Source organism: Natrinema hispanicum (genome assembly GCF_900111485.1).
Taxonomy (GTDB): Archaea; Halobacteriota; Halobacteria; order Halobacteriales; family Natrialbaceae; genus Natrinema; species Natrinema hispanicum_A.
Map to the genome: position 1 here is coordinate 1 of NZ_FOIC01000014.1, position 57,671 is coordinate 57,671.

47 protein-coding genes and 4 pseudogenes (1 of these 51 running past the window's edge) are annotated in these 57,671 nt (G+C 55.1%); 30 read left to right on the forward strand and 21 right to left on the reverse strand.

All coding sequences use genetic code 11. The annotated features are described in order from the left end of the window. Positions 1-214: 214 nt before the first annotated feature. Positions 215-1,405: an ISH3 family transposase gene (locus BSG09_RS12910; RefSeq protein ID WP_006181000.1), complete on the reverse strand. Its 1,191-nt coding sequence runs from the start codon at positions 1,403-1,405 to the stop codon at positions 215-217. 101 nt (positions 1,406-1,506) lie between these two features. Between BSG09_RS12910 and BSG09_RS21840 the strand changes: the two are divergent. Further along, a pseudogene (locus BSG09_RS21840) lies at positions 1,507-1,929 on the forward strand (phage NrS-1 polymerase family protein); the annotation flags it as partial. A 91-nt stretch (positions 1,930-2,020) separates the two neighbouring features. Here the strand turns inward: BSG09_RS21840 and BSG09_RS12920 are convergent. Then, the gene (locus BSG09_RS12920) at positions 2,021-2,428 is read right to left on the reverse strand and encodes a hypothetical protein (RefSeq protein WP_092933776.1); all 408 of its coding nucleotides are present in this window, start codon (positions 2,426-2,428) and stop codon (positions 2,021-2,023) included. A 173-nt stretch (positions 2,429-2,601) separates the two neighbouring features. Between BSG09_RS12920 and BSG09_RS12925 the strand changes: the two genes are divergently transcribed. From BSG09_RS12925 to BSG09_RS13030, 20 genes are all read left to right on the forward strand, one after another. Continuing rightward, a complete protein-coding gene (locus tag BSG09_RS12925; protein ID WP_092933778.1) occupies positions 2,602-3,030 on the forward strand; it encodes a hypothetical protein in 429 nt (142 codons plus the stop codon). Positions 3,031-3,193: 163 nt separating this feature from the next. Next, complete coding sequence (locus BSG09_RS12930; RefSeq protein WP_092933780.1) at positions 3,194-3,499, forward strand: toxin-antitoxin system TumE family protein; 306 nt, start codon at positions 3,194-3,196, stop codon at positions 3,497-3,499. Between the two features lie 23 nt (positions 3,500-3,522). Continuing rightward, positions 3,523-3,927: an HVO_A0114 family putative DNA-binding protein gene (locus BSG09_RS12935; RefSeq protein ID WP_092933884.1), complete on the forward strand. Its 405-nt coding sequence runs from the start codon at positions 3,523-3,525 to the stop codon at positions 3,925-3,927. A 374-nt stretch (positions 3,928-4,301) separates the two neighbouring features. After that, positions 4,302-4,856 carry a DUF7342 family protein gene (locus tag BSG09_RS12940; RefSeq protein WP_008015366.1) on the forward strand — a complete coding sequence of 185 codons (555 nt, stop codon included), beginning with the start codon at positions 4,302-4,304 and terminating at the stop codon, positions 4,854-4,856. A gap of 6 nt (positions 4,857-4,862) precedes the next feature. Next, the gene (locus BSG09_RS21300) at positions 4,863-5,306 is read left to right on the forward strand and encodes a hypothetical protein (RefSeq protein WP_254799183.1); all 444 of its coding nucleotides are present in this window, start codon (positions 4,863-4,865) and stop codon (positions 5,304-5,306) included. Positions 5,307-5,448: 142 nt separating this feature from the next. Beyond that, positions 5,449-5,739: a hypothetical protein gene (locus BSG09_RS12950; RefSeq protein WP_008015364.1), complete on the forward strand. Its 291-nt coding sequence runs from the start codon at positions 5,449-5,451 to the stop codon at positions 5,737-5,739. After that, positions 5,739-6,065 (forward strand): DUF7558 family protein, encoded by a 327-nt coding sequence (locus BSG09_RS12955; RefSeq protein WP_092933783.1) that lies wholly within the window; start codon positions 5,739-5,741, stop codon positions 6,063-6,065. The genes BSG09_RS12950 and BSG09_RS12955 overlap by 1 nt, the downstream gene beginning before the upstream one ends. A gap of 92 nt (positions 6,066-6,157) precedes the next feature. Next, positions 6,158-6,460 (forward strand): hypothetical protein, encoded by a 303-nt coding sequence (locus BSG09_RS12960; RefSeq protein ID WP_092933786.1) that lies wholly within the window; start codon positions 6,158-6,160, stop codon positions 6,458-6,460. After that, positions 6,461-6,973: a hypothetical protein gene (locus BSG09_RS12965; RefSeq protein ID WP_092933788.1), complete on the forward strand. Its 513-nt coding sequence runs from the start codon at positions 6,461-6,463 to the stop codon at positions 6,971-6,973. Positions 6,974-7,150: 177 nt separating this feature from the next. After that, positions 7,151-7,519: a hypothetical protein gene (locus tag BSG09_RS12970; RefSeq protein WP_092933790.1), complete on the forward strand. Its 369-nt coding sequence runs from the start codon at positions 7,151-7,153 to the stop codon at positions 7,517-7,519. Further along, positions 7,516-8,085 carry a hypothetical protein gene (locus tag BSG09_RS12975; RefSeq protein WP_092933791.1) on the forward strand — a complete coding sequence of 190 codons (570 nt, stop codon included), beginning with the start codon at positions 7,516-7,518 and terminating at the stop codon, positions 8,083-8,085. The genes BSG09_RS12970 and BSG09_RS12975 overlap by 4 nt, the downstream gene beginning before the upstream one ends. Positions 8,086-8,311: 226 nt before the next feature. Next, positions 8,312-8,605, forward strand: coding sequence for a PadR family transcriptional regulator (locus tag BSG09_RS12980; protein WP_092933793.1), 294 nt, complete (start codon positions 8,312-8,314; stop codon positions 8,603-8,605). A 92-nt stretch (positions 8,606-8,697) separates the two neighbouring features. After that, positions 8,698-9,231 carry a DUF7342 family protein gene (locus BSG09_RS12985; protein WP_092933795.1) on the forward strand — a complete coding sequence of 178 codons (534 nt, stop codon included), beginning with the start codon at positions 8,698-8,700 and terminating at the stop codon, positions 9,229-9,231. Between the two features lie 8 nt (positions 9,232-9,239). Next, on the forward strand, positions 9,240-9,674 hold the full coding sequence (locus BSG09_RS21725; protein WP_092933797.1) for a hypothetical protein: 435 nt from the start codon (positions 9,240-9,242) through the stop codon (positions 9,672-9,674). A 31-nt stretch (positions 9,675-9,705) separates the two neighbouring features. Continuing rightward, the gene (locus BSG09_RS12995; RefSeq protein WP_223174829.1) at positions 9,706-9,996 is read left to right on the forward strand and encodes a helix-turn-helix transcriptional regulator; all 291 of its coding nucleotides are present in this window, start codon (positions 9,706-9,708) and stop codon (positions 9,994-9,996) included. Between the two features lie 188 nt (positions 9,997-10,184). Next, positions 10,185-10,457 (forward strand): PadR family transcriptional regulator, encoded by a 273-nt coding sequence (locus BSG09_RS13000; protein WP_008458077.1) that lies wholly within the window; start codon positions 10,185-10,187, stop codon positions 10,455-10,457. Positions 10,458-10,913: 456 nt separating this feature from the next. Beyond that, positions 10,914-13,700, forward strand: a complete 2,787-nt coding sequence (locus BSG09_RS13005; RefSeq protein WP_092933801.1) for a DUF7282 domain-containing protein — start codon at positions 10,914-10,916, stop codon at positions 13,698-13,700. 1,100 nt (positions 13,701-14,800) lie between these two features. Further along, positions 14,801-15,697 (forward strand): DNA-binding protein, encoded by an 897-nt coding sequence (locus BSG09_RS13020; protein ID WP_092933803.1) that lies wholly within the window; start codon positions 14,801-14,803, stop codon positions 15,695-15,697. Positions 15,698-16,646: 949 nt separating this feature from the next. After that, entirely contained in the window at positions 16,647-16,784 is a 138-nt protein-coding gene (locus BSG09_RS21845; protein WP_425607638.1) for a DUF7563 family protein, read from the forward strand. 84 nt (positions 16,785-16,868) lie between these two features. After that, complete coding sequence (locus BSG09_RS13030; RefSeq protein WP_092933807.1) at positions 16,869-17,753, forward strand: biosurfactant protein 1; 885 nt, start codon at positions 16,869-16,871, stop codon at positions 17,751-17,753. A gap of 23 nt (positions 17,754-17,776) precedes the next feature. Here the strand turns inward: BSG09_RS13030 and BSG09_RS13035 are convergent. Both BSG09_RS13035 and tnpC read right to left on the reverse strand, forming a co-directional pair. After that, a pseudogene (locus tag BSG09_RS13035) lies at positions 17,777-18,109 on the reverse strand (PIN domain-containing protein); the annotation flags it as partial. A 16-nt stretch (positions 18,110-18,125) separates the two neighbouring features. Beyond that, positions 18,126-19,608 (reverse strand): annotated as a pseudogene (tnpC, locus tag BSG09_RS13040) (IS66 family transposase). A 256-nt stretch (positions 19,609-19,864) separates the two neighbouring features. Between tnpC and BSG09_RS13045 the strand changes: the two are divergent. From BSG09_RS13045 to BSG09_RS13065, 3 genes are all read left to right on the forward strand, one after another. Continuing rightward, the gene (locus BSG09_RS13045) at positions 19,865-20,212 is read left to right on the forward strand and encodes a hypothetical protein (RefSeq protein ID WP_092933811.1); all 348 of its coding nucleotides are present in this window, start codon (positions 19,865-19,867) and stop codon (positions 20,210-20,212) included. 971 nt (positions 20,213-21,183) lie between these two features. Next, positions 21,184-21,684, forward strand: coding sequence for a hypothetical protein (locus BSG09_RS13060; protein WP_092933817.1), 501 nt, complete (start codon positions 21,184-21,186; stop codon positions 21,682-21,684). Positions 21,685-21,690: 6 nt separating this feature from the next. Then, positions 21,691-22,056, forward strand: a complete 366-nt coding sequence (locus tag BSG09_RS13065) for a DUF7568 family protein (protein ID WP_092933819.1) — start codon at positions 21,691-21,693, stop codon at positions 22,054-22,056. A gap of 83 nt (positions 22,057-22,139) precedes the next feature. On the opposite strand, the gene BSG09_RS21305 is transcribed toward BSG09_RS13065, so the two are convergent. Continuing rightward, on the reverse strand, positions 22,140-22,418 hold the full coding sequence (locus BSG09_RS21305) for a hypothetical protein (RefSeq protein ID WP_092933886.1): 279 nt from the start codon (positions 22,416-22,418) through the stop codon (positions 22,140-22,142). A gap of 473 nt (positions 22,419-22,891) precedes the next feature. Between BSG09_RS21305 and BSG09_RS13075 the strand changes: the two genes are divergently transcribed. Next, complete coding sequence (locus BSG09_RS13075; RefSeq protein WP_092933821.1) at positions 22,892-23,119, forward strand: hypothetical protein; 228 nt, start codon at positions 22,892-22,894, stop codon at positions 23,117-23,119. 91 nt (positions 23,120-23,210) lie between these two features. Here the strand turns inward: BSG09_RS13075 and BSG09_RS13080 are convergent. After that, positions 23,211-24,188, reverse strand: a pseudogene (locus tag BSG09_RS13080) (hypothetical protein). A gap of 144 nt (positions 24,189-24,332) precedes the next feature. Continuing rightward, positions 24,333-24,875: a hypothetical protein gene (locus BSG09_RS13085; RefSeq protein ID WP_092933888.1), complete on the reverse strand. Its 543-nt coding sequence runs from the start codon at positions 24,873-24,875 to the stop codon at positions 24,333-24,335. A gap of 473 nt (positions 24,876-25,348) precedes the next feature. Between BSG09_RS13085 and BSG09_RS13090 the strand changes: the two genes are divergently transcribed. Both BSG09_RS13090 and BSG09_RS13095 read left to right on the forward strand, forming a co-directional pair. Then, positions 25,349-25,906, forward strand: coding sequence for a hypothetical protein (locus tag BSG09_RS13090; protein ID WP_092933823.1), 558 nt, complete (start codon positions 25,349-25,351; stop codon positions 25,904-25,906). Between the two features lie 178 nt (positions 25,907-26,084). Next, the gene (locus tag BSG09_RS13095; protein ID WP_092933825.1) at positions 26,085-27,020 is read left to right on the forward strand and encodes an ArdC-like ssDNA-binding domain-containing protein; all 936 of its coding nucleotides are present in this window, start codon (positions 26,085-26,087) and stop codon (positions 27,018-27,020) included. A gap of 50 nt (positions 27,021-27,070) precedes the next feature. Here the strand turns inward: BSG09_RS13095 and BSG09_RS13100 are convergent, their stop codons facing one another. After that, on the reverse strand, positions 27,071-27,604 hold the full coding sequence (locus tag BSG09_RS13100; protein ID WP_092933827.1) for a hypothetical protein: 534 nt from the start codon (positions 27,602-27,604) through the stop codon (positions 27,071-27,073). Next, positions 27,601-28,131, reverse strand: coding sequence for a DUF7437 domain-containing protein (locus tag BSG09_RS13105; protein ID WP_092933829.1), 531 nt, complete (start codon positions 28,129-28,131; stop codon positions 27,601-27,603). The genes BSG09_RS13100 and BSG09_RS13105 overlap by 4 nt, the downstream gene beginning before the upstream one ends. 109 nt (positions 28,132-28,240) lie before the next feature. Here BSG09_RS13105 and BSG09_RS13110 point away from each other — a divergent pair, with 109 nt between their 5' ends. Continuing rightward, positions 28,241-29,983, forward strand: coding sequence for a hypothetical protein (locus BSG09_RS13110; RefSeq protein WP_092933890.1), 1,743 nt, complete (start codon positions 28,241-28,243; stop codon positions 29,981-29,983). A gap of 102 nt (positions 29,984-30,085) precedes the next feature. On the opposite strand, the gene BSG09_RS13115 is transcribed toward BSG09_RS13110, so the two are convergent. Beyond that, the gene (locus BSG09_RS13115; RefSeq protein ID WP_092933831.1) at positions 30,086-30,358 is read right to left on the reverse strand and encodes a hypothetical protein; all 273 of its coding nucleotides are present in this window, start codon (positions 30,356-30,358) and stop codon (positions 30,086-30,088) included. Between the two features lie 805 nt (positions 30,359-31,163). Here BSG09_RS13115 and BSG09_RS13120 point away from each other — a divergent pair. Together BSG09_RS13120 and BSG09_RS13125 are read left to right on the forward strand one after the other, a co-directional pair. After that, positions 31,164-32,318, forward strand: a complete 1,155-nt coding sequence (locus BSG09_RS13120) for a hypothetical protein (protein WP_092933833.1) — start codon at positions 31,164-31,166, stop codon at positions 32,316-32,318. Between the two features lie 279 nt (positions 32,319-32,597). Further along, on the forward strand, positions 32,598-34,331 hold the full coding sequence (locus BSG09_RS13125) for a DUF262 domain-containing protein (RefSeq protein WP_092933893.1): 1,734 nt from the start codon (positions 32,598-32,600) through the stop codon (positions 34,329-34,331). Positions 34,332-34,338: 7 nt separating this feature from the next. Here the strand turns inward: BSG09_RS13125 and BSG09_RS13130 are convergent, their stop codons facing one another. From BSG09_RS13130 to BSG09_RS13180, 11 genes are all read right to left on the reverse strand, one after another. Continuing rightward, complete coding sequence (locus BSG09_RS13130) at positions 34,339-35,526, reverse strand: hypothetical protein (protein ID WP_092933835.1); 1,188 nt, start codon at positions 35,524-35,526, stop codon at positions 34,339-34,341. 221 nt (positions 35,527-35,747) lie between these two features. Continuing rightward, complete coding sequence (locus BSG09_RS13135; RefSeq protein ID WP_092933837.1) at positions 35,748-36,422, reverse strand: hypothetical protein; 675 nt, start codon at positions 36,420-36,422, stop codon at positions 35,748-35,750. 1 nt (position 36,423) lies between these two features. Further along, positions 36,424-39,330, reverse strand: a complete 2,907-nt coding sequence (locus tag BSG09_RS13140; RefSeq protein ID WP_092933839.1) for a P-loop NTPase family protein — start codon at positions 39,328-39,330, stop codon at positions 36,424-36,426. Then, complete coding sequence (locus BSG09_RS13145; protein WP_139246216.1) at positions 39,327-39,917, reverse strand: hypothetical protein; 591 nt, start codon at positions 39,915-39,917, stop codon at positions 39,327-39,329. The genes BSG09_RS13140 and BSG09_RS13145 overlap by 4 nt, the downstream gene beginning before the upstream one ends. A 291-nt stretch (positions 39,918-40,208) precedes the next feature. Beyond that, positions 40,209-41,075, reverse strand: coding sequence for a hypothetical protein (locus BSG09_RS13150; RefSeq protein WP_139246217.1), 867 nt, complete (start codon positions 41,073-41,075; stop codon positions 40,209-40,211). A gap of 100 nt (positions 41,076-41,175) precedes the next feature. Beyond that, positions 41,176-45,942, reverse strand: coding sequence for a DEAD/DEAH box helicase (locus BSG09_RS13155; protein ID WP_092933845.1), 4,767 nt, complete (start codon positions 45,940-45,942; stop codon positions 41,176-41,178). Between the two features lie 120 nt (positions 45,943-46,062). Beyond that, positions 46,063-49,329 carry a PD-(D/E)XK nuclease family protein gene (locus BSG09_RS13160; protein ID WP_092933847.1) on the reverse strand — a complete coding sequence of 1,089 codons (3,267 nt, stop codon included), beginning with the start codon at positions 49,327-49,329 and terminating at the stop codon, positions 46,063-46,065. After that, positions 49,326-51,386, reverse strand: a complete 2,061-nt coding sequence (locus tag BSG09_RS13165; RefSeq protein ID WP_092933849.1) for a DUF1998 domain-containing protein — start codon at positions 51,384-51,386, stop codon at positions 49,326-49,328. The genes BSG09_RS13160 and BSG09_RS13165 overlap by 4 nt, the downstream gene beginning before the upstream one ends. Continuing rightward, on the reverse strand, positions 51,383-54,118 hold the full coding sequence (locus tag BSG09_RS13170) for a DEAD/DEAH box helicase (RefSeq protein ID WP_092933851.1): 2,736 nt from the start codon (positions 54,116-54,118) through the stop codon (positions 51,383-51,385). Before BSG09_RS13170 ends, BSG09_RS13165 begins: the two co-directional genes overlap by 4 nt. Continuing rightward, entirely contained in the window at positions 54,115-54,813 is a 699-nt protein-coding gene (locus tag BSG09_RS13175; RefSeq protein WP_139246218.1) for a glycoside hydrolase family 18 protein, read from the reverse strand. The genes BSG09_RS13170 and BSG09_RS13175 overlap by 4 nt, the downstream gene beginning before the upstream one ends. 670 nt (positions 54,814-55,483) lie before the next feature. Beyond that, positions 55,484-57,671, reverse strand: the 3' portion of a protein-coding gene (locus tag BSG09_RS13180; RefSeq protein ID WP_092933855.1) for a homing endonuclease associated repeat-containing protein. Its footprint extends 1,298 nt past the window's final position; 2,188 of the gene's 3,486 nt are visible here — the last part of the coding sequence; the start codon falls outside the window, past its right edge; its stop codon occupies positions 55,484-55,486.

Below are 57,671 nucleotides of genomic sequence, written 5' to 3' on the forward strand. Positions count from 1 at the left end.
TCGCTAGTTGTCCACTCTCTCGATAGCGGCGGCAGCAAGAGGCTGGTCTGATATGGTGAGAACGCCGAAATGAGACGAAGGACACTTTTGGCACTACGGAGACTGGAAGATGAGTCAAAGATCTGGTTACTTGCCGCTGTGGCCATCGCTCAAACCGCTCTCAGAAGACAGCTGTTGCTCCCCGCCAGCCTCGCTTCGACCGAAGCGAGGCGGCTCACCCGAGTCCGTGCTCGTATCCTGGTGGCAGTCCTTCCCCGTTCGTCCGATGCTTGGTCTTCCAGCCGAGCTCGTCGTCCAACACCCGTTCGATCCCATGGAGAAACGCATCACTGAACGTGAACTCTACCGGGAGTGCTCGCCCGCCACGCCGTGGCCGGGCGAGCACTGCCCACTGCACCACCAGCCACAACTGCTCTAACAGGAACCCTACACCCACGTAGAAGAGCCGAATTGTCGTCGATGGCGTCGTCGTAAGGGCCCGCGCTTCCCTGAACTTCTCGTAGCTCTTCTCGATCCGTGAGCGGTTGTTGTAGATCCGTGCCACTTGCCGCGGCGTGCGGTCTTCCAGACCGTACGCCGCGTATCCAGTCTGTTTGAGTCCTGACTTCCCGCGATCACCGTTCTGGTAGGTCACGTTCACCGCCAGCGGAAACGTCTGTTCGTGCTCTTTGCCTTCACAGATCGTCTCTTCGGTCATGTACGACGCTGTCGCTGAAAGTTTCTTCCGGAGCGAGTCTTTCCCGGTCTTGACCGGGAAGACTGGCGGCGCTGTCGCCCGGAGCACGCCAATCACCTCGCCGACGTAGGCTGCTCGATCCATGAGAATCTGGTCGAGCTCGAACGAATATAGTTCGACGCGGGCGAGCACGCGCTCGACCGCGTCGGCTGCGCTATCGTCGCCAGCAACCGGTTCAACCGCCAGCGTCAGCGGCTTTCCCTGCGCGAGCACGAACGCCGTGCAGTACCGATGGCACTTCGTCGTGCCATCACGCGCTTGCATTCGCCTGAACTCGTCTTCGTCCGCTGGGTGCCCGTGAAACGGGTTGTCCATGAAGTCGATACAGACGGTTCTCGACCGCGACCGGTCGAGAACCGCCATTGCCATTGTCGCGAGAATATCGTTGACAGCGTCCAGCATCGGCTCTTTGTCGAGAGTATGGAGCCAGTCCATGACAGGTTCTCTGTTGGGTGTCTCGTCTGTGTTGGTCGTGACGCCGTTGACCGAGGTTGTCCCGACAGCTGCACGGAGCACGACTTCCATGATATCGCCGGAATCGAGGGGCGAGCCCTCGATTCCTGGCATCGGAATCAACTCAAGCACCTCCAGAGCAAGAGTCTTGAGTTGGCTATTCGTAATGAACTCGTCCGGATCTGTAAGCACCTGCTTGAGTTGTGGAAGGTTCATCAGGTGCGTATCCGGACAGCGGATGAATCAGGGACCTGATTCACCCGCTTCACTCAGTACTACGTATCAGCTGCTGGAGTCCTGAGCCAGAGTGGACAACTAGCGACTATGCTGACGGCTCTACGTACGGCGAGAAGACCATCGAACGAGCGGTTGCGAGTATCTCTGAGTTCTACGATCCGGACACTCGAGAGACGGCAACCGAATCTGCTCCCAGAACGAGCGAGCCGTCGACCACTGCTAGCCGTGACAAATCGGATCGGAAGCAGAATCGTGCGTATCTGATTGAGAAGAACCGACTGTTGACTGGCCGTGTCGACGAACTCGAGGCCACGCTCGAACAGAAAAATGAGCGCATCGATCTCCTCGAGGCAACGATCGAGGATCTCAAAACCGAACTTGCAGAGCGTAACCGAGAGATCAAGCAGACTCGAGAAGAACAAGTCGACACAGCGTCTGACTGTGACACCGCTTCAGAGACATCCTCTTTGTGGGGACGATTATTCGGCGAGAGCTCCAAGTAACAGTCGTTGCGAGGATCGTTTCTTCAATTCAGAGTAAGGCACTCAACTCGGTAAGTAAGTCTGCGAATCTATCGGCAGAATAGGTTCACGGTTAGCATTCGATGTCGGCGACCTGAGCCAACTGCGGTTGCTCGTCGCTTGGATGCGAGTACCAGAAATGGAATTGGAGACAGTAGTTCTCGTCGAGATCATCAACACCCAAGATATCGACGCTCCCTGCGAAATCCTCAACGACTCCGTGTAACGCGACCGGGGAGACGTCTTCATCCGGAGCCATTGTCACTATCTCGTCGACGCCCGCGTCGACACGGTGTGACCCCCAGTCTAGCATGCCAGCTTCGGTTTCGAGCGCGAGGTGGAACGTCCGCGCTCCATCGTCCGCATTCCGGAGTTCGACACTCACCTCTCTGAGGGATCCGCTAGACGTGAACGGGGCGATACAGCCGGAGAACCCGGACAACACGGCCGTCGCGGAGAGGAGGGCGTGGCGGCGTTGCACATATCCGACTACATTCGGCCGAAGTAAGTATGTTATTTGTACTGACCGCGAGTTTCGTGAGCCGTTCAGAATAAAGAAACAGACAACGGCCCACCGATACCCTCGTGACTGTGAGGTCGTGTTTTTCGTCCCTGGGAAGGGTGCGGGGCGATCGAACTGCCCCGAGATAGCGTATGACTTCTGAGCGACAGCACCCGCGAGACCGTGGTATTGATCGAGCACCAACCCACCGACAGCCCACTGAACCACCCTGGTCCGGCCTCGAGTTACGGGTTCCGAACGACCGGAGTCGAGAGTCACTCATTTCGTTCGTCGAGTGTGTTCTCGTTGAACTCACGCATGCAGACGTCGGTGCCGAGTATCGATCGTCGAACGTCTGGGGAGTCAAACGAACCCAGTACATCGCCGCCGAGACGACTGGCCATCTCTTCAGGAAGCGTCATTACGACGAACGGCTCGGCTGGCACGAACAGACGATGTCTCGGCAGGACGTGCGTGATGAACTGATCAACCGCCTCGCACGGCCCACGTCACTGGCGACGAATCAGAGTCATCCCCACCCTGTTGAAGAACCAGATACGTTCCAGGTGAAGCCAACGTGACAACTGCGAACAGGTCGACGGACCAGCAAGAGGTGAACTCGTTCTCAATGTCTCTGAATCTGGTTGGTCAAGCGGCTCATGCTCTTGCAAAGAAGCAAACCACACACCTATGTTATGAAGTCCATAGGTTTATGCCTATGGAGGTAATCACATAAGATGACGGATGGCGTCCTACACTACCATCGAAGATTGGCAGGATGTCGAAGATGGGTACGTCATCGATGTGACCATCCGGCAGACGGAGGATAAGAAGTACCCGTGTGGATGGGACTACAGCCTACACCACGGGGAAGTCGGCGGCGACACCATCCTTCGATACGACAACGCCCATGAACTGACGAAAGGCCATGAGCGCCACACCCGAAACGATGTTGAAATCATCGAATTCCCCGGGATGTTGACGCTCTACGATCGCTTTCAACGCGAAACCGAGGAGATGTCGCCTGTCTCATGGAACTGGTCGGAGTAGGACGTCTCCAGGAGGTATACACCATGCCCACGCTCAAAGTCACCGTCGGTGAACGTGATCGCCTCAACCAGCGCACGCGTAGCCGCATCAAGGCTGCCCAAGAGGGTGAAGACCTTGACGATGCCCAGCCGGTGTTGAACTTCGGATCGTATACAGAGCTCAGTCGCCTTCTTAGCCCAAAGAATCTAGAGTTGTTGGAAGCAATCTCTAAACACCAGCCCGAGAGCATCCGCGAAGCCGCTGACCTGGTGGAGCGAGACTACAAACAGGTCCATCGGAACCTTTCCGAACTCGAAGACATCGGCGTCATTGAGTTTGAAAATGGCGGGCCTGGTCAGGCAAAGAAGCCGAAACTGGCCTACGACGGTCTTGAAATTGATATCCCGTTTGCAGGATCGAATGGGAGTGTCGGTGCAGCAGCACCCTGAAAGATCCTGTTCTTGGCCATCTAGAAACGACCCTTCGCTCTCTGTTCTCGCTACACGTGGTCGACGGACGTACGTGATGAACTGATCAACCGCCTCGCACAGCCTGCGTCACTGGCGACGAATCAGAGTCATACCCATCCTGTTGAGGAGCCAGATACGTTCAGGGTGAAGCCGACGTGGCAACTGCGAACAGGTCGCCGGACCAGCAAGAGGTAATCACCAGCCGTCAGTACTCCAGCCCGCTGTTGAATATCGATCACTGACTCCATACGCATCACGCAGTGTCTTCGACTTGACTGTACTTCCAGCATTGGAATACAAAATAATCCTGACCGACACTAAACTATTAGTTCGAAGAGGTCATAAAGAGAGCAATGAGCGACCGATCACAGGTGTGGCCAGAAGAGATGGACAGTGCAGACCGTGTCAGGCATGTCGCCTTGACGCGAACGACACCACGGAATGCTGGTTGGATCGCCGAAGAGGCGGATGTCTCGAGAGATACGGCTGTTAAATACCTTGATCGAATGGCTGATCAAGGAGAGCTCGAGGCCATTGAAACAGCTGACGGCACATGCTACAAGCCCGATGAGATTACGCACTTCCTCCGTGAAGTTCGTTCCCTTGCTGAAGAGCAGTCAGTAGACGAACTCACTAATGAACTGCGTGCGATTGGTGAGGAAATCGACTCGTGGAAGTCAACGTATAATGTTGAATCTCTCGAAAAACTTCGACAGAGCATTGGACGTGAGGATCTGTCGGCTGACGATCGACGCGAGCGCCTCGAAGTGATCGAAGAATGGGAATACAACATTCAGGTACGTGAAGCACTTCAGCTTGCGATCAGCCTTCAGAGTTCACTAACGCGACTTGATGCAGATCCGCGTCTCGCAAATCGTGGTTCAGATACGCTTCCCCAAGAGGGCTAGGGAAAGATGGTACTCTTTCTTGCTGGTGGCCGAGGATTCACTCGGCGCGAAGGACTTCGTCGCCTCAAAGAACGACTCGAAAAAGAACCGGGGTTTTCCGATGTTTGGTATCGACCATCTCGACTCCGGCCTCGATCTGTCGTTGCTGACGTCGAGACTGAGATATTCTTAGGCGAAGAATTCCCACGGCAGCAGGCCACCTTTGAGGTCACATGGCGGCCACGTGCCGACATTGATGTTCAGCGTGTTCAGTGGGCTGATGACGTAGTCAGCTTGGGATGGCACAAAGACGATGATCATGAAGACCTTGGGACAACCCATTTCCAGATCGAGACCGATAAGGAATTAACCCACGAACCAGGACATCTCGAAGCAGAAGCGCCGCTAAGCTTTCTGGAAACCTGTCTTCAGCGACTTCCTCCAAAACTCGAGGAGACGATTCCAGAGTGAACCCGGTTACTCCTAATTGAACGGTTGCTTGATCTCTGTATTCTCCTTCTGATACGGTCCCTCTGACCGTACTTCCAGCAGTGAATTTTTGGCGCCATGAGGCACGAGGCGCGCTCAACAGTGAGCCGTCATGGAATTTCCAATGACTGATCCAAATCCGATTGACGACACTGCAGACGATTACAGCCGGTTCGAGGCCAGACTCGTTGCCCGTGATCAGGATGCAACTCGCGTTGTAACAGCAGATCTCGGCGAGACAACCGCCCGACAGCTCGTTACGGAACTCATCGATACCGGTGTGGTGACGCCGGTCCCTGGCAAGCGGGTGTTCATCCACGAGCCAAGTGGGACCGCTTTTGACTCGAGCACTCAGCTTGCTGTTTTCCATCAAGGCTGGACGGCGGCCCGCAACGCCGACAAGGAGGGTGAGTGATGCAGCAGACGCTCGCTGGCTGTGCCTTCTGCGACGCCTTGCCCGGCACCGAGGCCGGTGAGGCACATACCTGGGGAAAAGACAAGCGAGTCTCTCACCCTATCTGTGTCGACTGCGCTATCCAGACGGAGCCGGACCCTGACGAGTTCGATCACTGCACCTGCGATGGCTGCGGACTCATCGTCGACGCGCTCGCGGCGCTCACGCGGTTCCGCGTCGAACTCGGCCATCTCGAGGACTCGCTACAGCGGTGTGCAAGGTGTAGTCCCGGTGGGCCAGCCACCTACTGGACGCGCGACCTCGAGAAGCATATTGTATCTGACTGACGATCGGCCGACCGGTCGTCGACGTGAGGGGAACGTGGCTCACATCGTACACACGATAACTGCTAAGTGAACTGGCTCACAATGTACACATAATGAGTAGCGACAAAAAGCGCGTCCAGTTCCGGGCGCCCCACCGACTCATCGACCGGACCGACGCCCTCGCAGACGTCCTCGGGGAAGACCGGACGGATATCCTCGTGACTGCGCTGCGAGAGTACCTCCAAGAGGCGGCCCATGACGACGCGCTCACGCAGGAAATCGCAGCTGCCTACTACGACGACGAGATTTCCTTCGAGCAACTCAAAGCGCTCGTCGGTGCCGAAGAGGCAGCGAACCTCCGGGTGTTGAAACAGCAGCTGGACGAGGACTTCATCGACGAGGTCGCCGACGCATAAATGTCGACGCTCGTCGCTGACGCCTCTGCCCTCGTGAGTCTCGGGGTCGTTGCTGACGACGACCCCGATCCACTCGGGCTCTGTCTGTCCTGCTACGAGGTTATCGTCCCAACAGTGGTCATCGAGGAACTCCGAGAGATTGCTTCGTATGATGATGTACACGGTCGGGCTGCAACGACCGTCCTCGACCGAACTAAGACGCTCGAGGTACGATCGGTCGATCTCGACGCCGAATTTCCGCTTGATGACGGCGAAAACGCTGCTGTCACCCTCGCGAATGACCTCGACGCCACACTATTGCTCTGTGATGAGTTCAATCAACTCGGCCTGGTCCACGCCTCGCTCGCCGATACCCGGCTCGTCACGACGCCAACGCTGCTCTCAGTACTCGTTCGCACCGAACAGCTGTCAGCTGCCGATGCTCGTGCTATTCTCGACGAGATCAGCGATGCCCGCAGCTGGGACGCAAACAGCTACGTGCAACGTGCCCGGTCACTGCTCGAGGAGCCCTGAAACCGACGCTGTCGCCCATCGGTTCTCATACTGTTGAAGGTGGTGGGGTAGAAGTCTTCACAGACTCTGTACGTGCCGATCTTGGAGTGTCCGATTCCTGACTCTGAGACTTTAATGTGCATGCTCTGTGCATACGCCGAAACCGTTATCACTCTATGTGCAGAACTTGCACATAGAATGAGCACGAGCGACGATCCACGACGAGTTCATTTCCAGTCACCGGAGTATCTCGTCAACCGACTCGATGCGATCGCCGATCTCTTTGACAAGGACCGGACGGATCTCCTTGTCGAGGCCATCCGGGAGTACATCGAAGACACTGCCGACAGCGAGACGTTCCAGGAACTCGTCGCGACGAAGTACTACGACGACCAGCTCGAGTTCGAGACGGTCAAGCAGTTGGTCGGTGCTGAGACGGCCCAGCGGCTCCGCCTCCTCAAAGCGGACCTCGAAGACGAGCCACTCGATCTCGCTGCCCCCGACGACGTCGACGTCTATGAGGGCGATGTGACGACGGTCGACACCGCGGCAGACGACGATCGATGAGCGGTCCACGACTGCGAACGGTCGTCGCCGACACCAGTGCACTCGTCAGTCTTGCCGTGCCCCGTGCTGACGCTGCCGTTGACACCGGCGCTCTGGACCCACTCCAGTACCTTCTCACCTCTTGTGACGTGTTTGTGCCACCGGAAGTGATCGAAGAACTCTGCGACATCACACAGTATCAGGATATCCACGCCGCGGCTGCGAGTAACGTCCTCGCGGCCCGCAACCACTACACGGTCGAGGATCCCTACGAACGCGACGATACCCCGGACTCTCGGCCGACGTTCGGCCTCGATGACGGCGAAACTGATGGTATCGTCCTCGCGAACGCACTCGCCGTCGACGGCTTTCTCACCGACGAGTTCGGCGGAACGAACTTTCCACTCATCCACGCCGTGCTTCAGGGGCCGCGGATCGTCCCGACGCCGCGGCTCATCTGCGACTACTCCCGGAACGGGAATATGACCAAGGAGGAAGCGAGAATACTGATCACAACGATTAGCCCACACCGGAGCTGGGAGAACAGTCCCTACGTCACGCAATTGCTCCAGCGCCTCAAAGGGTAGTCCGTCCTGCGATCAGCACGTTCCGAGTGGTGCGTCAAAAGTGGCCGAGCGAGTGAGGCAGGGGCGAAACTTTCCCTTCACACAGGAACAGTCACCACCACTTCGGAATGCCCTGTGGTTGTAACATGTTGTGTCCCTTGGAAATCGCTGGGGATAGTGAAAAGGACATTTCTGTGGTGCCAGTTGGCCCCGGAAAATTCATCAGTCAATATACTCACATTCAGATATGTACGATCTCACCAAATTCCAGCGTGATATCTTGTACGTGATCGCCGGCCAAGACGAGCCGCATGGCCTCGCGATCAAAGACGAACTCGAGGAGTACTACGAGAACGAGATCCACCACGGGCGGCTGTATCCGAATCTCGATACGGTCGTCGACAAAGGGCTCGTCGAGAAAGGCGAGGTCGACAAACGAACGAACTACTACACGATCACAGCGCGTGGTCGGCGCGAACTCGAGGCCCGTCGAGAGTGGGAAAATCAGTACGTTGGAGATGTCTTCTCGAGTTCGGAGTGAGACGGTCGCGGCCGCTGAGCGTGCGTGTTGGATCGAATCGGGAAACTATTCCTCGAAGTAAGAATTATATCGGTAGCCGCGCAAGATCGAGTATGTCCAATACAGAGTCTCCAGACGGCCCCCCATCCTTTGAGGATGCGTTTCGTGACGATGATGTTGAACAGCGTATCTACGGGACAATCCTTCAGACCCGCGAGCCTGCAACGGCGAGCGCTATCGCAGAGCAGGCCGAATGCGACCCGAAGACAGCCCGAAAATATCTGGGCTGGTTCAGCGACCTCGGGATCGTCACGCGCCACGATGGCCATCCGACGACCTACGAGCGTAATGATGCATACTTCCAGTGGCGGCGCATCAACCAACTTGCTGCCGAGCACACCGTCGACGAACTCCAAGAGCACGTCCGCACGCTCACGACACGGATTACCGATTACGAAGACACGTACGATGCCACAACGCCGGCAGCCGTCGACGCTGTCGATGCTGCAGAGACGAGCGACGAACGGACGATCGACGATGTGTATAGCGACCTTGCCGACTGGGCGACCGCTCGAGATGAGCGCAAGCGCTACGAACGCGCCCGTCAGCAACGTGCTGGCGCTGAGACCGACCAAGCATCCGGGTAATCCCATCGATGACGCCGCCTGCAGGAGATGGACGTAGCCCCGCGCCTATCGACCGCCCAGTGCTCGAGTTTCTTCAGACACGCCTCCAAGCCACTGCTCAGGTCGCTCGAGCGACGATCACGGATTCGAGCGGGCATCTTGAACTCTATGTAACACTCGCACCATCGTACTATCCTGAAACCGTGGAGGAGGCGAGTCTCACTGTTCGCTGGTACACGAACGACGACTTCAAAATCCATTACCGAGAGGTGCATCCAGACCACGCCTGGGAGTGCCGGTGGGACCGGCATCCGAACCCTCACAATACGCGAGACCACTTTCATCCTCCGCCCACTGCCCCGACACCCGGTGAGGACAGTTCGTGGCCAAGCGATCATCGGGATGTACTGCGGGTCGTCCTTGACAAGATCGAAGAACGAATTACCAGGTTGTGGGACGAGTAAGCCACAGTGGTGGCAGTTTTTCTGCGCCAAAGTGGATTCATCCGCTTCCAACGTTGACATCTTGTGCGTGATCGCCGGCCAAGACGATTCTCAGGGCCTCTCGATCAAAGGCGAACTCGAGGAGTACTACGAGAACGAGATCCACCATGGGCGGCTGTATCCGAATTTCGATACGGTCGTCGACAAAGAGCTCGTCTACAAAGGCAAGGCCGACAAGCGAACGAACTACTACACGATCACAGCGCGTGGCCGACGCGAACTCGAGGACCGTCGGGAGTGGGAAGATCAGTACGTCGGTGAATTACCTTCGAGTTCGGAGTGAGACGGTTACGATCGCTGATCGTGCATACTGATTGGATCCTTTGAATGTCGTTCCATTACGGTCACAGTCACAGGATGTCGTGAATGGAACGAGAGTCAGCTAGTGGTATAAAGAACCGACTAGTTGGATTAGCTTACATCTACGTACGTGTGGAATAACAAATATCATCTCGCCTGAATGGCTGGGCCATGGACGACCTCACAGGATTCCAACGAGACTTGCTGTACGTGATCGCGGGCGCTGACCAGCCATCTGGACAGGACGTCAAAGACGAGATCGAGCAGTACTATAGTTCAGAAATCAATCACGGGCGGCTGTATCCCAATCTCGATACGGTTGTGAATAAGGACCTTGTCGAAAAAGGACAGCTCGATAGGCGCACAAACTATTACGCGATTACAGACGAGGGAGAACAAGCGATCGAGGATCGCCGTGAGTGGGTATTACAGTACATCGACTAATCGAGATCGGAAGCCATCTGGATCATTGCTTTGCCCTCTTGAATCGGTAAGTACAGGGGGCTTAGAGGGCTGTTTGTGTGAATTGGTGAGGTGCCGTTATTTTCGCGCTGTGTATCCCGCACGCCTCAGAGCATCAGTTCTGCAATGCAATTCCCTTATTTCATCACGAAGAAGATAGGACAAACGTTCGGTAGTTGTACATCATAAATACCAGACATTCTTCCGTGCATTCCGTTCAGAGGCTTCTGAAGCTGTGTTGCTAAACGCCTAGACGTATGATGATTATTCTAGGCTAACAATAAATCGGTTTTCGCTGGAAAATAATCCGCTGCTGCCCGTGTACTCGCGGATACTCGCCCGGTGCGGGACCGTTAGGACTGGAGAACGATTCGTAGGTGGAAAGTACGGGCTGGTAGAACGTTCATTCTAAACTACTATCATCTGTTCCGGAGAGACATGGACCGACGCAAATTCCTCTACGGCTCCGGCACCGCCGTCGGCGGTGGATTGCTCGGCACCTACGGATTGACGAGCGAGGCATCGGCACAAGAGACAGCGACAGACGCGCAAACACAGGCCCAGGCACAGCTCCAGCAACTCGAGGGCGAGTGGCCGAAGTTCCGCTACGACCTGGCGAACACGGGCCACGCCGTCCCGGAAACCGGACCCGGCCAGCCGGTTTCGATCCGCTGGACCTACACGACGGGCGACGCACTCGGCAGCTCCTCGCCGGCGGTAGTCGACGGAACAGTCTACTTCGGGAGCCGTGACGGCAATCTGCGCGCCATTGACGCCGAGACCGGTGCACTTGAATGGCGCAGGCTCCTTGTCGACGATCCTATTGGTATCGTCTTTTCCTCGCCCGCAGTGGCCGATGGAACCATCTACATCGGCAATTCGAACCTGTTCGCTCTCGATGCAGAGACCGGGTCGATCCAGTGGACCTTCGACCCCATGGAAGGGCTCGGTGAGGAGATTCCCCACAATGTGTTCTCCCCCACAGTCGCTGATGGGACGGTCTACTTCGGGACCACTTACAGGGTTTATGAGGCAGGTTGGATGATTCAGATGGGCAACCTGATCGCCCTCGACGCCGATACCGGCGAGGAACTGTGGCGGTTCACCCCAGCGGGCCCCATCTCGAACGTCCCGGCGGTGGTCGACGGAACGGTCTATACCGGCACCAGCGGCCTCTACAGGTCCCGATGGGACGAGATCGAGGGAGAGATCATTGAGCCGATCGCCATCGGGCAGATGTACGCCATCGACGCTGAGACGGGCAGCGTCGAGTCGAGTATTCCGACCAGGGTCAGCACTTCACCCGTGGTCACCGACGACAGTATTTACTACGCTCATCAGGATACCGTTACAGCCTTGGACCGGGTGACCAGTGCGGTCCAGTGGTCCCTCGTGCGATCGCCGATGATGGCAATGTCGGACCTGGCGGTGACCGACGATATGGTGTTCAGCGCCGCGTGGGGATTCGAGCCACGGGAGGACCCGGCCGACCGCCTGCGGGACTACTGGATCCTCTCGGGCATCGACGCCGACGACGGGACCGAGATCTGGCGACACGACGCACGGACAGAGTTCGCCCCAAACGAGAGCGGACGAATCTTTTCCTCACCGGGCGTGGCCGACGGCACCGTCTACGTTGGTTCAGCGGACGAACTCGTCCCTGAGACTGATCCATGGACCCTGCAGGGTCGACTCCACGCCTTCGACGCGGCGACCGGCGAAGCGGAGTGGCGTGGCGAAACCGGCGACTGGGTGTGGTCCTCGCCAGCCATCGCCGGCGGAACGGCCTACATCGGTAGCAACGACCGGAAGATGTACGCCTTCGAGGGCTCACCGGTCGAGGAGCCGTCAGCCTCAATCACATTCGCGGACCAGGACTCGGATGGCCTCTCGGTCGTGGTCCAAGAGGTCACGCTCTCGAACGGCGGGTACATCGAGATTACCGATACCGACGGCGTGGTCCGCGGGCAATCAGACAACCTCGAGGCCGGCACTCACGAGGACGTCGAGATCACCCTGGCCCCGCAGGTGACCGAGACCCAGACGCTCACTGTAACGGTATTCATGCCGACCGGCGAGCCGTACCTGGTCGATGACGCCCCGGTCTCGGCAGCCGCCACCATCACTATCCCGCCGGAGCCGCCGACGCCCGAGGCGACGATTACTTTCGCCGATCAGGAATCGGACGGGCGGTCCGTGGTAGTCCAGCAGGTCCAGCTATCCCACGGCGGATTCATCGAGATCACTGATCCGAACGGACGCGTCGTCGGCCGGTCCGAGCCCCTCGAACCCGAGAGGCTGTACGAGGATTTGGAGGTGGCGATCACGCTCTTCGAACCGAACGGTGCGGCTTCTCCGGCGGTCGACCCGCAGGCAGCGACGGCAACACAACAAGAGACCGGGGGGGATCCTGAGGAGGCGAACCTGGACGAGCCGATGATTATCGAGCTGACAGCAACGGTGTACCGGGATATCGATGTCCCGTACCTCTTCGATAATGAGCCAGTCACTGCCACCGCCTTGGTCACGGTTCTCGACCCGGTCGAGCGGACGGCCACAATCACCTTTGCGGATCAGGAGTCCAACAGTGAATCGGTCGTCGTGAACAACGTGGACCTCTCCCACGGGGGCTACGTCAAGGTCACCGACGCTGAGGGTACTGTCAGGGGCCAGTCGGCCATCCTACCGCCCGGCCCCCACCAGTCGGTCACCATCCACCTCTCGCCTGTCCTCGATGCGACCCAAGAACTCACCGCCACGGTCTTCACGCCCGGAGGGGAGGCGTATCTCGTGGACGGCGAGCCGGTCAGCGCCACGGCGCTGATCACGCTCGTCGAGCCCGAGGGGCCGAAGGCATCGCTCACGTTCAAGGGCCAGAAATCCGACGGGTCCTCGGTGGTGATTCGGGAGATTGACCTCTCTCACGGGGGCTTCGTCGAAATTACTGACGCTGAAGGCGTGCGGCGTGGTATCACTCCGATGCTCGACGCCGGTCGCTACACGGACTTCGAGGTGGTGCTGACCTCACCGCTGACGAAGTCCCAGGAACTCACCGCTACGGCCTATCGCGACGTCGATGTGCCGTACCTCGAGGACGGTGAACCCGTCAGCGACACCGCCTGGATCATCGTCTATCCTGACGAGAAGAAGAAGAAAAAGGACAAGAAAAATATAGATTTTCTATGTAGTTTCCGATTATTTCTTCGGAAGATTTTTTCGTTCTGAGAAGTAGTATAATACTACAACAAATCCAGCTGCAGGTACTATTACGCCCGATCAGTACATTTCTGGATTTTTGGGATTGAGCCGTCTTGCGTCAATACACATCAAAATACCTGTTGAGAATTGTATAATAAGCATCCCACATAGTAACACTATAACTAAATTAGTCATGGTTAGTATTCTAATGTTGCAGTATTTCCATCATCTAACAAATCTACTCCAGCAGCGACAAGTTCGCACGTGTAGTGTACGGGTGGACCACTAAAGCAACTGTGATAGGGTAGATTTCAGTGAACGGCTTGCAATCACTGTTTTCGATAATGGGTGAAAGCCCCTGGCGCGCTCGAGTCCCGCGCCTGGCGAGACGCACGCGTCTTGCTGCTCTTCGCTCGTTTCACTCGCGAAGACCTCGCTGCGCTCCTCACAAGTTGCGGTGCTTGCGTCGGCGGGGTTCCTCGAGCGCGCCAGCCCCTTTCAGACCCACCCACGTGGACTGATCGGGATGCTGTTGCGTTGGTTGCCCGCTCTTGGTATTCGGCCCGCCCCGCTCGCCGCGTGCCGCCCTCTGCGTCGCACACGGCTCACTCCGTTCGCCGTTTCGCGACCGACCATTCCGGGCTGCGGTTCGCTCCTGACGTCGCTCACCGTTCCGGGCTAAAATGAATCTGGTCTCGACGCCAGCATTAAGCGCGTTTTCGGTTGCGCCCCTCGCGGGCTTTCGCGTTCCAGCGCTTGGTACCGTTGCGCGCGCCGAGCCACGATGCGGCTCGCCGTGCTCACGACAGTCGCGCTGGACACGGACCCGCAGTCCGGGCCGGACACGAGAAACGGCTTAAAGCTGGCCGCTCGCTCCGGGCGGGTCGCCGAGGCGCTCACACCGCTCGCGCCTCGAGTCCTGCCTCGCTTCGCTCGGCAGGACGCCGCGCGGTGCTGGTTGGAACACCGCATTCAGGCGCGCTCTCGCTCGCGCCCCACAGGGTCGCTCGCGAAGGCGCGAGCGCGAGCGCGCAGATAGATCTAGTTGGTCGGTGTCGTCGGAAAACCGCGATGTAGTGGCATCGCGGTGGCAGGCGCGTGAACGCCTTCGGAACTAGTGAGTTCCAATGTCTAGTAACAACTCAAGTAGCAAGGTCGTTACGGTCGATGAACAGGCACTCAAACAGGCGGACGAGCAGGCGGTCGATGAAGACGGTTTCCCGGTCGTCGACGAGACGCCGGAATTCGAGGCAACGGTCGAGCAAGAGGTCCAAGCAAAGGTGGATGCAAACCACCCAGACGGGGTCGTCGATACAAGCGATGAGCGAATTTACGGTGCCACCCTCGAGCAGGAAGAGCGCATTCGAGCACGAGAGGACGAACTCGAGCGAATCAGTGCCCAGGCCGAGATAGGAACGCAGGAGGGTCGTGAGAGACGGACACGAACGATCGCTACGAACCAGAACGAAGCGCGGCGTGTGGAATTCCAGAAACGGGCGGCGAGCGTGGACCCAATGGCAGACCCGGAACGAGCAGATCCCCAGACAGAACTCTCTCGAGAGCAGTTGGCGGCCGTGAACAAGCAGTCGATGCGACTCGCAAAGCAGTTGGATGGCTGGTCTCGAGCAGCGATCAGCCGGCGGTTGAGTGAAGCCGTCGTCGGTGGCCAAGACCTGACGAGTGCGGTCGTCAACGTGTTCGAGAAACTGCAGACGGCGCCCGGACACGTCATCCCCATTGGGAAACTCGAGGAGGTCTCTCGGAAGGAGGTGAGCATCGAAGGGCGTGTCGAAACCCTGTGGGATCCTTCGCATCCGAGTATCGCACAGGTCGGGCTCATCGCGGATGACAGTGGCCAGACGCGTGTGACCATCTGGAAGTCATCAGACGCACCGTGGATCGAGGAAGGCGAGCAGGTGCGCATTCACAAGGCTGCCCGGAACTGGCACGAAGGCCGTGTCTCACTGGCCGTGACCGGGTGGTCGACGATTCACTTCCCCGAGCGCGGTCGCTGGTGGGAATAGCCAGGCCTGAGCCCCTTTTTTGCTGGTGTGAACGCAGTCACCGCCACCTCCCACCACCTCCACGGTCCGGGCTGCTCACGGCCGGTGGCCGTTGCGCTGCCGGGCTTTCGCCACAGCATGAATCAGTTCCACGACTTCTTCATTCACAAATATGCCAGAAACTGAGTAGAGCAATTTAGGAACTACATCTGCGGATTGATTGTTTGCTGTTCCACGAACTTTCCTAAAATCATCCGACATTCATATGTGTGCATAAATAAAACGCGTGAATAATGCCCGCGATATCCCTGTTAGGTATTGTATTGTTTGTCCTCCAAGCTGGTGTTGGATACCATCTCTATCGTTCACTTGCTAGTAGTGGAAACGGCTCTGGGATGCTGATTGGGGCTATGGTCACAGGTGTGGGGATCGCATCCCTGTTTATATTTGGTATGATTCCGACTCTTGCGCTTGATTTCGTGCTTTTATTGATATCTGCGTTAGTATCCCGTCAATCAAATAATGTTACGTCCTGAATTGATCCTTGTCTCATGACCTCCGCGATACATGGGGCCTCTGTACTGACCACGATTTTCACAAAGAAATCTGAATAAAGAAACTCTGCTACTGCCTCCTGATAGAGCGGTTTCTGTGCCCCACGAGTGGGGTGAGGGGCGGTCGGAGTTGCTCATTGCCCTTCGTGAACATTATGGCTTTCAGAGAGGTTTACGAGACAATATTCGACGAAGATGTCCAGCCCAACTCGAGCGCCAGTCCGTGCCCCAAATGCAACGGACGGGTGACCACCAACGCAGTCGAAACGCGTTGTGAGGACTGTGGACGCCTTATTGAACCGCAACAATACCAGGCCCAGAAAAGAGCCAATCACACTCAGATAGAACGCTCTTGATGAAAATAACACAAGTATTGGAACAAGATATTTACTGGAGTAACAACATAGGTTTGGATAATGCCAGAATGTGATGGCTGTGGCTCTCATGTCACAGAGAACTACTACCGGGTTTTCGCTGTTGATGGTGATTTGCCAGCGTGTATTCATTGTGCCAGCAACCGTGAAGCTCGAGAAGCAGGACTCCGCCAGCAATAGCGTCGCAGTGATCTCATTTCCAGATTTTCTCTCCTGAACTGGACCTGATCAAGACGTGAAACCATACAACCCACTACCCAATCAATGACTGATCGCGATTCTAACTTTGAAGAGCTTCGTCCGACCGGCGAAGCGTCGCATATTCCAGATGAGACACTCAGCGAGGATGATGACGGTGAACCTGATCGACAGCGTGCTGAGACGGCGACGGCTGGATATCCGGGTACTCCAACAGAAACAGATACCGAGTGTCGGTCCTGTGGGGCATCGATTCCAGCCGACCGAACCAAATGCCTGTTCTGTCTCACTAACAATCTCGAAGACTGCTCTTCTGAGACAGACACACCAGCAACAGAGTGGACACTCCTCGGCGTCGTCCACATGCTTGTCGAGTCGTCGACGTTCTACGGCGCTGTCGCGAAAGGCGCAGCCGCTGCGACACTTCTTGCCTCGAGTGCGACGGAATCGATTGTTGACGACTGCACGATCATCTACGATCTCGAGGACGAGCCTGCAGCCCAATTGACCGATCGGTGGCCTGTACTACCCGCTGCAGTACGGATCTCATCTCCTGACGGTGAGCAGCTTTTCGCAGCGGCCCATGATCGAACATCGTGGACTGACCAATCAGCGGTGGATAGCGACTGCGAATCAACAACCTATCTCTACGACGAAGGTGGGATTGCTATTCGCAACGAGCAGCGACTTGCGACGCTGCTCGACAATGCCAGCGATGATGCGTGGCTAGTCCCCGCAATTGCTCTCCAGCAGACACCTGACGAGTGTGAACCCGAGTGTCAGGACAGAGTTATTCCGACCAAAGAACGCCTCGAGTGTCACCAGTGCGGACGCACAACCGAGCATCGATTCAGCGATCATGAATCAGTTCCCGACGAAACCTGGACCGGCAACGCAATCTGGGAGTGCCAGGTCTGCGGGACGCCACGCTATGGGCCAAGTCCAGAATGAAACTGAGAGACAGATATACCAAGTTAAACCGTGTCAAACGAGCTGATCACGTCACTCGTCGAATACGTCTCGACTAGGTTCTGTTCGTCGAAGTCAGAATCGTCACTCCAGATAGCAGCATCACTGGCAATCGCACACGCGAGGTACAACACATCGTCAGGATCAGTATCTCCGATTTCCGCTTCTGCTGTTTCGATAGCCGGATAGAAGTCGTCGGCAGGAACGACCTCAATGTACTGGAACAAGAGGTCGATGAGTTGTGCTACTCGCTCCGGCTTCATTCCGGATTTCTCTACGATCAGTTCTTCATAATTCCTGATTTCGTCATAAACAAAGGCGGGTGTCAAGAGCTCTGGTAGTTGGATAGCGTGACTATAATTCACTACTCGGTGATGCCTCTCTCCCTGAGCTGAGTTCTTCTCCACCGAGAATAGACTGGAGCTGTTCGGGCGGATCTAGTCCTCGCCGTTTCCACGTGGCCAACATGGTCGTGATCGTCTCGTGAATCTGGACCCCTTCGGCTGAGCGGAGGGTCCGGAACATCTTCCGCAGCACAACTTGCTCGCGCAGAGCGCGCTCTGCGCGATTATTCGTCGACTCGACGTCTGGCTCTGTAACGAACGTCAGCCAGTGCCCTAACCCGTTCCTGATCTTCTCGATCAGCTTCTTGACCTCCTGTGCCTCGTAGTCTTCCCTGATCAGCCCTTCCAGATGTAACGACGCCTCCGCCCGCTTTTGCTCGCGGGCGGAGGCGGACGGATCCTCCTCGTCGAACGCCGTTAAATCGTCGTGGAGAGCGTGTAACTCCGCAGACAATCTCTCTGCTTCCTCGTACCGCTCAGCAACGTACTCCGCCTCCCGCAACAGATGTGCCCAACACCGCTGGAGCTTCGTGTGATAGCTCGGATACGCTGACCAACCGTCACAGCTGAGCGTCGAGTCCTCGGCGAAGTCCTCGCCGAGGACGTCCTCTAACACCTGGCTTCCACGACTCTCATCAACCCAGAACAGCACTTCTTCGTCAGTAACGAACGTCCACGCCCAGTGTTGCTCTCCGTCAACAGGAAAGCCCGTTTCATCGCAGTAGACGACGTCACTTTCCTGAATACGGGCTTTGACATCGTCATACGCGGGTCGCAGCCGGTCTGCGACCCCTTGGTCAGGTTGTAGATCGTCCGATGAGAGATGGGTGTATCGAGCTCCCAGTCAAACAGCTCCGCCTGTTTGCGGTTCGGCAGTCGCTGATGGAATCTGCCGAGGGCGGTTTGGGCCATGATATTTGGCCCAAACCGCCCGGTTTCCGGGCAGTCAGGATGTTCAGCAACGACTTCGTTTCCACAGGAACAGCGGTGTTTGCCGAGTTCGTACTCGACGACAGTGGTTGGAATAGGGAGGGGGATGTCGATATCGTCCGTGAGACGTAGCTGTCCGGGTTAGAGAGGATTTGCTCACAGTCTGGGCAATATCCCTGATCGGCTCGAATAGTCTCCTCTGGTTCCGGAAGCAGTCGAGTTGTTCCTTCGTGACCTTCGTCACGTTCTAGAGGGGAGTCGCTGGCGGCGACGCTGACGCCGCCAGCGTCGTCCCCTTGGTCTTCGTCCTCTTCCTCGTCGCTGTCATCGTTGCCAGGTGTTCCAGCTGTACCACCCTGCTTACTGGGTGGTGTGTTTGGGTTTTCGTACCGCTTGAGGCGAGTCTCAAGTACCTCTATCTGCTGTTGCTGTGCAGCGAGTTGGCGATGGAGAAGACGGTTCTCGAGCTTTTGAATTACGAGTTGCTGGCGGAGATGCGTACTGTCCTCGGTGCGGATCGCGGAATCTATCGATTCCGGCGATCCGCCAATCCCCAGCGACACACTTGGTTCACCATTGAGAGACCATTCATGAGACTACTACGAAATCGGTCTGACGGCAAATCGCTATCCAACTACAACAAAGATACGCCCAAGGACGTAATCAGCGACCGTATGGACGTGAGTAGAGAAGTGCTGGATAAGCACTACAATAAACAGTCCAAGGATGAACAAATGAAGACGCGACGGAGGCTCCTCGAAGATCTGTAGACTACTAAAATCCGATAGATGCATATACCATAAAATAACTTATCAATCCATGGAAGACTATACAGTCTCTGGGATTGCTCTGGTTATTGTTGGGGTGTTACTTATTGTCATTGGAGGAGGCACTGCATTTGCCGGAATGAACAAAATGGATGCCGAAGAGGATTGGGAGAAATCAAACACTGAATCGCATTGCTATACGTATGTGAATTCAGACATCGATGTGGAAAACGATTCAGAAGAAGAGATAGAACAGAAGATGCGGGAAGGCAGGGAACGGGAATGTTTTGAATTACAACCTCAAGAGAATCCCTATTCCGGTGGAGAACAGGATATTACTATCGGAATTGGTATCGCAATTATCGGCGGGGTATCAACGTACTTCGGGAACAAAAGATAGGATATTACTACAAATAATATTATCCATACTTTCTGTTTCAGCTAACCCGTCTGAGCAAACGAAACCGAGTGTCCACCGACTTCTTCGTAGAAGTTCACGCCAGTAACCGTTTGTTCCCCCTCATACTCGAGGAGTTCCGTCTCACAGGCTTCGCAATGGATCTCAACACGATCTCCACCCCTTTTCTTTTTCAGGGAACGACGTTCACCACACTCTGGACACTTCCCACGGATAGATTCGACTTCTAACTCATCTTCAGAGAAGAATTGTTCAGGTACTCCGGTACCCTTACCAGTTCCATCTACACCAAAGAGCATATCATAGAATCGGTCACCGCTTTATTGGACTCCGTAGTGAGTGGTCAGTACAGAGCGTGCGTGTATCAGTTGGCACTCGTCAGAGCCTTGGTTTACAGAATGATTATAATTCAGGATACCTAACCAAACAGTATGTCCGCGCTTCGATCTGCCCTTTTCGATTGGAACCTGAATCGAGTGGTGAGAGTTGCTGTGAGCGGTATCGCAGTCTTCCTCGCAATTCGACTCACGGATGGGTTACTGGTCGGACTCGGAGTAGCAGTCGCACTGGCTCTGGTACTTGATGTTCCGTGGTGGATGTACGACCGATACGCGCAGTCAGACAAGTGATGTATTCGCACACCTACTGACCGGCTGATTCAATCAAAGGGAGTTGAAGCAAATCACCTGCGAATCTTTCTATAACACTCTCCCAACCAGTAACTCCACTCGAGGCAGAGGTGCGAGTCTCCGAAGGCACTCGCGGTCTTTCGAAGCCATCGACGAGTCGAGCGACCTGATGACCGCTGTCGATGCTACTACCGGTCCGGATCGTTCTCCTCCGTGAGACAGGTGCGTTCCAGCAGTGATTTTGTGCGCCGGTAATGGGTGCCGGCGCACTGGGTAAGACCAGGCGAACACTGATCAGAGCGTCGGCGCAGTGAGGTATCCGAGATGCATATGTTAATTTACGCACTGGTAGAGGCATCGACAGCAGAAGAGGCACTGTCAACCGGAAAGACCGTGTTCGATCGACTGGTTGGCGCAGAGCCGCATTCCTGTGCGGTGTTCGACTACTACGTCACCTTCGACGAAGAGGAGACAACAGTGGCTGGAAAAGCACGGTGGGGCGATCTACCGACAGCTGCACCCGTTACGTCCGACGAAGGTGAAGAACTCCTCGAGCGGGCCTGGAAGACTACAACGGAAACGTTCCAACGAAATCTGGACCGGGTGAAGCAAGCACTCGAGGAACGCAACGACGACGAGATCATGCGCGACGAGGGCCTTGCTCGGCACGCTTTCCAGCAGGTCGGTGCCTCCCGTGGCCCGTCGATCTGCTTGTATGATCAGCACGCGGCAGGCATCCGTCATCGCAGACACCTCGATCGCCTCCTCGAGGAGACTGACGAGCGCGAGACGTGCTGGATCGTGCCGGCAGACGTCCATTTCTGAGTAATCATGCCTCGAATCACGAACTGGACACGAGAGAGTCGAACACCCACGCTAGCATATCGAAACACAGTGACTGAAGCGCGAGCCATCCTGCATCGTGCCCCGGACTCCTACGCGTACAAGTGGCGGGCAGCGATCCTCGTCGACGGCTATCCAGTGTGGTCGCAAGGCTTCGAGACAAAAGAAGCAACGAGCGTTCGGGATGCACTTCGGGACAGACCAGCCCCCGAACTCGCTTGTCCGGAGTGTCCGAACGACGACGTCATCGTCGGCCAGAAATCTGCGGATGGTGCGAAGGTCAAACGATGGTTCGACTGTCCTGACTGTGGCTACGAAGCTCCCTCGAAAATCGTCTATGGCGCAGAACGCTAACAGCTGGTGAGAGCGAGAGAGCAAGCTAATCGTTCAGAGCAATCATGTGTCTCGAGGAGCAGTCGCAGTTCAATTAGTCGTCGTTACTTCGCGTCTTCGATCAACTGTTCGAAACCCCCTACCCTCCTGTACTCGTCTCTATGAGCGAGTGCGGCTTGCCCCTTTGGTGTGATTTCGTATAGCCCAGACCGTTCTTTGGGTCCGATCTTGCGTACGAGACCATAATCTGCAAGCACCGGTAGCCGAGTATTGATGTTCTGCCGACTCTTCCCCGTGTGCGACTCGAGATTCGATGCAACGTTGCGTCCCGTCTCCTCGAGTGCCTCGAGGATCAAGAAGTCTGTTGGGCGTCGAAGTCTCATTATCGCCATTCCCCATCCATTGTTGGTGATCAATATCGTGATTTTATATTAATAATGGCCATTCTCTGACAGTATTCAAGACAGGTGCTTTCACGACTGAGAAAGATCCTACGAGGATGTTCGCTGTTGATCCTACTCAGCGTGAAACAATACAGTCACTACACATGCATATTGAACAGATGTTAGTCACCGCACATTTATGCAGTCACACCGAAAAGGGTCAAATATGACTAAACAACAGAAGGAACAACTTGGGATTATAGCAGGGATTCTCGGCATCCTCGGGTCGTTATTAGTTATTTATCTCGGTATCGTGTGATAACCTCTCGCTGATTCTCCGCCTGTTAGAAGTCCGGTAACTCGGTATCTGTATACCCTGTACTTACCGTAGCAAGTGGTCATCTCTCACTTGCGGAAAAAGCTATAGAGCAATACAGTTTTTCATGCCTCAACAGGGGTAGAGGCAACATCCAATGGGCGACACGCCAGAATACTCCCAAGACTCGAGCGACCTCTCACCAGCACAGCGGCTCGAAGCACCGAACACACGGCTCATCGACGCCAGCATCGCGACGATCAACGATATGGACACGCTGCGAGCCTGCATCGCCTACGAAAACCAACACCAACAACGTGTCCCGATCCTCCGCCAACTCGAGAAGCGGGCTATCGAACTCCGCTCACAGGACGATGATGACTAATTCGACACTGCCAGTATCAGATTGCAGAACGACCGGGAGGAACCCTGCCAATTCCTTGCTCTGCACGTGGTGCCACAAAAGCCGTTAGCAGTCATCCCTGTACTTCTGTCCCTGCTCGGAAACTCGTGAGGTCGTCGATACGCTCTTCGAGTGCCTCGATCTCCTGTCGCAGTTCCTTAGCCTCTGCCTCCTCGCTGGCAGCAAGTCGGTCCTTCAAGCCCTGGAGGCGCGACTCCTTGACGTCGTCGTCAACCTCCGCCTTTCGAACGTACTCGCTCTCATCGATCTCGTAGACATCGGACTCGGTGAGCGTCGTCACGTCGAGTGCTTCGTCGACCTTCTGGCGATCAACACTCATGACGCGCTCATGGTCGATCCCTTCCGCCTCGAGCATCGAGAGGACTTTCTCGTCGTCTTTGAGCGAGCGATTACGACGACTCGTGCGCTGGACTGAGCCGTACTGGCCGGCAACAGGCCGGTCGTGATGAAGCCGTGAGAGAAGCACATCGGCGACCTCCTAGCGAAAGTCGTTAGCATCACGCTGGACATCCGACAGCAGCGTGTAGAGATTTACGAGGGTGGCCGTCTCCAAGTCAGGGAGATCGGTTACGTCGTGGCGCTCGAGTGCATCGATCAGCAGCAAGGCATCCGAGTAGACGTCCAGACCGTCAGGTTCGGTGCGGTCGTCGTCATTGCTGTCTGGTTCGTGTGCTGTGTCGGCCAGTTGGGTCGTCGTCGGCCCGTCTGTCTCAGCGATCACACCCGCATCCTCGTCAATCTCGAAGCGGGGATGGACGCTCAACACCGCTGGATACGGGTCAGCATCTGGCGGGAGCCGGTCGAGATCGAACCCATCGTTCGCGGTCTGTATCTGATGGTAGAGTGTCTCAAATTGATCGCGCTGGAGCGGACGCTTCTCGTTGGATTCGTCAAACTGGACGATAACGCGGTGTTCCTGGATATCTGTGATGTGGATGCGGGAGTGCGACAACGGTGTGATCAGTGTCGCGTCCGCCGGCAGCTCATCCAGATGCTCGAGAAGCGTGTGCCAACTGACGCTGAATGGCATACAGAGAAGTTACGCGCCGTCCCGACTAAACCTTGCTCTCGACGGGTATCAGAGAACTCTCCCACTGGTTTGATCCATCTGTTTTCACAGAGAGTTTGACTGTAATTGTATCTAGGGAACGAACCATCTAACAGTCCGTGCGACTCAGAATGGAGTCCGGATTCCGACCCCGTTCGAAATCTCCCACTCGAGTTGCTGCTCCTCTGCGCTCGTGAACGATACCTTACAAGCACCGAGGAGTGTCACGGTACCGGCATGAAAACCCTCCCAGCGGGATCGGTAACGGACATTATCTGCGAGCCCTGCGTTGTAATACCCATCCGGAATTGTTACCACTTCACCCGCCACGTCAACGTGACCTCCACTCGTCGAGATTGAGCGGTTCGTTGAGAGGTTGTCATTATGCTTCACTGAGATCCCCTGCTCAAGCCGCGTGAACGCTAGCTCTTTTTTATAATGGCCCCACGGATCGACCTCATAGTTCTTCTTGAGGAGTCGACCAGCGCTCCAGAGCCGTAGACGGTAACGTGTTTCGTCAAGACGGTGAACAAGAATGGCAGCATCCTGGACGGCGAATCGACGATCCGGAACGATCACCTCCTGACGTGTGTAGGCGCCCACAAAGTCTCCAGCGAGCGATTTGGTCTCCAGCCCCGGGATCGCAACCTCATCGTAGGCCTCTCGCATTCGGTTGACGTACGTGGTGAACTGGTTTGGGGGGACAAAGACGTCATCATCGGGCGAAGAGAGATCGATCGTATTGGACCAACCACCGCCAACTTTAGTGCGAACGGACCCAGCGCCCAGACAGCCAGACATCGCCGCTAGTGATACGGTTGTGGCTGTTGCACCAATTCGACGAAGGAAGCGCCGTCGGGAGGGCATATTTTAGACTGATCTTACGCAATTATATAATCTTTCTATACTTGTCATTCTGCATATTTTAGTATAGCAAGTAGGTGATCAACCTGACGACTTTCTCTAAGGATAGAACGTCTCGAGCAGGGTAAGCCCAACACCATGGACGAACTCGTAGACGTATCCAACCTGGTACGGAGAGTCGAGGTAGCCGTACTTAGACGCCAGAGCACCCCATCCGCAGGAGTTGTTTGTGCGCCGGTGATGGGCGCCGGCGCACTCGCGCCGGAGAGGAGAGATCGATGTCAACCCGAAGTCAACTCCGATTTGTCCACCGAAACGAGTCTGCAGCAGAACAGGATTCAACCAACCGCATCGCACAGGTCTACCGGCATTCCGACGGTTATCCTGAGAGTGTCCTCCAAGACCTCGCTCGACTCAAACAACTGCTCGAAAAGACACGAACGGAACGTGGTCCCAGCTACGCCGCCGCGCAGTTCATCTTCCTCGGGACCCTCTCGAGTATGAGCCTCTACGTGAACGAAGGGCGTGAGCGAAGCATTCGCGCTGATCAACCGGGTGATTTGCTGGACCCGTCGAACATGGCGCATCTCGAGCAACCGTTATTCCTGCTTGGCCACGGCGTTGAGAATCCTGCCACTGGCATTCACGGTGACGAAGAGTATCTCTACATCGTCGAACTGCCAACGCGAACCCCATTCGATGAACCGGCAGAGTGGACCGTCAAGGTGAGCGACCACGCCGGCTTTCCGCGGTGGGACGGGCCGACAGACAGCGCGTTCGAGCAAACCTCATGGCAGTTTCATGGACTGCTGGAAACAGCTCTCGAGAAACTGTAGGCCGAATTTGCGGAACGATTGTTGGCTCAGCTCACGCCACTGACAACGAGGAGCCCAATGATTAACGACTCTCCAACTGCTCGAGTCTGGAGTCTTTTGTGAGCCCCACTGAGGGGTGGAGGTCTTCTCGAGTTCAGTTCGATTCGGTTCGATTCGACTCGGGAAGCAGTGATCGAATATGGCTACGAGCAACAGCTCCCGGGAAACGTTCGACGATTCGGACACCCGGAACGACGAGATGCACAGTACGATCGAGGCGTGGATCCAGGACCTCGTCGACGAAGTCGATGACGCCGTCTCGAGCGAGCAGTTCACAGAGTGGTTAGATGTTCAGAGTCGGTTCCACGACTACTCGCACCGAAACACGCTGTTGATCAAACTCCAGTGTCCGCATGCAACGCGCGTTGCTGGCTACCGAACGTGGCAAAACGAGTTTGACCGACACGTCAAAGAAGGGGAGACAGCGATCTGGATCTGGGCACCGATCATTGCAAAGCAGTGCCCTGACTGCGGAAACTCGCCGTCGTACCACGAGCGCAGTGACTGTGAGTACAACGAGACACCGCCGGATAGCTGGGGGAAAGGACTCGTAGGCTTTCGACCAGCGCCTGTCTTCGATATTTCGCAGACTGACGGCGAGCCACTGCCCGACCTCGAGACAGAAGCAAAGGGGCAGGCTGACGAGTTGGTTCCCGCACTCCTCGAGGCAACAGATCCCCTCGAGGTGGACGTAGAGGTCGTGCCACCCCAGGACTGGTCGCATGGGAGTGCCAAGGGCGTCTGCCAGTATCGGCCAGCGAAACGGCCACGCGCCGCCGTCCGTGATCGTGAGAACGAGGCTGATCTCGCTGTCACGCTCGTTCACGAGTACGCACATGCGCTGTTGCACAGCGGCGTCGATGATGAAGCAGAGCGGTCGAAACGTGAACTCGAGGCCGAAGCGGTCGGCTACATCGTTGGACGCTACTTCGAGTTGGATACCAGTGGGTCAGCGTTCTACCTTGCCGCGTGGCACGGTGACGAGCCCGAAACGATCCTCGACCGGCTTGAGCGAATCAGTTCGACCGCCCAGGAGATCATCGACGTCATCAGTGCGGTGATCGGTGATAAGTGATCGACCGCTTCTGCTCGAGATTCGGTTCTTGATTTGTGAGTAGTAGTTAATTAGTTATCAATAAACTCAGCTGCAGTCATTTGCTCTAGATACGATTCACTCGAATACCAGTACTCAATCTGATCTGGGAAGCCGTATTCAGGAAGCAAGGTTTCTGCGGCTCGTCCAGCAGGCTTGTCTGTTGTCAATAATATCACCTTCTCAGCTTCACCGCTATCAAGAAGTTGAGCTGCAAGACCAACAAGCGCTGTATCCGTTTTTTCAATACTATCTTCGGGTCTATTTGTCTCATTCGCGATAAACCGTCTCGAAGCGTCCATAATTCCAGAAACGAGTGGGTTTGCGTACTCGAGTTCTTCAGCTACGAGAATCCATCCTTCCTCGATACCTTCTTGCCATGGAATCTGGCTTGAAGAATAAGACACATCGTTCGGCTTACCACCTAATTCGAGATGCACTCGTCGAGGAATGAGCAGTTCGACATCTGCCTGTCGGACTGCACGGCGCAATCGCTGATATTTGTCAGCGTTTGGGCCACCACACCGGACAAAAACACCAGTGTCTGCGATATATTCAATCTTCATTCGTCACGATACTCAAGAACAACCGATTCGAGTGCCTGGAGAATGATTTCAGCTTCCAGCGGAGAGATATCAACTTCACGGGCCATAATTCGATGGTTGACCGTTCCGTCGACGTACTCATGAGCATACTCAAGAGCCGTCGCAAGGCCATCGACTCCGTGACGATCAAGATAAACATCAATATCCTGATCCGCCTCACGACGACCGACTGCGTCGACGAGTTCGGCTGTGATCGTTCGTTCTTCACCGTCTGTCGTGAGCGTGATTGAGAGTGGTTCCGCTGCAAATTCGTACGGCCGCTCTTTACGTGCTTTTGTTATCAAACCCGCATCCTCGAGTCGACCGACATAATCATAGGCAGTCCCCTGTGGGATATCAAGTTCAGAGATGAGATCCTCGACAGTCGCACCCTCAGTTCGCAACACATGAGTGTAAATTCGAGCGAGCGTTGGATTCTCTAAAAGGTCAACGAGCGTCCGAAGTTGCTGAATTGGTGGCGTCTCACCCGGTGTCGTAGATTGAGACATCGTATTATGAGTTATGCATAGTTCGTAATAACACTTCCGCAGGTCGCTTTGCGTTTGAGAGTATCCGACAGCCCGGTGCGGTTTCTGTGGTGCCACATGGGTGGACACCATGACAGATCATCCGACGCTCTCGGAGTTCGCGACAAACGAGACAACCGACTCGAGGCCGGCCAGTCAGCCATCGACTGACGAGACCGTGACGATGACGGCTGACGAGCGGGTTGCAACGTACCTTATCGAAGATCAGATGGCGGATCTTACAGACGCAATCCGCGAAGCCGTCCAAAACGGCATCGACAGTCCGGGATCAACTCGGGTTCTGGTCAGTATCTCGCCTGAGCGGTCGCTCATCCTCGATGATGGCGCTGGTGTCAATCTCGAGTCGACCGAAGGGCGGCGCAACCTCTCAGTACTCGGCGCGGGAAGCAAGCAACGATCGGACGACGAGACAATCGGTGAGTGGGGCATCGGCAAGGGTGCGATCATCGCGAAAGGTGCCGTTCGTATCTGGAGTCACGACACCGCACTGTGTTTCGACTACCGAGACCGACGCGACTCGGATCTGTGGGAAGACATCAGCGGTCGCGACGGCCAACTCGTGGACGCTGAGCATCATCTCGAGGGGATGCTCGTCGAGATCGATCACTACGAAGACGAAGTTCCGGATCCGGACAGCTACCGGTGGCGGCGCTACGTTCGTAATCTTCGCAAGCGCTTCGCGTACGTGCAGTCACGAACCGGTGTCTCAGTCGTAATCAACGGCGAGTCGGTCGACAAGGGCGATCCACTCGAAGCAGTGGCGGACTCTCCACATCCGTCACTCACACGCGAAACTGACGATGCGATTCTCGCACTCGAGTACACGCCCCACGAGGGACTCGATATCTACAGTAACGGGTTGTACGTGACGACGAAACGCGAGTACGGACTCGGCGGAGTCGTCGTCTCGAAGGGGAACTTGACGCTGAACTTTGCCCGTAACGATATCCAGTCGGGCTGTGACTGCTGGCAGCGGATCGACGACGCACTCGAGCAAGCACGTGACGATCTATATGCTGAGGTCTCGGACGATCGGCTGACTGCCGAGAGTCGGGAGGTGATGGTTGAAGCGATGGCGTCCGACAGCAGTGATGCATCGGACGAGCAGTGGGCCGAGCGCAAGCTGTTCCAGTTGGCAACCGAGTCCCGTATCAGCCTCGAGGAGATCCAAGCGACCCGAAAGATTGGATGGGTCGATGGAGCCCAGAAAGGGGCGGACAAGCTCGTCGAGCGTGGCTACGTCGTCCTCGATACGAGCGATGCAGCAACCCAACGGCTTCGCGATCTCGCCAATGACGAAGATACATCGATAGCGGTGCCGGAGACGTTTGACGTTGGCGAGCAAGCAGAGTCGGAGGGCGTCTGGACTGGCTATCATCGCGTCGAGGATGAATCGCAGTTGAACGCTGATCAGCAGCGCTATCTCCGCTTCGCTCGAGTGCTCGCAAGCGAACTTGGGATTGACCGAGATGTGTACTACGGTGAGGCAAGTGCCGATGCCTGGACCGACGGCAGGACGTACATCGTGATCACTGACTCCGCTGTGACGAGCCGCCAGCGTGCAGTCTGGATGCACGACCTGTATCTCGTGGTGTTGCACGAAGCCGCTCACGAAACCTCAAGTCGGGATCGGCCTTCTCATGGGCATCACTTCGAGAGTGCGTTTCGGTCGCTCGTGGAGGCTCCAGGTAATCGAAGTTCGTTCGCGAAGCTTGTTCAGCAGGTCGTCGATGAAGGATTTGAGTCCGTGTTCGAAGAGTATGAGGTAGATCTCCAGCGGAGCGAAGGCGTCTCCTCTGGCCAATTTCGATAATGGGGCGGCGAGGTGGAAGACCGACTCGAGTCGAGTGCAGTGGCTCGAGCTCGGCATAGTGCGTTGATCTATCGATACGCAGGATAGCTCTTCGAAGAGCCGTCAACACTGCTCTTCTGGTGATGTGATCCGAAGTTCGTTCTCGACTTCGTAGAAGTAGCCCCGTTCAAGGAGCCGCGTAAGTGCGTGCTCGACGTCCCGTTGCTCGAGTGCTAACTCTGAATCGGCGACTAGGATGTCGGTGGCATCGTCGTAGTCGATCAGCGGAACACTGTCCTCTCCATGGTCTGGCCGACATGCCTGCGTACACAGCCGGTCGTAGCACTCGAGAATCCACTCCGGAAGTGGTGGCCGTGGATCTGTGACGCGAGCCATTGCAGTTCTGTATGGTGGTTTCGACAGTCATCCGCTTAACAGTACCCGTCAAATCTGTTTCTCTCGCAGGTACAGACTGATCCCCTGTCAGATTAGAGTGACCGCTCGAGAATCACATACGGTTTCTCATCAACCGGTTTTCGTTCGAGAGACAATCCACCACAACCTGTGAATCGGCTACAGGTGTCCTCGTTCATTGGGTCAGTGAGCGATGTGATGCGATTTTCTATCGCCCATAGGGGTGGAGGCGATTCTAAATGGAAAATTCAATTCAAGTGATAAGAGAAGACGGAACTACGAAAGAAATTGTAGGCGTTGATCGAGATGACTGGGATGGACTCAGTGATCCCTGCCCAGTCTGTGGGTGTTGTGAATTTGACCATTTTGCTACTACTGGTGGGCATTTTGGCCGGCAAGGCACTGCAGTCATCGAGCGGACCGATTACTGGGACGCCAAGCGTCAGTTATTCACCCGGTGTCGTGGTTGCGATGAAGTGTTGTACAAACACCCTGCCTTTGACCTCCTCTTTGAATACAGTGGCAATTGCCCCGCTGAGTGACATCCTCGCCCGGCGTGAACGACGGGATTCTCTCGCTGCTCAAAGATAGCGGCGATCGAGTCTGAACACCGCTGCAGACAGACTGGTTCATGGCTTCTCAACGCTGATCCTCAACTCGATTCGCAGAGTTCACTCTCAGAGGGTGCTAGTCAACAAAGCAGAATATCCCCGTCGTAGGGCGTCTTTTTTGCGCCAGCGATGGGTGCAGGCGCAGTTCAGAACGCAACGCGCCTGTGGATGCTACGATGAAAGACCCAGAGACAGCTACGATCTTTGCAGGCCTTGATGGACGTACCGACACAAAACTTCCTGAGTGGTATGCCGACCGACACGGCGTCACCGACCCACTCAGCTTCAGTAAAGCCGTTCGAGATCTGCCACGGGCAATCGATACGGCAGTCGCATACCGGAATCCCCACACTGACGAGTGGGTCGAGACAGAGCGGTTTAATGCAATCGTCGAGCCATCGCGGCTACAAGCAGAAGAGGGTGATGCGGAGGAAGAGTCGTTATTCCATATTCCCACGGACAGTTACGCGATCATCAACCCGGTCGATGTCTACGGCCCGTTGGAGGAGGTCCTCCGCGAGGAGACCATCGACGGGACGCCGCTGGGTGACGTGATGTTCGGCGAGATCCGACGCTACCGGGGTGGTGGCGAGGTCCACATGGACATCATGTTCGACGGCCTCGAGGTCCGGTTGCCCGGGCGGGTGGATCCAATCACGATGGGTGTGACCTCCGGCTACGACTTCTTCGGCGAACACGCCGTCTACGTGGAGGGATTCGCCCAGGATGGCCACTGCTCGAACTCGATGCGGTCGCTCACCGACAAAGAGGTCATCAAGCACGTCGGCGATGTCCAGAGCTTTCGGACGTGGTGGGAAGAGATTCTCGCACAGGTCGAACTCGTCGCCGACGACCTCTTCGAGTTTATCAGAGATGCTCGGGAGATCGACCTCGACTTCTCTGAGCTCCCATTCACCGTGACAGAGTTCTACAGCCTGCTCGGCTTCCCAGACTACCTGGCCGAACGTGCTGCAAGCGATGCAGAGGCCAACGCCGCCTCACCCATCGAGATCGACATGTGGACGCTGCACTCTGGCGCGACGTACGCTCTGACCCATTTCTTCCAGGGAAAGGAAGGCGCGTCCCTCGATGGCTACGTCCGCACAGCAAACGACATCCTGTTCAACCCCGAGGGGACAATCAAGCGCGTCGAACAGGCGTATGAACAGCAGTTGGAGGGGGACGACGACGACGGATCGCAGGCGTCACTCGCCGGCGAGCGAGCCCTCGCCAGCATCGAACGCGTCAGCTCTGACATACAGGAAAAAGTCAACCAGTTCGAAGAGCGCGAGGAAGCGCTTCGCGAGCGATTCCAAGAGGTGATGAGTTAACGACTCAGTTCGCAATCGAGTAGAAGCTCACCCTTTCAGATCTTCCTCGAGCGTTTCCTGATAGAGTTCGTCGATACGTTCGACCAAATCGTGGTTCGATACGATGTGCTCGTCGACGGCAGTCGCTATCGCAGCGACGTAGCCAGTGAATAAGTCGCCATGTTCCTCGAGGTCACGCTCGAAGATGTCTGCCGAGATTTAGTCAGCAACATTTTTCATCATTGTTCTATCTCAAGTTCGAATCTATTAACACGACTGAGTTAAATCTCTATGACGAATATGGGGAGCAATCTCGAGATATCTGCCTCTGAGGCCGATATTCAACATATCCTAAAAAAGAGTTACCGGTTTACTGTTCCAGATTACCAGCGCCTCTACTCATGGAAAGAGGCACAATGGACGGAATTTTGGAACGATCTGAACAATATTAGCGATGAAGATACGCACTTTCTCGGTTCGATCGTCGTAATCCAGTATAGAAAATCGATTGATGAACTAGACGAGATGGAGGTTGTAGATGGTCAGCAACGGCTCACAACGATCTCCCTTCTGCTCCGGGCGATGCAACAGTATTATGAAGACATAGGGGAACCGATTGCTGAGCAAATCCGAGAGACCTATCTCCATGAAGCAGATTTCGACATCAACGAGTATCCGAAACTAGAACTCAGTCGGTTCGACAACGATCGGTATCAGGAGATTCTCGATGGAGATCCGATGAACGTTCCGGAAGAAGAACAACTTCGGAAAGCCTACGACTTTTTCGCTGACAAGATAGAGGGCCTCGAGAAATCCGAGGTTGATCAACTCCGAAAACACCTCCTCGGTTCGATGACGCTCGTCGTTGTCGAATGTGATAGTGCCGGTTCTGCGTTCCGGTTGTTCGAGACACTGAATAACAGAGGACTGGAACTGTCCGCAGTCGATCTGATGAAGAACGCACTGCTCCAGGTCGCCTCCGAGAAGTATCCCGGTGGTGACGAGAGCGAAGAGTATGAGCAGATCCGCGACCAGTGGGAAAAGGTCCTCGAAAAGGTCGTTCACGAGATCAGCGAACCGGATCGATTCTTCCGGCACTATATCATGTCTCGACCAGTGCCGGATATCAATGGAAGTGTTACCTCTAGACAGCTGTATGAAACGTTCCGTAATATCATAGAGGAACGGCTTCCCACCGAAGGCGTCACCCTCGTCGACTACGTTGACGGGATGGTAGACCACGCCGATCTCTATGTTGGATTAACCGACGCAAACATCGATGAGTTTAGCTCGCGGCCTCAAAAGAAGATCAATCGCCGAATCAGGAACTTAAACGATATCCAGGCGTCACATGCACGGACAATCCTCCTCCGGGCATTTGACGAATTTGAGGAGTACGAGGATATCCTCAGTCTCCTTCGATTACTTGAGGTGTTCATGATCCGGTGGCGCGTTGCCGGGTATCAGACCGGGTCGAACCTCGATAAGGTATTCTCCGAGCTTTGTTCGGACGCGTTCGATGACAGCGATCCGCTCAAGACAATTCGACTTCGACTGGCCGAAGAAGCACCAAGTGACGATGAATTCCGATCCCGTCTCACAAACAGTGACTTCAGGCGAAACGCGCAGACCAAATACATGCTCGATACGATCGAGCGGCGGTACTATATGCAATCTGGAGAAGGGAAAGAATACGATAGAGCAACAGTCGACTTAGAACACATCGCACCGCAGCGGACGTACTCCGCGAAAAAGTACAGTCCATGGCGAGATGTGATCGGTGTCGGTGAGGCCAAATTCGATCAATATCGTAATCGCCTAGGGAACCTCACGCTTCTGGAGGAACGGCTAAACGAGAGTGCAAGCGACAACCCATTCCAGCAGAAGAAGGACCAGTATAAACTCTCCGACTTCGAAATGACACAGGCGGTCCGTGAAGAGTACGATGAGTGGCAGATCGATCAGATTGAACACCGATCAGAGAAATTAGCCGAAATTGGGGTTGACATCTGGGACTTCGGTCGGTTCAAGTAGTACCAATTTATCCTAATTGGAATTCCCGCGGATACCAGAAATCGGTCTCGGGTTCCAGCGCTGACATCGGTTCGATCACTGGAGAACCTTTGTCCAGCACGCCGATACTTTTGAACTGGCTCGCAGTATTCGAGATGAATTGGCTGTGAACGATCTGCTTCAGGTAGTCCGGATCCTCATAAATCTCGTCACCTCGCCCCTGTTCGATCAGGTACGGCGCATCTCCACCGTCGGAATCCGTATACACCAGATTCAGGAATGTACTCGGGTAGTTGTCAATCAACATCGCACATAACTCCTGAATGGAGAGTCGGTCACCGCCTCGTCGACGCAGTACCTCAAACAGGGTTCGGAAGTCGGGGTTCGAGACAAACCGATTTCGGAGGTACGTTGCGATCGGCGGGTGATTCTGGTAGAGCGGACCGCGTTCTTTCAGCGTTTTCAGATCAGCAACTGACTCGATGCCGTATCCCTGTAGCAGGGTCCACCCCATCGTTCCCTGCTGAGTCAGGCAATACTTCTCGTCCCCCTCGTGAACCATTCCGAGATACTCCGCGAGACGGATCATTCGTTTGTACGCGCTCTGATACGGGTAGTCCGCTGCTTCCACGAGGTCTTCGATCTCGTCAGTGGTGGTTCGATCGTGGCCAGCGACTGCGACCACGGGCATAAGCTGATTTAATGGATCGGCGTAGTTCGGCAGTCGCCGTGACTGCTGATTCGCAGTGAGATACATGCTCTCGAGCTGGTGGCGCGTGTTGTAGAGCAAGTCCTTCATTTCTGACGCGTAGGGATGTTTCTCCACGACATCCCGGGCGTCACGATCAACTTCGAAGACACCGATGCCCTTGCTCAGTGCAAGATCGTGGACGCGTTGCAATTTCGTCTGATCGGCGGCCAAGTACGCGTGGTCGACACCTCGTTGGTAACTAATCGCCTGGCCGAGCCCCTTCCGGAGATTCTCAGTTCCTTTCACCTCGATCGCAAAGACGCGATTTGAGGGAGTGTACCCTAACACGTCGGGTTTGTACGGGCCGATAGACACGGAGTGTGACGAATACTGGTTATAGAGTCGGGAATATCCTTCGTGAGACTGATGCGCATCTGGGACATGGACAAAGAAGTCATATCCACGACTGTCGAGCCAGTCAGCGAGAGACAAGAAGATCTCGGCCTCTGCCGTCGAATTTCCCATGTCGAATACGAAAGAATGGTTTGGTAAGAATGTTCCTTTGGCTGATTATTATCATCTCGCTATAATTGGTCCCATATGTAGTGGATTAGATAGTAAGATTTCTATTCGATATTATATGCTTGACCGAAGAAAATGTTAAGTTGCCGTGTCAGCTCTATCAGCCACTGAAATTAGGCGTATTGCCTTGTTCCCTTTATTTTTGAATATGCGATTCCTTATTGTCACTCCCCTTCCAATGACAATGTCAGGTATGGCCCGAGCTGTGACTCTCTAAGTGCGGTTATCTCCTCTCGCTGCGGTTGAGTGAGGTACAATGTATCTCCTTGTAATAAGGACCGGACCTGTTCTTCGATATCGCTTCCACGGAATCCCTCAAAGAGATCACTCTCGACAGTCTCGAGTTCTTGAACGAATGCTCTGGCATCCTCTCGAACCCCATTCTCTAATCGTTCGAACTCTTGCTCTTCATTGATTGGGACATCGTCGAGACTGTCTACTGCGTCGAACAGTTTGTTGATTCGGCCCTCCTCAACTTCGCTAATGCGCTTGTTCAGTGAACGGAAACCACTAATGCGATCTTCGATACCGTGGAGTTCGATCTGGAGTTTCTCGCGCGCATTGTCCCGCTCCGCCTCCAATTGATCAAGCACGGCCTCAATTTTGGACTCGATCATGTCGAACTCGCTGTTCTGGACGTGGGAGCGGAGGGTGTCGACGTCATCGCGAATTGATTGGTCAGGAGTGATCGTCTCATCGAACACTTCGTCGTAGACCGCACAGAGCAGGAGTGTCTCTCGCATGAGATCTGCCGCCTGACCGATTTTGGAGGTAAGTTGGCTCTGGCGCTTCTGCTCGTAGTAGTTCTTCAGTTCTGTCTCGAATTCACTTGCCGGCATATTATAGCCCCTCCGTGTAATGACCACTCAGTTTCACGAACTCAGACATATCGTCACCTGTAGTTTCACCCGTGAACTCGATTTGTGTGAGTATTCCCGTGAGTTCGTGTTCGTAAATCTTCAGCCCGGTCAGCGTTCCGTGAATCGACGCATGAGTGCCCTTTTGCACCCACAGCTCGTCTTGGAGCATGCACGCGCTCAGAACTTTGTCAATTTCCTCTTGTGAGTAGGTAACGAACTTGCCGAGAATTTCCTTCGTATCTGGACTCACGTCGTCATAGGTCCTGATACTCTCGATATATTCCTCAACGTTCGATACGTTTATTCCACGCAGTTGGTGATTGACGAACCCAGCAGCGGCCGGTGCATCATCGTCACCCGCAACTGAGCTGAGCGCGTCAAACAGGTTGTATCCTGCGAACGCAATGTCCTTCACCGATGTACTACTGTCGAAGCGGAGTTCTGAAGGCAAATTCTGAATCCCACCCTTCTTGAGGTCATCCAGCACTTCCACTGGAGGGGCCTTAGAGAGCCGCTCTCTGATTTGCTGGATGTCAAGAACGTTATCACTTGCTGCAAAGTATTCGCCCACAAGCCTCTGAATCTGTTTCGTTTCGCTCATGAACGCAGCGATGTCGTCCTGTTTCTCCTGCACGAGTCGGTCGCCGAGAATGTTCTTCAGGTCAGCGTCTAGTGAGAGATCATCGGCCGAATACGCTTCTTGAATCCGCTCAGCTGTAACCTCTTTCCAGGGATCGTCCAACATTGCGGCAACACCACAGAGAGCGATAACGAGGTCTTCGAACTCTCTATTTTGAGCAGCCTGAACGAAGAAATTCGGATTAGACTCGAGATACTCCGATCGAATCGTTGATCGCCACTCACGAGCGTAGCCAGTGAGTTGAGTGCCGACTGCACCGAACAACTCCGCCTCGTCGGCCTGTCGAGGACTCATCTCACGGTAAACACCATATCTAAGAAGTGCTAGTAGATCGGATGTCGTGAAATCTGCTGGATCAATCCTGATTTGGTCTCTACTCGGCACACCCTGCCCCTCGAGAACGAACGGATCATTGTTCCCGCCGACAAGATACTCGAGTTCGCCATCGGGTCGAAGCACAAATCCTTCTGTGAGGTGGTCCAACGCAGCCTTGAAGGCCGTCCGCATGTAGACGTCGAGATCTGCTGCGGCACTTGCATCGGGGTTCTCGCGCCACGTATCGAGGTACCCTTTGACTTCCTCGATCTTCTCTTCTTCCGGATCCGGCTTCGGTTCCCGTCGTTTCTTCTGCTTCTGTTTTTTTTGCTTCTGTTTCTTCTTCCGTTGCTTTGTCTTCGGGATGACCCACGCCTCGCGAGGCCCTCCATGATCAGTGGAAACGGCCTCCCGTTCGATTGGCAAGTCCTCTAACAACTCTTCATCGAATCCGAACGCTTTCGGAAACCGCGCGTCGACGACCAGAGCATCCGAATCCTCGCCTTCTTCCCCGTACCACTTTGCGAGTTGCCGAACAGACTCCTCACTGTAGATGTCATCGTGTACGGTGCGGGAATTGTGGAGGTCGTTCAACTCGTCAGAACTTGCGGGTGAGTCGACAAACTCCTCGAGGTAATCCTCGAGGACGTTGAACACCTTTTGGACGTACTGTCGCGGTCGCTGGTCACCATCGTCGAGACCGCGATAGATTCGTCGCAAGAAGCCCTCGTTAAACGGGAAGAGATCCCGAAACGTGTTATTGCAGAAGCCACACTGCATACATGTGCTGCTGGATGCCGGTGAATCGATGTCGACAATTGCGTTGGTTTCGTCACGCTCGTACGAGACGCTCCCGTCGCTGTGCTTAATGTATCCCAGATACGGGCGGATAAAGTCAACACACGAGTCTTCGTTCAAGAAGAGGACGCTGCTCGAATTCGGGCGGTTCGTCCGGTAGAACTCGTGACGTTCTAACCCGGTTTGGGTGTGAAGGATCTCGGTTGAATCTTGTGTTCCCGCGATAATGAAGTCCCAGTTGTTCTCCGTACTGTCGTCCTCCATGAAGTCACGGAGCTTCGCTGCGTCAAGAGCCGAGATAGAAAAGTCTTCAAACACGAGCACCGGACGGTCCTCACCGAAATCCTGACCAACGCGTTTCAGGAGTTGATCCAACGACGGCGTGTCATATTCGTCTCTAACGGCCTCCCAGATTGCATCGTTCCATGCTTCTGCTGCGTCTTCCAGTGACTTCTGTTCGAAGACATTTAGATAGGAGAAGTTCTCGATCTCGCCCGGATCAACGAAACTCACCTTTGTCGCGAGATTGCCACGCTGGCTGATCGCAGTCAATTTGTCACGGACGAACTCTTCGAGTTGATCTCGTTCGCTAACTGTGAAATCAACGTTGGTGTCGTCCAGGTCCGAGATGTTGAGGGCGGCTTTTGCAACGACGAGACTGGCGACCGTATCTCGATTCTGACGAACATGTTTCTGGAGTCGTTCAACATTGCTCGCTCCGGGGAGTTCTCCTCCGATGTGCTCTCGATAAAAGTCAGGGATCTCCTCGGCCATGATCGTGAGGAGATCGGCGTTCTTATCGATGTGGAGGACCGGTCGCCCGTCATCTTGAAGTCGATGAGAAAGATACGCACAGAGTTCAGACTTTCCCGTCCCGACGTTGCCCTCAATGACCGTGACGAAGTTCTTCGAACGGTGTCTATCGAACTGTTCGTATATCTCTTCTTCAGAAATCTCCACTTCTCCCTCAGCGAGAGCATCGAAAACAGTGATTCGATGATGGGTGAAATCGAAGAGGTCCTTGTCCTCTGATCTGACCTTGGCGACCTTGCTGGAGAGTTGACTCAGGAACTCTTCGTCGATATCGAGGTAGTGCGGACACAGTGATCCGTTGGGTTGCTGGATTGAACTCATGCGTTCACCGTGATGTAGTTCGCGTTCTTCGCAATGCCGTCGTTCGAATCGATCGCTACTCCGTCGAATCCGACCTGTGCTTGGTCACCGTGTTTGACGAAGGCGATTCGTTTGTTTTTCGCGAGCCGATACAGGGTACTTGCGAATGGCTTCGTAAACTCGCCCTCCGTCGTCAATGGCACTCGGAGCAGATTCTGATTGAGCCAATCGACGTATTGCTGCGCCTCGAGTCCCTCGCCGTCCCCCTCTTCTTTACAGGCGGCGTACACTGACGCCTCGACGAGATCGGGGTCCGGTGCAACGGTGTAGTTGCTTGACCGTCCTTTCGTAGGATGAATGAGACCCAGATACTCAGCTTGGTTTCGCCAGTGGTTGAACTTCTCCGGATTGAGTTTCATCCGTTTGCCGTTATTGTTCCGCGGCTCGTATCCGATATCTCGATGCCAGCGATCGATCTTGTCCCGAAGTTCGCTGCTCGTCCCGTTGAAGTACTGTTTATTCTCGAGGAGCCACTCGTAATTGAGAACGACAACCGACTGCTTACCCCAATCGGATTCCGTGGCTTCATTCGTGACATTGTGCAGCATCGTCATCCGGAAGTTTAGTCCCCAATCGTCAGTGTCGAACGCGAGAGGTTCAGGGAGATACTTATACTCAGATTTCCGGGCCAATCCAAAGGTCAGGAGGCCTTTTATCGCCTGTTCAAGTGTTCCATTCCCATCATCCTCGGATTCGAGTCCCGTCTTGGCTACAATCTCTTCCTTTTCCGTATAACCCGCTTGAATGGCTCGATAGGCGATGTCGAGGAGTTTTGGGTTCTGGACAACGTTGAGTACGTATTGTTCACTCGTTATCATGGTTAATTGGCAGTCGGTTGGTCACAGTGCGTTCGACAGCCAGGTGTGATATCGCTCATGTATCGGATTCTCTTCTGGAGTCAGTTCGCGGCGTGCGGTCCGTGCATCGTTTATATTCGGCATTCGAGTCCGACTTGCCTTGTCGAACAACTGCTCGTGGTCAATGGCATAGTCGTTGATCGTTCGTGCGACGGAGAGAGCCTCGTTGTAGTCCAGCTCGATCCGGCGCCGAAGCCACTTGCCGAACGCCTCAATGGCTTCCGTCGATTCCAGCGGTTCGCTCCCGTACGCCGAATTGGATGCAAATATGGAGGAGAAGCCGCCGAGGATTGGCAAGTACGGTGCATCTGGGAGTACGTCGATCAGTTCCTCCACCGAGGTGAGTCTGGTTCCGGTGGCTAACTCGTACAGATTCGCGTTGTCGTGCAGGAAGAGATTCTGCGTCTCTTGTAGTGGTAGTTCCATACCGTAGTCTTTGTAGTACTGCTCGTAGGCGGCATACACCTCCTGGTAGTTCATCGCTCTATCTACGACGGGATCCTCTCGGAACGGACGGACGGTCCCAGATAGTTCGAAATTTTCACTGTCGCCGATAACAACAATCCGTTGATCAGAAACAGAATATCTGTTGACCAGACTCTGAAGGCTGTAGACTGGTAGGTTATCTTCATAGTATTGCGTTGTGGCAGCTATGAGATCTACCTGTAACTCATTGACGTCTTGCAAGAGGTGCCAACTGTACTCATACGCGGAGTGCCGAGATGGATCTTCGAGTTGGAGCCAGGATTTCGGACACGTGACGTCATCGAAGCCGCTATACAGCACGGCGGGGAGCGCTCGTAGGAGTCCCTCAACGTGCCCGTTTTTTACCGGGTCCGAGATGAACACCACCGAATTGTCCGAGATCAGTGCCTCAAACTTACGCCACTGCATCCATTTCTCCTATCATACGTTTCTCTTTTAAACTGGAAATGCAATACATCATCAATCAGTCTCCAGAGGCGGTCTCTATTTCTGCTGAGTCAGCTAGATGGGTACCATCACCGATGACGGCCCGTAGCGCAAATTTGTCGAGCAGGTCCTTTTCTAGATAGAACGCTGGTGTCCGCGCAAGCAACAGGCACTGGTCACAGTATCCAGAGCACTCCTGACAGCCAGCAACCTCATGGATCCGCCTTTGAAGTGCAGCCCCTTCGCGAAGGGCCTCGAGCACCTGCCAGGTAACACCATTGCCACCCTCTCGACTATCCACCACGAACACGTCAAGTACATCTCCCGTATCGGCGACCTTTACCCGGAAGTCATCTCGGTCACACTCGGCGATAATTGCAATGGCTTTCTCGAGAGACTGTTCGAGGCTCACAAGCGCAGCAGGCCACGATGCATCCGGTGTCGTCTGTGCATATTCGTCGAACCGAGTTCGAACCGCTGAGCGTTCGAACTGGAATCGGAGGCCACGCGTATGATACTGCTGACCCACCGGTCGGTAGGTCGTATCGTCAACCTCGTCAAGCAGTTCGTCTAACGAGGCATCAGCATCGTCAACGTTCGAGTCTCCGCCAGCATCCACCACTGCTTCGGATTGAAGTGTTTTCTTCTCACTTCGCCGAGAGTGAAACTGCTCGAACGCGTAAATGAAGTCAACGACATCGAAGTCACCAGCCGAAAGTTCGCATTCTAACCCGAACAGATCGACGGTCTCCGTTTCGTGGGTATCCGTCTGGTCGATGTGGACAGTTGATATCGGACGTGTCGAGTACCCTTTCTGTCCACCAGATGCCTTCTTGCAGGTCACCGACGCGACTGGATGGATTGCGGTTTCGTGAAGAGAGGAGCCACAATGCGGACACACCTCGTGTTCGAGTTCGTGGCTTTCGAACGGGCGTTCACAATCCTCGTTTCGGCAAATTCCGGTCTTTGTGATTTCGTCAGGGCTTCCATGGACGTCCGTGACGATGTACTTGGTCCCTTGAAGACGGAATACGGCTCCGGTGTCGTTCTCGGGGCCAGGGAACACCTCGAACAACCTACCCGATGTCTCGAACCGAATGTCGTCATTTCCTCTGTTGCTGACTTTGATCGGGAACTGCGACCCAAACCCTCGATAATTCGCAAGATACCCTAAGAGGCCTGCCCACTGGTCGAGACGACGGTAGCGCTCTGTTAGCGACGTTACTGCCTGGACAGATCCGTCGACGTTGGTGAGTGTCTGGAATGTTCGCTTCCCGCGACGCTGGAGGTTCAGAGGACTCTCTTCAAAGAAGATTGTCTCGAATATCTCGACGCCGCGCGGTCCGAAGACGTTCCGAAGGTGGCGTTCGACACTTGTCCGCTGTGGATCATCGCTGACGAACTTCTCCAAGATGCGGAAGCGCTTGCGGACCTCTTGCTGGTAGCTTGCGAGATCGAGCGCCGATTCGTTGAGTGAGTAGATCTGATCCATCACCTGCTTCGGGTCCGGGTTCCGGAGGAGATACGCAAGTGTCTCGGTGAAGACATGTCCGGCCATTACCTCATCGTAGTTCTCCGGATCGGGAACCCGAACAGGTTCGAACCCAGAGAAGAACGCCTCGAGATTGGCGTAGTAATGGTTGTCGACGGGATGTTCGCCTCGAATAACGGTCGAGACAAGCGAGGAACTGCCACGCGAGCGCCCTGTTCGGCCACTCCGCTGAACGTAGTTGGTCAGCGTCGGCGGCACACCCACCTGTGTGACACTATCGAGCGTCCCAATATCGACACCGAGTTCCATTGTGGGCGTAGCGCTGACGATGTTGACATCGGGGTCTGACTTTCGGAACGCCTCCTCGATTGCGCCGCGGAGCGAGGCTGGGACATCTCCTTTGTGAATGCCGACAGAAATGGACTCTATCGAATCAGCGGCCGCTGGTTGTGCGATATCACTCCCCCAGTGATCGACGTTCCACTCCCAGTCACTCTCGACATCAGCTACCCCAGTTCCAGCGTATCCGTTGTCAGTACTGGTGAACCGTTCGTACGTCTCTACATCGTGCTCACACTGCGGACAGACGTTGAGGGTCTCATTCTCGGGAGCCGGATAAGCGGCGTAACAGTTCGTACAGTAGGTAACGCGCTCGACCAACCGAAGGACGGAGTCATCTTCCTTGAGGTCTCTTTGGAAGACACCGCTCTTAACCGAGTGGTCGAAGTCAGCGAGTCCACTGAGACGATCCCGCTCGTCTTCGAGATAGGTGAGCGTACCGTCAGTGTTGTCGACCGATTCGCCACTATCATGAACTTGCTGGGTCAGTTCGTCCCACGGCGGTTGGTGAACGAATCCTGCTTCGTCGAGTCGTGCCAAGATATCTGGAAGGTATCGGTCGAGTTCCTCGTCGCTAAACCGCAGTCCGTTTGAGACCTTATTCCGCAGCCGGTCGTAGGTGAGTCCCTTGATCGGGATACGGTTGCGTTGGAAGGAGACATTTGGGTCTTGAGCGAAGATATCGAACACCTCATGTCCGATCGCGAGCGCACGGGGTTCCGAGAGATCGGAGAGATAGTCCGATGTTACGAGCGCCGCTGGTGTGAGGTGACGACAGTTCTGGAGGGACGCTTTCCGCTGGATCTGCTGGCGCATATCTTCGAGGATTTCGTAGGTCGCCCCCTCTTCGTCGATTGCGTTCTCCTTGAGTGGTTTCCAGTACTCCTCTTTCAGTCGGTCACTGACATTGAAGTAGATCTCGGATGCCTCCTTCGAGCCACCGGCGTCAAGGAGTTCCTCGATATAGAGCGACTCTGCCACTAATCCGTATTCGGTGTCTATAATCTCTCCGCCGACTGTCTCAGCGGAACTCCGGGAATCGTTGAAGACGAGAGTCTTCTTCGACGGTGTTAGCCTGCAGAGTTCGGTCAGCATGAACGACAATAACGTCGACGTGGGAACGTTGATGTCCTGAAGGGATGGGTTCTCTCCACACCCCGGACAACGGTCCATCTCCGGTGCGTTCAGCGGAACGAACTCCGTCTCGTCCCCTCGGTCCTCACCGACGTATGGATGATGGCAGCGACGACAGAACTGGAGTTCTGGGATCTCGGTTCCACATTCACGACAACTGTTATGCCGGGAGACTATTGCACATTCGCTGCACCAGTACGCCTTCGACGGCGGTTTCAGGAACGTATGATACTTGTCGGTGAGAATCCGACCGAGTCGACCGAAGAGCATCACCGTCGAAAGCACGCCTTCGGGGTCATCGACGGATTCGGCATCGACCGCATTTAATAGATCATCGTAATGCCGGAATCGGACACTCCCGGTCCCCTCTTCGAAGAGTTCGGCGAGCGCTCCGACTTCAGGAATGTTCTTGGCGGCGAACCGCTTCCAGTTGCTCCCGATGTTTTCGGAGTCGAGGACTCGGTTGACGATTCGTTCCACTCCTTCTTCCGATGCTGCGACATCGAGGGGGTCATCGTATTTGTCCGTCTTGACCAACGAGTCGATCGTCGACTCGATGGGAGGGAGAAGCCACTGCTCTACTGACGGACGTACACGCAACTGGTTGCCACCGGCTAAGATACCGATCTCGCGAAGCGTCGAAATCGCGTTCCCCAGTTCAGGATATCGTTCTCTCAGATCAGACGCCGACGTCGTCTCTTGCGTGGCGTGAATGAGAACTCGGACGATCTCTTCTAGCGAACACGGCTCTATCCGTCCGAAGTCCGGCTTGCCGTCAACTGGAACTGGTTCGGGAGTGAACGTTACCTCGTTCACATTTGACTCTTCGCTGCCGGTCAGCGAAGCTGCGAGTTCAGCCGGGTTGTCTACGGTCGCGGATACCATCGTGACCTGTGGATCTCTCGCACTGTAGAACGATTTCAGTCGGCGCGAGAGCAGGGAGACGGATGCGCCGCTGATACCGGACCAGACATGAGCCTCGTCGTACACGATGTGTTCCACAGGATGTTCGCTCGGTTCCTCACCGATCAAGCCTCGCGTCTTCGACTTATCATTGACGAAGATGTAATCTAAGGCCTCCGGGTTGGTCAAGAGGATGTCAGCTCCGCTCCGGATGCCCTTTCTGGTGACGCGTATCCACGGATAGTCGTGATCGTCGGTTCCGACATTGAAATTCGACTTCACGCGGAGTTTGTCACCCGTTCGGGGACACTCCAGTCCGCGGATGTACGATCCTGACTGGATCTGGAAATCTTGGCTGCCGACGGACTCCTCGGTATCGCCGTCCCAGATACCGATCTTGATCTTCTCACCTTTGAGGTCCTGATTGACACGGTCGAGATAACGAATGAAGCGGTTTAGCTGGTCCACCTCCAGAGTTTTCATCGGGTATATGACGATCGACTTCAGCCCGGACTCGTCGGTCTGAAGGCAGTGATTCAAAATCGGAAGGAAGAACGACTCCGTCTTTCCGGTCGCAGTCGGGACCGCGAGTATATTGTCGTTCGTGTCACTTTCGATAGCATCGACCGTCTCTGCTTGATGTTGATACAGCGGCAGAGAGTCATCGCCGTCGAACAAGACATCTATTGCGGCCTCTGAAACGAGATCATGGTAGCCGTGTGAATCGAGGAACTCAGAGATAGAGACGTTGTGTGCCTTCGGGGTACGGACGTACTCGACATATGGCCCCTTTGACTCGATAAGTTCGTCTCGGACGAACGACTCGGCATTGTCGATATTCTCCTGTTGGTTTAATTTCGTAAGCGATCTGTTCCACCAGATGATCTCGGAAGCTCGATTAACGGCACCATCCAGTGCTTCCTGTGGTGAGTCCATATTCAAAGTCGTGCATCTATAGCTCTGCACCTTCCAAATAACTATTGGTACCTCAATACCAGATAAAATAAATCCTATACAGGAGACCACACATTTATTTAACAGATGCTTAGAATAGCGTCAGTTCCCTGTATTTGCGTACGGAGTTGCTTCTGCGATTAGACGTTGGAACAGGTCTTTTGTCTGTAATGTTTCTCCGTTCCCAACGAGGACCACATCTTTCGCGCACGAGAAAAGCCGATAGAGTACTTCGGGATCGTCAAGTGGCGGACGAACGATACGAGCATCGTTGGCCGTCCCGAAGCTTACGATGGCTCGGTCCGCAACGTCTCCGTCGAGGTTCTCGGGCAAAGACACTGTTGCATCGACGTTTTCATCAGCGAGTCGCCGTTCGATCGCGTTTGCATGAGCCGCAAATGGGGTTACTATCAGGTCGATATCCTCGGCTGAGGCAACTTGCGTAACGATCTGTTCCGCGATGCGATTGCGGAGCAGGGCACTACTGAATTGAGAGAGTTCGAGTGCGTCGGCACGGATGCTGACCTCATGGTACTCCGGGTTGTCTCCGTCGATCTGGCCCTTCCTCGCCAAGTAGAAGCTCTCCTCGTTGATCACGACGATGCTCTCTTCGCGTAGACTTGTCACGTCGAGATTGTGCCGGTCAGTGAAAATTTCCTGTGCCTCCAATGGATCAATCGGTGTATCAGTAACATCAAACACAAGCCGGCGCCCAGGGCCGTTCTCGGCGCGGACTGTCGCGTGTAACTCGATCGCCTCGACGGCGCTCGCTTCGCCACCTTCGATGTTCAGGAACCGGATCTGGCCTTCTATGTCGTCCCAAGGACCGGACGGATAGAGTTGTCGCAGCGCTGGCGGTGCTGACCCACTCATCTGAAGACTGACCGCAGTCTCGCTCTCGAACGAACTGTAGTGTTCGAACGCCTGTTCGAAGTAGGACACCTCGAGATCGGCATCGCGAGCGCTCCGACTCACCATCGACGGCCCGCTCGCACGCGTGTCGCCGACGAGGGCAGCCCTGTCAGCGACGTCCGCGAGGAACCGATATTCCGGCTCTGTGAGCGCCTCGGCACCGAGTACAACTAGATGGTCGAAGAATTTGTCAGAGTGATCACGAGCTCCGAAAGACCCCTCCTCAAGTCTATGGAAGAACTGACCGACCCCACCCGGACCGTTTTCGCTCGTTGCAGCTTCTACCGACGACACCAACGAGTTCGACTCCAAGAGTCGCTGCTGTAATTCGTGATACCCGTCAATGTCACGGAGTGCATGATGTTCGTCGCTTCCAGTCATACCATCCACCCGATAGTGGGCTCCCTCTGGCTGCGCGTCGGCAGCGATATCCACCATCTTCGGAGTGGTTCCGAGTACGAGTACACGACGCGCCGCATCTGGAACATTTTCGCCTTCATTATTGGGATGCGGGAGTGATGCGGTCAAGATTTCCCGGACGAGTCGTTCGAGTTTCGCTCGCCGATCAGTCCCGATTGGGAGATCAATAAACACCTCCTCGGTATCGAGATAGTCGGTGACCCTCTCGGGGACGATATCCCTCGTTGCCGTGCTAGTCGTCGTGTTCCCTCCCTGAATTCCGAGGCTAACTCCGCGTCGCTGTGCGAAGTCGAGGTATGGAAGATACCGGTGGGTGATCGAACGCGTGCTGAACGCGTACAACGCTTCAAAGGGGCCGTCTTCGCTCAAGAACGCACGTGCAGAACCTGAGACGAGTTTGAACCGATGCGTGTCCGAACGTTGACCGAGATAAATGGCCTCCTGATCCACGCTTTCGGTTCGCGTCCGAAGTCTGACGGTGGATCCGGGTGAAAACGCCGGGACCGTAGGTTCCCGGGCCTCGAATAGCACCACGGCACCTGACGAAGCCATGCCCGAGAGCGTGAGTTCATCGAGTAGGTAACCCGTGTCGCGCTGAACGCTCCGGTCAAGTCGTTCGAGTGCTCGGCGAGCGCTGTTTCTGGCTCTCTTCTCGTCATTAAACGCTGCACGGGTCGATTCGTACCGATCGATGGTAGCCGGTGTGCGGTATTCGTGGCGTTGTTCACAGCGGTCGAAGAGCGAGCAATCGGACGTCACACTTCCGTCTTCGAATTCGTAACACGGCCACCGACGTTCGTTCTGGCAATGATAGGTACAAGCCGGGGGAAGGGCGTCATTCGGTCCGTTGATCCACTCCTCTGAAGCAAACGCGCAGTCTTCGCAGTCGCGATTGTAAGTTGACGGCGGGGCAAAAGATTCAGCGGACTTCGTCGCGTCGTTACGGACTTGCAAGAACTCGATTACGTCGGACCACGTGAGTTCGACCGGAACAAAGCGGACATCTTCCGCGTCTACGTTCGGATAGATTAGGTAAGCAGTCTGCCCCTCTGCAATCACCTTTCGTACTGACTGCCCGTTCTCTAAATTCTCGAATAGTAGTGAAGTCAGATAGAGCTTCAACTGATAGCTATGCTTATCGATCGTCTCGTCGTTTGGATTGCGTGTAGTCTTGATGTCGTACGGTGTCTCGTCGAGTAAGAGATCGACTTGGCCGGCGAATCCGAGATCCTGATCAAGGAACCATTCGACCTCGACACTGTCGGCTTCAGTGAGTCTATCTCGGAGTTCCTCGTCAGTGAAGAGACGCGTCGTAATCTCAACGATGTGGTCTCGTTCGTCGAGCCCTGCCCCTGATAAAACGAGCAGAGCCTGTTCGAATCCGAGTCCATCGTCGAGAAACTCAGTACAGTACGTTTCGACGGATTCGGGCGTCCATTCGTCGTTCAAAAATCGATCCAGATGCTCTTCGAACGCTTTCTCCGCGATTTCGTGGACCGCATTTCCGCGGAAGATCGAACTACGCTGGTAGTTTTCACGGTTGTATCGACCTCCTGTGTAGGCGTTCTTGACGTACCGAAGGTAGTATTCCCGTGAACACCGCTCTTGGACTCTGAGTTTCGCTTTGCTTACCAGCGTCTCCGGTGACCGGATAACGACCGAAGTGACGTTGAGATAGAGATCAGCCTCTCCCTCGCCCGGGCGATAGTTGGGCACCGCACGGACGATCAATTCCTCGTCCTGTCGAAGGCCCATTCCCTCGAGGCCCTCATTTATATCGTTCGAGACCAGAATATCGAGGGTCGACAGGAGAGAGGAGTCAGTGGCCCGAATGCCGTCAGGTGACGGCGAGTCTGCCCAAAACGATAGCGCGGCCACGCCGGCCTCTCGTTCTACCGGATCGTCGACGAGATAGACGATTTTCTCACCGCCGGCCTCTCCCGGCATGGCGTCACTACGAACGCGACACCGAATCATCATCTCTTCACCGATACCATCGGGTGGGTTCTTGAGCAGCGTCGATAACTCGTGAATCATCTATCAAACACCTCCGTCAGCAATCGCCGGTTGAGTGTCGTCCCCTGGTGCCCGGTCGCTTTCAGACAACGACTTCGCTCTGTCTGCAGACAGTCTGGGCAAGCGGTGAGACATCCCACCGTCAACTCTTCGAGCCGTTCCTCTAACTCGGCGATATCTTTTCGGCCGGTTTCGCTCGCGAATCGTTCGTACGTCGCCTGGATGCTGGGATCCTCGAAGACGTGCCGGTCCAAGAACAGTGCCAGATCGGCGGTCCGCGGTGTGCGTCCGAGTTCGGTCGTCAGTTCCTCCAGTCTGGCGGCCAAGTAAGAGTAAAACCTGGCGAGTTCACGCGTCTCAAACAATCGTCGAACCCGCGCCGTAACGAGCGATCGCAGGTCGTCTTTGCTGAACGCATCTGTATCCGAGATCTGTCGGTCGAGGGTTTCGTCGACCAGTTCGTCGAAATATTCTCGGTTTGTTTGCTGGATATCGTACAGTGATCCGTCGGGGTGATCCGCCAGAAGACGAATGGCGGCGCGGTCGGCGGTCGCCGAATGACACTGTCCTTGAGTGGCTAGTCCGCCGTCAATACCGAGACTCTCGTCGGTATCAAAGAGTTCAGCGACCTCCTTGGCGATACCGGCTCCGCCTTCGATAGCGTCATAGATGCTGATTCGGGCGTGTGAGTCGTCGCTGGCCTGGAAGTTGAGATCGTACCAGAGTTCGAACGAAGTTCCACTCCCGGTTGACTCGGTCGCCCACGTCGCGAGCGCATGTTCGGCCGAGTGAACGAGGACATCCTCAGCGAACTCCGCGACGAGGTCATCGTTCCGACATCGAGCAAGGAGTTCGGCGAGGGTTCCCGTCTCGTACCGGACTGTCTGAAGCGCGAGCGACGAATCAGGTCCCTCGTGTCCGAGAAGTCGGAGTCGCGTTGGAGAATCAGTCGGCAATAATTCTTCGACTGTTTGGACTAAGGCTGGCCCTGAGAGACTGAACACACCGTACTCGTCTTCTTCGACTGTCCGGCGCCAGAAGTCGGCACCGATCAGGTGTTCCATCAGCGGCTGCACCGCGAACTCGTGTTCGATCGCCTCCTCATCGAAGAACAACCGCTCCCACAACTGCTGGTGCAGATACGCGAATTTCACGTCGCGTTTCAGCCGAGGATTGTCAGCGAATGCTGCATCGATCCGTGACCGTAGTTCCTTCCGGTCGAGTTCGATCGAGAGGACTTGGCTCCGCTCACGTGTCCCGACGAACGCAGTTGTATCGTCGTCTTCGACGCTGTACGTAATGAGTCCAGATCTCGTGTGGGTTGTCCCCTCGGGATACAGCGTGAGCAAGGACGCGTAATAACACCGGACGAACTCGTGGTCCTCCTCGAACGCCACCCCCGTGACTACGTCACTATCCGCGATTGCAGATACATCATCGGTCTCGCTGAACGGTTCTGCTGTGTGTTTGAACCACAGGTAGTTCGTCGTCGGATCCGACGAGAGCGGCGTACTCGACATCGGCGGTCTTCCCGTCCAGACGATGTTCTCGTCGTCGAGCCAGACGTAATCCGGATCGACTAAATCGTCGACGCGGATGGTCCGAGGAACGTAGACGCGAACGTCTTCTGGATCGAACGAAAGTTCGGTGTAGTTAACCGATGAAACATCTCCGAGGAGTTCTGTGAGTGGGTACGAATGGGCCCAATCGAACATCGGACCGATATCTGCAACACCGGAATCGGAACCCAGTTCCCAGGCGCCGCGCCAGAGTCGGAACTTCTTCCAGCGCTTCTTGTACCCGCCTGGGAGGAAGTTGCTCAACACTTGATTCGCATTCTCTTGTCCGAGAACCTCTTCGCTCTCGTCTTCGATAACCGTGAGCGATCCGCCCACCTCCTCGGATATAAATGTCTCAGGAATGATGTACGGCGGGTTTGCCGCCGGATCGGCGTTGAAGATGCCCGCGAGGTCGAGATACGAGAAATCAGATTCGTCTACCTGCTTACGGATTCCCTGCAGACGGCCGATTCGATCGCTACGGCTCAGCCCAGAATTCTCTCGCGATTCGCGGCTCATTCTATCTCCTCCTCGCGTAGGGCGTCGATGAGTTGATCGATCGGGCCCGTCGTCTGGCGGTTGTCCATCGCTCGTTCGAAGAACTCCCAATAGGGTGTATCGTCCGTTCCAGGTGCGACTTCCTCGAACAGGGATACGACGTATTGGTCGAACTCCTGGAGAACTCGGTCGATTTCTTCGGCGGATGCCTCGAACGCCGAGTCGAGCCAGTCGCGGATGTCGGGTTCGTGCGCTTCGAATTGGTCTCGTAAGTACGGGACATCCGGACCGACACCGGAACCAGATGTCCACTGTCCCCGGAATAATCGCTTTGCGTCGGTCGTGTCTGTGACGTTGAAGTAGTCGACAATGGCAGCAGTCATGTGTTCCGCGCGGACGAAGCGGTTGTCCGCGTCCAATGGGATATCCAGGTGTTCATCACGAGGGTCACTCAGGTAGTTCGAGTGGTGGAAGTAGTACGAATCGGTCGGCGACGATCCGAGGACGACGACCGTGATCGGCTCGTCTTCCGCGTCACGTCCGCCACGCCCTTTCCGTTGTACAAAACCGGGGACGTTTCGCGGTGCTCGGTACTGGAAGGTGCCGATGATACTTGGGTGGTCGAACCCGACTTCGAGAGCGCTCGTCGAAATGAGCTGATCCCAATCGTCTTCAACCGTCGCTCCGGTTCCGGCATGCTGTGTGCGACCACTCTTGTGGATGGCAACTTCCATCGCCTGTAGATCGAGACGCCTGTCCTGCATCGTCCACCAGCATTCTCCGTCCTCGTAGACCGGACAAGCGTTCAGATTCGGGTTTGGCGGAAGTGATTCACACACTGCACCCTCGTCGAAAGTGTCGTCGGTCGCACCTCGGAACTGCTCTCGAGGACAGTCCGGATTGTTTCCTCGTTCGCCGAGTACGGCATCGGGAGTCCGCAGCCGGAAGAGCCCTTCTTCTTCAGTCTCTTGCACGAAACCGCCGAGCCGACTCACCGAATCGATCGAGTCGACGAACCCAAGGATTCGGTCCTTGTTGTCGGTGAGCCCCGGGCGATCCCCGGCCTGTTCTTTCCGCATCGTATGATAGAACGCGAACGCGATCTGGATCATACACGAGAGGTTCGTCGCGGTCGTCGGCGCGGTCTCGGTCCACTCGGATCGAGGTTTAAACTGCGAGTCTCCGACCGGGACGATGACTTCACGCGGATCGGTTGCTTTGACGAATACGAAGTGTTCGCGGCCAAGCGTATCCTTTTCGTCTTCACTGGGTGAAAGGTGCCTAACGGACGACTCTTCGATCCCGAAGATTCGGCCAGTGAACTCCGTCGCATTGTTGATTGTGGCACTCGATGCGATGAAGCGTGGTTCTTGATTACGAGCACGCCGCTGCATCGCTTGTTTGAACCGCCGAACGACGTTCGCCACGTTCATCCCCGCCTGATCGGTGTAAACGTGTACCTCATCGAGAACGAGGAACTTCGGTGGGTAGGGTTCGGACCAGAGGGCCGCGTTCCCGTACTTGTCCATCAGACGGCGATGGAGTGAGTCACCGGTCGTGATGAGGAAGTCGGCGGACGCACCCCGATCAGTGGTTGCATAGCGGACGACGTGATCGGAGTCTTGCTGGCACTCGAAGTGCGCGTCGTCTTTTCGTTCGAGTGTCCCGTCCACTTCGTCATCGCAGTGGGGACACGGGAGTTCGACGTCTCCTCGACCACCGTGCTGAATGCTGAGTGTGAGCGGGGCGTCGCTGAACGATGCATCGATCGAACCCTGAAGTTCGTTGATCGTAGTTATATACGAGAACAGTCGTTCGAACTGGTTATTGCAGAGATCACGCCGCGGATACGTCAGTACGGCCTTCGTTCCGTCGATTCCCGCTTCGTTTGCTAACAGCGAATACGCGAGTGTCGGGAAGAGGAACGCTTCCGTCTTTCCTCCGCCCGTACTCGCCGTTACCACGTTCGCATCGCGGGCCTCTGATCCGCCTTGAGTGACCGAATCGACGAATACGTTCTCGAACGCACGGGCCTGATAGGCGGCGAGTGAGTCGAATTCTTCAGGGAGACCAGTTTGGAAGAACTCACCCATCAGTTCCAGAGTATCCGAGACGGCCATGCGCCAGTCGCTGCCGAGTGAATCTTCAAACTCCCAAGCGGGTTCCGCGTCTTCGATCTGTTCGTTGATGCGGCGCAGAGGCTGTTGGAATCGCCGCGCTTTCTCGCGGTTTTTCCCCATAATCGGCTGCTCGCGGTCAGCCGAGGCTATTTTGACCATTTTCACGAGGTTCGGCGAAAACGAATAGTCCGTGTCGCTCGATAGACGCTGCCTGATGAGCGCAAAATATCGCGCCATTTCGGCGACGTGACTCCGCACTTGCTGGCGGTTGTAAACGTACAGGAGATCGCCGTTATCGACGAGTTCTTCGATCAATTGCTGGAAGATGATTTGTGCGACCTGTTCGTGGCCCCGTTCGAGGACTTCCACGATGAGTGCGTCCGATTCCAGCACATCGGTCACGAACGGAGCGTCATCCGCGCAATGTTCGTCGACGAACGCCTCGAATACATTTTGCATGGAGGCAGTCGCATCGTAATTACCTGCATTTATTCCACTGGCACACGCGTCGGTTACGGTATCGAGGATATCATTTTTCACCGACCGGTACACCTCCTCTTCGGATGTAAACGTCTCCCATGCCGTCTCGATGGTCTGCTCGTCGACCGGTGCAGAGATGGAGTCAGAACTCATTCGAACGTGACCTCCACGTCGGCGATTTCGTTGTCATCGTACATCGTCTGGAGCGTCTCGAGTATCTCGCTAAACGCAAATTCGGTCGCTGCTGCTGTTCGGTTAACGCTGCCATTATGCTCTTCGAGGAGGCGCCGAAGACGAGCCCCCTTCGATCGAGTTACTTCTGTTCTGATGACCGATATCAACTCACTTAGCAGTACATCAACGTCACCGCGAGCGGCACTCTCCTCATAATCTAACTCGATATCGAGGCCCTGATTGCGAATGAGTTCAGCTAACGTTTCTGCGAAGTCTTGATTAGCAACTGCCCTACTCACAGAGTAGTGATGGATAAGTGCCCCTTCGAGAGCTATGCGGACCACTTCGACCGCCGCATCCAGATCCGTTTCATGCTTCTCTTTGGCATCTGAGCGGCGTTTTTTAACTTCCCCGAGTGAGTCCGCGAATGACGACTTTTCCGCATTCTCATCGGCAAGCGAGCCGAGTCCGTCGTGAATTATGGGGAGCAAATCATCGATGATCGAAAGACAAGCATCGGTATACTCGCTGGCATCTACTTCCTCTAAGAGATTCCCGTCGAGTTCGCGAAGAGTCCGATCTACAGCCTCTGGGGAGAATTTGTCGTTGGTTCGGACCTTCTCGTGTCGATTCTTGGTTATCAACTGCTCCATCATCCCACAGATCCGCTCCACCTCTGAACACCGACTACGCGTCGAATTAGAGATCTCGCGTTGTCGCGTTAACCGATCGTAGCCGTCAAACCACAATCGGAGGCGATCGACATCGGCTTCGATGATGGCCCGCTCTCGATCGCGAACAGTCGCAAGAACGGACTGTAGTAGTTCTGCGCGATCGGCGGCGTCCTCCGCTCGACGAAGTTCCTGTTCGGAAACGCGAATTACGTCCTCGAGGTCTTCGAGTTCCCGATCGAGTTCGTTGAGGGATTCCACCAGTTCGCTCGGAACTGCATCGAAGTCCTCGACCGAACGGTATTCCGAACGTGCCGTGTCCAGATAGTTCCGCGCGGAGCGGAGTGTTGCTTCGTAATTTTCTGACGTTGCTTCCATCTCTCTAGCTAGGATACGAGGTCAAAAGCAGGCAGGGGTGTTAAGATTACTGACTGATAGAAAAGAAATCGAAGTACGGCCTCCGTCAGACACCTGTTTTATTCTAAATACGGGTGTTGTGTTTTTAGACTCGAATTCGGAATTTGGCGCGTTAGAGAGTCTTTGCGCATATTGATGTCATTTCCGCTGTTTTCAACGAAACCGGTTTGGAATACCCAGTTGATGCAAGCGATCAGATGAGGGAAGATATCGACATCTACAGTCAGTTCCATCTCTTGAGTGGATCGAATCGCCGTTAGGAGTTCTTGAGACGTTCTTTCTTTTGACGGCGTTCTCTGAATCCACTGAAATTAGTCTCGTCTTCTTTTCCTTCCTCATCGGAAGGGGTCAAGTTCTCTTGGTCATCGTTCGCTTCTTCTTCTTCCTGGTAAGTAAACGTCTGCTGGCGACCCGAAGTGGACTGTTTTTCCGAATCAGCTCGAGTCGCTTCGACGCCGTCAGCGTGCTCTCGAACCACCTCAAGAGTCGGTTCCTCAGTGAGTCCTGCGAGTGCGACAGCCGCTTCCCAAGCTCCGAACCGATTGATCACCGTAGCTGAGGACATTTCGCCGTGTTCGTTGAGATCAGTTGCCTCTGGAGGCCGCTCGAGTTTGTCGGCAACAGCGGCTATCGAATCGAGGATATCGGTTCTGGAATACGTTCTCCGGCTTCGTGAACCGACGGGTTCAAGATTCGCCTCGTTCAGGGCCTCGTTCCACGAACCGAACGTCTCTTCGTACTCGTCTACCGGATAGATCCCGTAAGTGCGAACGAATTCAGGTGAGGGGGATTCATCGAAGATTATGGCTAACTCTTTCAGGTACGCTAGCAGTTCATCATGACTGACCATCGGTCGGTCGATCCCCTTCGAAGAGAGTTCACCGCCAACCTCGTCGACACGTGTCTGCATTTCCTCGATTTCATCCCAACAGTCCCTCTCGCTTGGAACGCGTCCGTTTTCAAGCGTCGATCTCGCTTCCTCGACTGCTTCTCTAGCAGCCTGGTAGCTATTGTAGGCTGCCCCGTCATCCCCTATGTCGAGATACTGATCAACCTTCTCGAGTTCCCGGCTTGCACGGTCGACCTGCGATGTTGCTGTCGTACAGCGTGTTTCCCAATCTTCGTCGCGTTGTTCCACTGCAAGCACTCGCGCTGATTCGATCTGCTCGATCCGTCGTTCGAGTTCCCATGCTTCGGAGTATCCGGCATCACGTGCGACTTCGAGTGCTTCTTCGAGTTTCTCCTGTGCATCGGTATACGCTCTTACAGCCTCCGTGTACTCGTCCTGAGTGTCTGCTTTGACGGCGTTATCGACAGTCGTTTCGATCTCTTGGAGTCGATCTTCGAAGGTTTCTCGACGCCGTGCTCGCAAAATTCTCGTAGTGAGTTTCTCGAGTCGCTTTCCACGGGACTCGATCTGGTCTGAGACGTCGTTATCGAGTTCACTTAAGAGCTTTTTTGCCTCGTCTAATTGCTGCCGAATCGGCCCGGTATAGCCGATTGCTCGGTCGTATTCCCCGCGGTCAGCTGCAGCCTCGAGTTGTTCGAGCAGGTCATCGACCCTCGAAATGGACTCCTCGAACTCTCGCTGTGCTTTCTCGGCCTGAACTCGACTTCGGAGTTCTCTCAGGCACTCCTCGATTGGCGAAAGTTCCTCCGCAAACGCTTGTTCGCTTTCGATAGAACTGTCGTCGAGTGCGGTTTCGACACGATCGAGGTGCTCGGTAGCCGTCGGGAGGTCAGTAGGCATGGCGGCTTCAGCAGCATCCAGTGCTTCGGTCGTCGTTTCGACGAGTTCGGCGACCTGCTCTTCCGTGCTGGGGGGCAATGCCGCTCGCTTTTCCTCCACGCGCTCCTGTTGCTGACGGAGGTAGTTCTCTAGTAGTCTCTGTCGTGCTTCGATAAGGGACTCTGCTGTCGTTTCGCCAATTCCCTTTACTTCGGTGAGCTTTTCCACTTCCGTTAGGTCGCTTGGCGATTCGACACCGATACGCTCAAGTCGGCCAGCACGTCCCGTTCCAATACCGTCGACTGCAGTCAGGTCTGGCTTAGAAAGATCCGTCTCTTCGAGTATCGCCACGTCATAGTCGCTTTCAGTCGCTAATTGTGCGGCACGTCCATAGTACGAGACCGCCTCGTCGTATGCCGCCTCTACCGACCTCAGAGATTTCAGATCGGTCTCCATTTCTCGGTCACCCTTCTTTTCATAGGTGACAGCAGCGTCGACCACAGCCCGTAAGCCAAGTTCTTCTAAGGTAGCTTTCGTGTTACGAACACGAGTTACCAATTCCTCGCCAGCAGGGTGTTCAGTCGGAATTTTTTCGACGATTGGCGTTTTTTCCTCACGTACAGATTCCATGTACGCTTCAGCAGCAGTCTCCTGCGCATCGTTTTCGAGTGCTCGTTTTATCTGCTCGAGAATTTGCTGGTCTGACTTGATACGA

Coding starts and splice junctions, on each gene's coding strand:
- BSG09_RS13090 (WP_092933823.1), top strand. CDS start 25,349: ATGTCAACCCGAAGTCAACTCCGATTTGTCCACCGAAACGAGTCTGCA.
- BSG09_RS13130 (WP_092933835.1), bottom strand. CDS start 35,526: ATGGGAAATTCGACGGCAGAGGCCGAGATCTTCTTGTCTCTCGCTGAC.
- BSG09_RS13095 (WP_092933825.1), top strand. CDS start 26,085: ATGGCTACGAGCAACAGCTCCCGGGAAACGTTCGACGATTCGGACACC.
- BSG09_RS13045 (WP_092933811.1), top strand. CDS start 19,865: ATGGAAGACTATACAGTCTCTGGGATTGCTCTGGTTATTGTTGGGGTG.
- BSG09_RS13065 (WP_092933819.1), top strand. CDS start 21,691: ATGCCTCGAATCACGAACTGGACACGAGAGAGTCGAACACCCACGCTA.
- BSG09_RS12960 (WP_092933786.1), top strand. CDS start 6,158: ATGAGTAGCGACAAAAAGCGCGTCCAGTTCCGGGCGCCCCACCGACTC.
- BSG09_RS13120 (WP_092933833.1), top strand. CDS start 31,164: ATGAAAGACCCAGAGACAGCTACGATCTTTGCAGGCCTTGATGGACGT.
- BSG09_RS13165 (WP_092933849.1), bottom strand. CDS start 51,386: ATGAGCCGCGAATCGCGAGAGAATTCTGGGCTGAGCCGTAGCGATCGA.
- BSG09_RS12925 (WP_092933778.1), top strand. CDS start 2,602: ATGACTTCTGAGCGACAGCACCCGCGAGACCGTGGTATTGATCGAGCA.
- BSG09_RS13005 (WP_092933801.1), top strand. CDS start 10,914: ATGGACCGACGCAAATTCCTCTACGGCTCCGGCACCGCCGTCGGCGGT.
- BSG09_RS13105 (WP_092933829.1), bottom strand. CDS start 28,131: ATGTCTCAATCTACGACACCGGGTGAGACGCCACCAATTCAGCAACTT.
- BSG09_RS12975 (WP_092933791.1), top strand. CDS start 7,516: ATGAGCGGTCCACGACTGCGAACGGTCGTCGCCGACACCAGTGCACTC.
- BSG09_RS13140 (WP_092933839.1), bottom strand. CDS start 39,330: ATGAGTTCAATCCAGCAACCCAACGGATCACTGTGTCCGCACTACCTC.
- BSG09_RS13125 (WP_092933893.1), top strand. CDS start 32,598: ATGGGGAGCAATCTCGAGATATCTGCCTCTGAGGCCGATATTCAACAT.
- BSG09_RS13030 (WP_092933807.1), top strand. CDS start 16,869: ATGACTGATCGCGATTCTAACTTTGAAGAGCTTCGTCCGACCGGCGAA.
- BSG09_RS21300 (WP_254799183.1), top strand. CDS start 4,863: ATGGTACTCTTTCTTGCTGGTGGCCGAGGATTCACTCGGCGCGAAGGA.
- BSG09_RS21845 (WP_425607638.1), top strand. CDS start 16,647: ATGCCAGAATGTGATGGCTGTGGCTCTCATGTCACAGAGAACTACTAC.
- BSG09_RS21305 (WP_092933886.1), bottom strand. CDS start 22,418: ATGAGACTTCGACGCCCAACAGACTTCTTGATCCTCGAGGCACTCGAG.
- BSG09_RS12935 (WP_092933884.1), top strand. CDS start 3,523: ATGCCCACGCTCAAAGTCACCGTCGGTGAACGTGATCGCCTCAACCAG.
- BSG09_RS12985 (WP_092933795.1), top strand. CDS start 8,698: ATGTCCAATACAGAGTCTCCAGACGGCCCCCCATCCTTTGAGGATGCG.
- BSG09_RS12970 (WP_092933790.1), top strand. CDS start 7,151: ATGAGCACGAGCGACGATCCACGACGAGTTCATTTCCAGTCACCGGAG.
- BSG09_RS13145 (WP_139246216.1), bottom strand. CDS start 39,917: ATGCTGCACAATGTCACGAATGAAGCCACGGAATCCGATTGGGGTAAG.
- BSG09_RS13020 (WP_092933803.1), top strand. CDS start 14,801: ATGTCTAGTAACAACTCAAGTAGCAAGGTCGTTACGGTCGATGAACAG.
- BSG09_RS13100 (WP_092933827.1), bottom strand. CDS start 27,604: ATGAAGATTGAATATATCGCAGACACTGGTGTTTTTGTCCGGTGTGGT.
- BSG09_RS12940 (WP_008015366.1), top strand. CDS start 4,302: ATGAGCGACCGATCACAGGTGTGGCCAGAAGAGATGGACAGTGCAGAC.
- BSG09_RS13170 (WP_092933851.1), bottom strand. CDS start 54,118: ATGAGTTCTGACTCCATCTCTGCACCGGTCGACGAGCAGACCATCGAG.
- BSG09_RS13060 (WP_092933817.1), top strand. CDS start 21,184: ATGCATATGTTAATTTACGCACTGGTAGAGGCATCGACAGCAGAAGAG.
- BSG09_RS13160 (WP_092933847.1), bottom strand. CDS start 49,329: ATGATTCACGAGTTATCGACGCTGCTCAAGAACCCACCCGATGGTATC.
- BSG09_RS13110 (WP_092933890.1), top strand. CDS start 28,241: ATGACAGATCATCCGACGCTCTCGGAGTTCGCGACAAACGAGACAACC.
- BSG09_RS12910 (WP_006181000.1), bottom strand. CDS start 1,405: ATGAACCTTCCACAACTCAAGCAGGTGCTTACAGATCCGGACGAGTTC.
- BSG09_RS13115 (WP_092933831.1), bottom strand. CDS start 30,358: ATGGCTCGCGTCACAGATCCACGGCCACCACTTCCGGAGTGGATTCTC.
- BSG09_RS13155 (WP_092933845.1), bottom strand. CDS start 45,942: ATGGACTCACCACAGGAAGCACTGGATGGTGCCGTTAATCGAGCTTCC.
- BSG09_RS12955 (WP_092933783.1), top strand. CDS start 5,739: ATGCAGCAGACGCTCGCTGGCTGTGCCTTCTGCGACGCCTTGCCCGGC.
- BSG09_RS21725 (WP_092933797.1), top strand. CDS start 9,240: ATGACGCCGCCTGCAGGAGATGGACGTAGCCCCGCGCCTATCGACCGC.
- BSG09_RS13000 (WP_008458077.1), top strand. CDS start 10,185: ATGGACGACCTCACAGGATTCCAACGAGACTTGCTGTACGTGATCGCG.
- BSG09_RS12980 (WP_092933793.1), top strand. CDS start 8,312: ATGTACGATCTCACCAAATTCCAGCGTGATATCTTGTACGTGATCGCC.
- BSG09_RS13135 (WP_092933837.1), bottom strand. CDS start 36,422: ATGCCGGCAAGTGAATTCGAGACAGAACTGAAGAACTACTACGAGCAG.
- BSG09_RS12950 (WP_008015364.1), top strand. CDS start 5,449: ATGACTGATCCAAATCCGATTGACGACACTGCAGACGATTACAGCCGG.
- BSG09_RS12930 (WP_092933780.1), top strand. CDS start 3,194: ATGGCGTCCTACACTACCATCGAAGATTGGCAGGATGTCGAAGATGGG.
- BSG09_RS13075 (WP_092933821.1), top strand. CDS start 22,892: ATGGGCGACACGCCAGAATACTCCCAAGACTCGAGCGACCTCTCACCA.
- BSG09_RS13085 (WP_092933888.1), bottom strand. CDS start 24,875: ATGCGAGAGGCCTACGATGAGGTTGCGATCCCGGGGCTGGAGACCAAA.
- BSG09_RS12965 (WP_092933788.1), top strand. CDS start 6,461: ATGTCGACGCTCGTCGCTGACGCCTCTGCCCTCGTGAGTCTCGGGGTC.